58 protein-coding genes, 1 pseudogene and 1 other annotated feature (2 of these 60 running past the window's edge) are annotated in these 56,790 nt (G+C 53.2%); of the genes and pseudogenes, 34 read left to right on the top strand and 25 right to left on the bottom strand.

Going from position 1 to position 56,790, the window contains the following annotated elements; translation table 11 throughout:
* The 4 genes from sapC to V1572_RS15445 form a co-directional block, all read left to right on the top strand.
* Window positions 1-183, top strand: partial view of a putrescine export ABC transporter permease SapC gene (gene sapC, locus V1572_RS15430; protein WP_045908876.1) — the final stretch only. Its footprint begins 708 nt before the window's first position; the window shows 183 of its 891 coding nt (coding positions 709-891); its start codon lies beyond the left edge, outside the window; it ends in the stop codon at window positions 181-183.
* Entirely contained in the window at window positions 183-1,175 is a 993-nt protein-coding gene (gene sapD / locus V1572_RS15435; protein WP_025756605.1) for a putrescine export ABC transporter ATP-binding protein SapD, read from the top strand. The genes sapC and sapD overlap by 1 nt, the downstream gene beginning before the upstream one ends.
* A gap of 1 nt (window position 1,176) precedes the next feature.
* Window positions 1,177-1,983 carry a putrescine export ABC transporter ATP-binding protein SapF gene (gene sapF / locus V1572_RS15440; RefSeq protein WP_008501227.1) on the top strand — a complete coding sequence of 269 codons (807 nt, stop codon included), beginning with the start codon at window positions 1,177-1,179 and terminating at the stop codon, window positions 1,981-1,983.
* Between the two features lie 148 nt (window positions 1,984-2,131).
* Entirely contained in the window at window positions 2,132-3,073 is a 942-nt protein-coding gene (locus V1572_RS15445; protein WP_196364480.1) for an ATP-grasp fold amidoligase family protein, read from the top strand.
* Here the strand turns inward: V1572_RS15445 and V1572_RS15450 are convergent.
* On the bottom strand, window positions 3,054-4,118 hold the full coding sequence (locus V1572_RS15450) for an ATP-binding protein (RefSeq protein WP_395299349.1): 1,065 nt from the start codon (window positions 4,116-4,118) through the stop codon (window positions 3,054-3,056). The two genes, V1572_RS15445 and V1572_RS15450, sit on opposite strands and share 20 nt — an antisense overlap.
* Window positions 4,115-4,819, bottom strand: a complete 705-nt coding sequence (locus tag V1572_RS15455; RefSeq protein WP_223539067.1) for a response regulator — start codon at window positions 4,817-4,819, stop codon at window positions 4,115-4,117. Before V1572_RS15455 ends, V1572_RS15450 begins: the two co-directional genes overlap by 4 nt.
* A 247-nt stretch (window positions 4,820-5,066) precedes the next feature.
* On the opposite strand from V1572_RS15455, the gene V1572_RS15460 reads away from it, so the two are divergent.
* From V1572_RS15460 to pdeR, 6 genes are all read left to right on the top strand, one after another.
* A complete protein-coding gene (locus V1572_RS15460) occupies window positions 5,067-5,477 on the top strand; it encodes a transporter (protein ID WP_080276751.1) in 411 nt (136 codons plus the stop codon).
* A 95-nt stretch (window positions 5,478-5,572) separates the two neighbouring features.
* Complete coding sequence (locus V1572_RS15465) at window positions 5,573-8,668, top strand: multidrug efflux RND transporter permease subunit (RefSeq protein ID WP_395299350.1); 3,096 nt, start codon at window positions 5,573-5,575, stop codon at window positions 8,666-8,668.
* 270 nt (window positions 8,669-8,938) lie between these two features.
* Entirely contained in the window at window positions 8,939-9,727 is a 789-nt protein-coding gene (gene fabI, locus V1572_RS15470) for an enoyl-ACP reductase FabI (protein WP_003856831.1), read from the top strand.
* Between the two features lie 154 nt (window positions 9,728-9,881).
* Complete coding sequence (locus V1572_RS15475; RefSeq protein WP_008501221.1) at window positions 9,882-10,868, top strand: CMD domain-containing protein; 987 nt, start codon at window positions 9,882-9,884, stop codon at window positions 10,866-10,868.
* Window positions 10,869-10,956: 88 nt separating this feature from the next.
* A complete protein-coding gene (locus tag V1572_RS15480; RefSeq protein ID WP_395299351.1) occupies window positions 10,957-12,891 on the top strand; it encodes an exoribonuclease II in 1,935 nt (644 codons plus the stop codon).
* Between the two features lie 323 nt (window positions 12,892-13,214).
* Window positions 13,215-15,206, top strand: a complete 1,992-nt coding sequence (gene pdeR / locus V1572_RS15485) for a cyclic di-GMP phosphodiesterase (RefSeq protein WP_111966564.1) — start codon at window positions 13,215-13,217, stop codon at window positions 15,204-15,206.
* Here the strand turns inward: pdeR and V1572_RS15490 are convergent.
* A complete protein-coding gene (locus V1572_RS15490) occupies window positions 15,203-16,072 on the bottom strand; it encodes a crotonase/enoyl-CoA hydratase family protein (protein WP_032674921.1) in 870 nt (289 codons plus the stop codon). The genes pdeR and V1572_RS15490 overlap by 4 nt on opposite strands.
* A 193-nt stretch (window positions 16,073-16,265) precedes the next feature.
* On the opposite strand from V1572_RS15490, the gene V1572_RS15495 reads away from it, so the two are divergent.
* From V1572_RS15495 to osmB, 3 genes are all read left to right on the top strand, one after another.
* A complete protein-coding gene (locus V1572_RS15495) occupies window positions 16,266-16,448 on the top strand; it encodes a hypothetical protein (RefSeq protein ID WP_045908883.1) in 183 nt (60 codons plus the stop codon).
* Between the two features lie 44 nt (window positions 16,449-16,492).
* A complete protein-coding gene (locus tag V1572_RS15500) occupies window positions 16,493-17,245 on the top strand; it encodes a DNA-binding transcriptional regulator YciT (protein ID WP_045908884.1) in 753 nt (250 codons plus the stop codon).
* Between the two features lie 260 nt (window positions 17,246-17,505).
* The gene (osmB, locus tag V1572_RS15505) at window positions 17,506-17,724 is read left to right on the top strand and encodes an osmotically-inducible lipoprotein OsmB (protein ID WP_008501216.1); all 219 of its coding nucleotides are present in this window, start codon (window positions 17,506-17,508) and stop codon (window positions 17,722-17,724) included.
* A gap of 105 nt (window positions 17,725-17,829) precedes the next feature.
* Here osmB and yciH read toward each other — a convergent pair whose 3' ends face one another.
* The 5 genes from yciH to pgpB all read right to left on the bottom strand — a co-directional run bounded on the left by yciH (window position 17,830) and on the right by pgpB (window position 21,479).
* The gene (gene yciH / locus V1572_RS15510) at window positions 17,830-18,156 is read right to left on the bottom strand and encodes a stress response translation initiation inhibitor YciH (protein WP_063145056.1); all 327 of its coding nucleotides are present in this window, start codon (window positions 18,154-18,156) and stop codon (window positions 17,830-17,832) included.
* Window positions 18,156-18,893 (bottom strand): orotidine-5'-phosphate decarboxylase, encoded by a 738-nt coding sequence (pyrF, locus tag V1572_RS15515; RefSeq protein WP_063621865.1) that lies wholly within the window; start codon window positions 18,891-18,893, stop codon window positions 18,156-18,158. The genes yciH and pyrF overlap by 1 nt, the downstream gene beginning before the upstream one ends.
* Window positions 18,894-19,078: 185 nt before the next feature.
* Window positions 19,079-20,248: a lipopolysaccharide assembly protein LapB gene (gene lapB, locus V1572_RS15520; protein WP_063621868.1), complete on the bottom strand. Its 1,170-nt coding sequence runs from the start codon at window positions 20,246-20,248 to the stop codon at window positions 19,079-19,081.
* A gap of 6 nt (window positions 20,249-20,254) precedes the next feature.
* Window positions 20,255-20,563 carry a LapA family protein gene (locus V1572_RS15525; RefSeq protein ID WP_008501212.1) on the bottom strand — a complete coding sequence of 103 codons (309 nt, stop codon included), beginning with the start codon at window positions 20,561-20,563 and terminating at the stop codon, window positions 20,255-20,257.
* A gap of 148 nt (window positions 20,564-20,711) precedes the next feature.
* Complete coding sequence (pgpB, locus tag V1572_RS15530) at window positions 20,712-21,479, bottom strand: phosphatidylglycerophosphatase B (RefSeq protein WP_048223612.1); 768 nt, start codon at window positions 21,477-21,479, stop codon at window positions 20,712-20,714.
* A gap of 197 nt (window positions 21,480-21,676) precedes the next feature.
* On the opposite strand from pgpB, the gene ribA reads away from it, so the two are divergent.
* Complete coding sequence (gene ribA, locus V1572_RS15535; RefSeq protein WP_008501210.1) at window positions 21,677-22,267, top strand: GTP cyclohydrolase II; 591 nt, start codon at window positions 21,677-21,679, stop codon at window positions 22,265-22,267.
* A gap of 35 nt (window positions 22,268-22,302) precedes the next feature.
* Here ribA and acnA read toward each other — a convergent pair whose 3' ends face one another.
* The 5 genes from acnA to topA form a co-directional block, all read right to left on the bottom strand.
* Window positions 22,303-24,978, bottom strand: coding sequence for an aconitate hydratase AcnA (gene acnA / locus V1572_RS15540; RefSeq protein WP_032674926.1), 2,676 nt, complete (start codon window positions 24,976-24,978; stop codon window positions 22,303-22,305).
* 160 nt (window positions 24,979-25,138) lie between these two features.
* Window positions 25,139-25,237: a small membrane protein YmiC gene (gene ymiC, locus V1572_RS15545; protein ID WP_032623144.1), complete on the bottom strand. Its 99-nt coding sequence runs from the start codon at window positions 25,235-25,237 to the stop codon at window positions 25,139-25,141.
* A gap of 310 nt (window positions 25,238-25,547) precedes the next feature.
* A complete protein-coding gene (locus tag V1572_RS15550; protein WP_213327741.1) occupies window positions 25,548-25,688 on the bottom strand; it encodes a YmiA family putative membrane protein in 141 nt (46 codons plus the stop codon).
* 338 nt (window positions 25,689-26,026) lie between these two features.
* A complete protein-coding gene (gene cysB / locus V1572_RS15555; RefSeq protein WP_008502814.1) occupies window positions 26,027-27,001 on the bottom strand; it encodes an HTH-type transcriptional regulator CysB in 975 nt (324 codons plus the stop codon).
* A 187-nt stretch (window positions 27,002-27,188) separates the two neighbouring features.
* Entirely contained in the window at window positions 27,189-29,786 is a 2,598-nt protein-coding gene (topA, locus tag V1572_RS15560) for a type I DNA topoisomerase (protein ID WP_059365098.1), read from the bottom strand.
* A gap of 399 nt (window positions 29,787-30,185) precedes the next feature.
* On the opposite strand from topA, the gene V1572_RS15565 reads away from it, so the two are divergent.
* Window positions 30,186-30,437, top strand: coding sequence for a YciN family protein (locus V1572_RS15565; protein ID WP_003856804.1), 252 nt, complete (start codon window positions 30,186-30,188; stop codon window positions 30,435-30,437).
* A gap of 34 nt (window positions 30,438-30,471) precedes the next feature.
* Here V1572_RS15565 and sohB read toward each other — a convergent pair whose 3' ends face one another.
* Window positions 30,472-31,518, bottom strand: a complete 1,047-nt coding sequence (sohB, locus tag V1572_RS15570) for a protease SohB (protein ID WP_395299352.1) — start codon at window positions 31,516-31,518, stop codon at window positions 30,472-30,474.
* A 251-nt stretch (window positions 31,519-31,769) separates the two neighbouring features.
* On the opposite strand from sohB, the gene V1572_RS15575 reads away from it, so the two are divergent.
* Complete coding sequence (locus V1572_RS15575; protein ID WP_196364472.1) at window positions 31,770-32,531, top strand: YciK family oxidoreductase; 762 nt, start codon at window positions 31,770-31,772, stop codon at window positions 32,529-32,531.
* Window positions 32,528-33,118 carry a cob(I)yrinic acid a,c-diamide adenosyltransferase gene (gene cobO, locus V1572_RS15580; protein WP_045908891.1) on the top strand — a complete coding sequence of 197 codons (591 nt, stop codon included), beginning with the start codon at window positions 32,528-32,530 and terminating at the stop codon, window positions 33,116-33,118. Before V1572_RS15575 ends, cobO begins: the two co-directional genes overlap by 4 nt.
* Before the next feature lie 35 nt (window positions 33,119-33,153).
* Here the strand turns inward: cobO and rluB are convergent, their stop codons facing one another.
* The 3 genes from rluB to rnm all read right to left on the bottom strand — a co-directional run bounded on the left by rluB (window position 33,154) and on the right by rnm (window position 35,624).
* Entirely contained in the window at window positions 33,154-34,029 is an 876-nt protein-coding gene (gene rluB, locus V1572_RS15585; RefSeq protein ID WP_008502809.1) for a 23S rRNA pseudouridine(2605) synthase RluB, read from the bottom strand.
* 96 nt (window positions 34,030-34,125) lie between these two features.
* Window positions 34,126-34,746, bottom strand: a complete 621-nt coding sequence (locus V1572_RS15590) for an L-threonylcarbamoyladenylate synthase (RefSeq protein ID WP_003856793.1) — start codon at window positions 34,744-34,746, stop codon at window positions 34,126-34,128.
* Complete coding sequence (gene rnm / locus V1572_RS15595; RefSeq protein WP_395299353.1) at window positions 34,743-35,624, bottom strand: RNase RNM; 882 nt, start codon at window positions 35,622-35,624, stop codon at window positions 34,743-34,745. The genes V1572_RS15590 and rnm overlap by 4 nt, the downstream gene beginning before the upstream one ends.
* Window positions 35,625-35,763: 139 nt before the next feature.
* Between rnm and trpL the strand changes: the two genes are divergently transcribed.
* The 9 genes from trpL (at window position 35,764) to V1572_RS15640 (ending at window position 44,524) form a co-directional block, all read left to right on the top strand.
* Window positions 35,764-35,808 (top strand): trp operon leader peptide, encoded by a 45-nt coding sequence (trpL, locus tag V1572_RS15600; RefSeq protein WP_106993556.1) that lies wholly within the window; start codon window positions 35,764-35,766, stop codon window positions 35,806-35,808.
* Window positions 35,785-35,878, top strand: a sequence feature (Trp leader region). Its footprint overlaps the gene before it by 24 nt.
* A 25-nt stretch (window positions 35,879-35,903) precedes the next feature.
* Entirely contained in the window at window positions 35,904-37,466 is a 1,563-nt protein-coding gene (locus V1572_RS15605) for an anthranilate synthase component 1 (RefSeq protein ID WP_395299354.1), read from the top strand.
* Complete coding sequence (trpD, locus tag V1572_RS15610) at window positions 37,466-39,061, top strand: bifunctional anthranilate synthase glutamate amidotransferase component TrpG/anthranilate phosphoribosyltransferase TrpD (protein WP_008502806.1); 1,596 nt, start codon at window positions 37,466-37,468, stop codon at window positions 39,059-39,061. Before V1572_RS15605 ends, trpD begins: the two co-directional genes overlap by 1 nt.
* 3 nt (window positions 39,062-39,064) lie before the next feature.
* On the top strand, window positions 39,065-40,423 hold the full coding sequence (gene trpCF, locus V1572_RS15615; protein ID WP_008502805.1) for a bifunctional indole-3-glycerol-phosphate synthase TrpC/phosphoribosylanthranilate isomerase TrpF: 1,359 nt from the start codon (window positions 39,065-39,067) through the stop codon (window positions 40,421-40,423).
* Window positions 40,424-40,433: 10 nt separating this feature from the next.
* Window positions 40,434-41,627: a tryptophan synthase subunit beta gene (gene trpB / locus V1572_RS15620; RefSeq protein ID WP_045908896.1), complete on the top strand. Its 1,194-nt coding sequence runs from the start codon at window positions 40,434-40,436 to the stop codon at window positions 41,625-41,627.
* On the top strand, window positions 41,627-42,436 hold the full coding sequence (gene trpA, locus V1572_RS15625) for a tryptophan synthase subunit alpha (RefSeq protein WP_045908897.1): 810 nt from the start codon (window positions 41,627-41,629) through the stop codon (window positions 42,434-42,436). The genes trpB and trpA overlap by 1 nt, the downstream gene beginning before the upstream one ends.
* A gap of 181 nt (window positions 42,437-42,617) precedes the next feature.
* Window positions 42,618-43,829 carry a selenium metabolism membrane protein YedE/FdhT gene (gene yedE, locus V1572_RS15630; RefSeq protein WP_395299355.1) on the top strand — a complete coding sequence of 404 codons (1,212 nt, stop codon included), beginning with the start codon at window positions 42,618-42,620 and terminating at the stop codon, window positions 43,827-43,829.
* Window positions 43,826-44,059 (top strand): sulfurtransferase-like selenium metabolism protein YedF, encoded by a 234-nt coding sequence (gene yedF / locus V1572_RS15635; RefSeq protein WP_003856774.1) that lies wholly within the window; start codon window positions 43,826-43,828, stop codon window positions 44,057-44,059. The genes yedE and yedF overlap by 4 nt, the downstream gene beginning before the upstream one ends.
* Before the next feature lie 126 nt (window positions 44,060-44,185).
* On the top strand, window positions 44,186-44,524 hold the full coding sequence (locus V1572_RS15640) for a hypothetical protein (RefSeq protein WP_063621876.1): 339 nt from the start codon (window positions 44,186-44,188) through the stop codon (window positions 44,522-44,524).
* Window positions 44,525-44,570: 46 nt separating this feature from the next.
* On the opposite strand, the gene ompW is transcribed toward V1572_RS15640, so the two are convergent.
* On the bottom strand, window positions 44,571-45,203 hold the full coding sequence (ompW, locus tag V1572_RS15645) for an outer membrane protein OmpW (protein WP_032674934.1): 633 nt from the start codon (window positions 45,201-45,203) through the stop codon (window positions 44,571-44,573).
* 282 nt (window positions 45,204-45,485) lie between these two features.
* Here ompW and V1572_RS15650 point away from each other — a divergent pair, with 282 nt between their 5' ends.
* The 4 genes from V1572_RS15650 (at window position 45,486) to yciA (ending at window position 47,755) form a co-directional block, all read left to right on the top strand.
* A complete protein-coding gene (locus V1572_RS15650; protein WP_032674935.1) occupies window positions 45,486-45,890 on the top strand; it encodes a YkgJ family cysteine cluster protein in 405 nt (134 codons plus the stop codon).
* A 25-nt stretch (window positions 45,891-45,915) separates the two neighbouring features.
* Complete coding sequence (locus V1572_RS15655) at window positions 45,916-46,659, top strand: YciC family protein (RefSeq protein WP_032674936.1); 744 nt, start codon at window positions 45,916-45,918, stop codon at window positions 46,657-46,659.
* A 56-nt stretch (window positions 46,660-46,715) separates the two neighbouring features.
* Window positions 46,716-47,255 (top strand): septation protein A, encoded by a 540-nt coding sequence (locus tag V1572_RS15660; protein ID WP_028018783.1) that lies wholly within the window; start codon window positions 46,716-46,718, stop codon window positions 47,253-47,255.
* Window positions 47,256-47,359: 104 nt separating this feature from the next.
* The gene (yciA, locus tag V1572_RS15665) at window positions 47,360-47,755 is read left to right on the top strand and encodes an acyl-CoA thioester hydrolase YciA (protein ID WP_008502796.1); all 396 of its coding nucleotides are present in this window, start codon (window positions 47,360-47,362) and stop codon (window positions 47,753-47,755) included.
* A 38-nt stretch (window positions 47,756-47,793) separates the two neighbouring features.
* On the opposite strand, the gene tonB is transcribed toward yciA, so the two are convergent.
* A complete protein-coding gene (tonB, locus tag V1572_RS15670) occupies window positions 47,794-48,516 on the bottom strand; it encodes a TonB system transport protein TonB (RefSeq protein ID WP_023617069.1) in 723 nt (240 codons plus the stop codon).
* A 220-nt stretch (window positions 48,517-48,736) separates the two neighbouring features.
* Between tonB and V1572_RS15675 the strand changes: the two genes are divergently transcribed.
* Window positions 48,737-49,033 carry a YciI family protein gene (locus V1572_RS15675; protein ID WP_023327637.1) on the top strand — a complete coding sequence of 99 codons (297 nt, stop codon included), beginning with the start codon at window positions 48,737-48,739 and terminating at the stop codon, window positions 49,031-49,033.
* 41 nt (window positions 49,034-49,074) lie between these two features.
* Here V1572_RS15675 and V1572_RS15680 read toward each other — a convergent pair whose 3' ends face one another.
* Window positions 49,075-50,028: a helix-turn-helix domain-containing GNAT family N-acetyltransferase gene (locus V1572_RS15680; RefSeq protein WP_252077029.1), complete on the bottom strand. Its 954-nt coding sequence runs from the start codon at window positions 50,026-50,028 to the stop codon at window positions 49,075-49,077.
* A gap of 617 nt (window positions 50,029-50,645) precedes the next feature.
* On the opposite strand from V1572_RS15680, the gene V1572_RS15685 reads away from it, so the two are divergent.
* Window positions 50,646-51,086, top strand: coding sequence for a hypothetical protein (locus V1572_RS15685; protein WP_395299356.1), 441 nt, complete (start codon window positions 50,646-50,648; stop codon window positions 51,084-51,086).
* A 45-nt stretch (window positions 51,087-51,131) separates the two neighbouring features.
* On the opposite strand, the gene V1572_RS15690 is transcribed toward V1572_RS15685, so the two are convergent.
* The 3 genes from V1572_RS15690 to V1572_RS15700 form a co-directional block, all read right to left on the bottom strand.
* Window positions 51,132-51,353 (bottom strand): DNA-binding transcriptional regulator, encoded by a 222-nt coding sequence (locus tag V1572_RS15690; protein ID WP_395299357.1) that lies wholly within the window; start codon window positions 51,351-51,353, stop codon window positions 51,132-51,134.
* A gap of 77 nt (window positions 51,354-51,430) precedes the next feature.
* Complete coding sequence (locus tag V1572_RS15695; protein WP_395299358.1) at window positions 51,431-52,600, bottom strand: phage late control D family protein; 1,170 nt, start codon at window positions 52,598-52,600, stop codon at window positions 51,431-51,433.
* Window positions 52,597-53,061: a phage tail protein gene (locus tag V1572_RS15700; protein WP_395299359.1), complete on the bottom strand. Its 465-nt coding sequence runs from the start codon at window positions 53,059-53,061 to the stop codon at window positions 52,597-52,599. Before V1572_RS15700 ends, V1572_RS15695 begins: the two co-directional genes overlap by 4 nt.
* 422 nt (window positions 53,062-53,483) lie before the next feature.
* On the opposite strand from V1572_RS15700, the gene V1572_RS15705 reads away from it, so the two are divergent.
* On the top strand, window positions 53,484-54,857 hold the full coding sequence (locus tag V1572_RS15705; RefSeq protein WP_395299360.1) for an SIR2 family protein: 1,374 nt from the start codon (window positions 53,484-53,486) through the stop codon (window positions 54,855-54,857).
* Between the two features lie 46 nt (window positions 54,858-54,903).
* On the opposite strand, the gene V1572_RS15710 is transcribed toward V1572_RS15705, so the two are convergent.
* Window positions 54,904-55,635, bottom strand: coding sequence for a hypothetical protein (locus V1572_RS15710; RefSeq protein ID WP_395299361.1), 732 nt, complete (start codon window positions 55,633-55,635; stop codon window positions 54,904-54,906).
* Between the two features lie 50 nt (window positions 55,636-55,685).
* Here V1572_RS15710 and V1572_RS15715 point away from each other — a divergent pair.
* Window positions 55,686-55,907, top strand: a pseudogene (locus V1572_RS15715) (Presumed portal vertex protein); the annotation flags it as partial.
* Window positions 55,908-56,220: 313 nt separating this feature from the next.
* Here the strand turns inward: V1572_RS15715 and V1572_RS15720 are convergent.
* Window positions 56,221-56,790, bottom strand: the 3' portion of a protein-coding gene (locus tag V1572_RS15720) for a DUF2971 domain-containing protein (protein ID WP_104440010.1). 249 nt of this gene lie beyond the right edge of the window; the window shows 570 of its 819 coding nt (coding positions 250-819); its start codon lies off the right edge, out of view; its stop codon occupies window positions 56,221-56,223.

Here is a 56,790-nt window from a genome sequence, read left to right on the forward strand (position 1 = left end):
CTCGACCTCGGCGCGCAGCTGCCGTCGCCTGAATGGGGTGCGATGCTCGGTGACGCGCTGGAGTTAATTTACGTGGCGCCGTGGACGGTTATGCTGCCGGGTGCGGCCATTATGGTGAGCGTGCTGCTGATCAACCTGCTGGGCGACGGTATTCGCCGTGCAATTAACGCGGGGGTGCAATAATGCCGCTTCTTGATATTCGCAACCTCACCATTGAATTCAAAACCGGTGAAGGCTGGGTTAAAGCCGTCGATCGCATCAGTATTACCCTCGCGGAAGGTGAAATCCGCGGGCTGGTGGGGGAATCCGGCTCAGGCAAAAGCCTGATCGCCAAAGCCATCTGCGGCGTGGCGAAAGATAACTGGCGCGTGACCGCAGACCGTATGCGGTTTGATGACATCGACCTGCTGCGCCTCTCTCCCCGCGAGCGGCGTAAGCTGGTCGGGCATAACGTCTCGATGATTTTCCAGGAGCCGCAGTCCTGTCTCGACCCGTCCGAACGCGTGGGCAAACAGTTGATGCAGAACATCCCCGGCTGGACCTATAAAGGCCGCTGGTGGCAGCGCATTGGCTGGCGCAAGCGTCGTGCCATTGAGCTTTTACACCGCGTCGGGATCAAAGATCACAAAGATGCGATGCGCAGCTTCCCGTACGAGTTGACCGACGGTGAATGTCAGAAAGTGATGATTGCCATCGCGCTGGCTAATCAGCCGCGTTTGCTGATTGCTGATGAACCGACGAACGCGATGGAACCCACCACGCAGGCGCAAATCTTCCGCCTGCTGTCGCGTCTCAACCAGAACAACAACACCACCATTTTGCTGATCAGCCATGACCTGCAAATGCTCAGCAAATGGGCGGATAAAATTGACGTGATGTACTGCGGACAAACGGTCGAAACCGCGCCGAGTGAAGACCTGATCACCGCACCGCACCACCCGTATACGCAGGCGCTAATCCGCGCAATTCCCGATTTTGGCAGCGCCATGCCGCATAAGAGCCGCCTGAATACCCTGCCCGGGGCGATTCCGCTGCTGGAATCGTTGCCGATAGGCTGTCGTCTGGGGCCGCGTTGTCCGTATGCTCAGCGTAAATGTATCGAGACGCCACGCCTGACCGGGGCCAAAAATCATCTTTACGCCTGTCATTTCCCGCTGAACATGGAGAGAGAGTGAAATGGTCGAAACCTTGCTTGAAGTCCGCAACCTGAGTAAGACCTTTCGCTACCGCACGGGGCTGTTTCATCGTCAAACTGTCGACGCGGTAAAACCGCTCAGCTTTACCCTGCGTGAAAAACAGACCCTGGCGATCATCGGCGAGAACGGTTCCGGGAAATCGACCCTGGCGAAAATGCTTGCCGGCATGGTTGAACCCACGGCTGGCGAAGTATTGATTGACGATCACCCTCTGACGTTCGGGGATTACTCTTTCCGCAGCCAGCGCATCCGCATGATCTTCCAGGATCCATCGACCTCACTCAATCCGCGCCAGCGCATTTCGCAGATCCTCGATTTTCCGCTGCGTCTGAACACCGACCTGGAACCCGAGGCGCGCCGCAAGCGTATCTTCGAAACCCTGCGCATGGTTGGGCTGTTACCGGATCACGAAAGCTACTACCCACACATGCTGGCCCCCGGCCAGAAACAGCGTCTGGGTCTGGCGCGTGCGTTGATTTTGCGCCCGAAAGTGATCATTGCTGACGAAGCGCTTGCCTCGCTGGATATGTCGATGCGTTCGCAGCTGATTAACCTGATGCTGGAGCTGCAGGAAAAACAGGGCATCTCGTATATCTACGTCACCCAGCATCTGGGGATGATGAAACACATCAGCGATCAGGTGATGGTTATGCACCAGGGTGAAGTGGTCGAGCGCGGCAGCACGGCGGATGTGATGGCCTCCCCGCTTCACGAGCTGACAAAACGGCTGATAGCCGGTCATTTCGGTGAAGCACTCACAGCCGATGCGTGGCGCAAAGACCGGTAAACAAACGTTGCACCGCTTAATAAGGATTAAATAGCCTTAATACGCTGTTTAATCCTTAACTTTTTCATCTCCATTGCTGCTCCATACTCTCAGCAAAATACATCAACAGTTCTTCTCCAGAATATCCGGACATTACGGAGGAGAAGAAATGAACAACGCCACTTACATTCTCAAATATACCGAGTATCTCATCAGAAAATGTCGTTCATTTTTAATGACAGACCTGTACTTTCATACTGTGAGGCTCAAGAAAACATCGGGGAAGCATCCTGACATTAAATCCCCCACGACGTTGAGTGAAAAAATATGTCATCGTCTGGTTTATGACCACAATAACGTCTATACCCTGCTTGCCGATAAACTCGCCGTTCGGGAATACGTAATCTCCAGAACAACGCGAGTCAAAACGGTGCCATTACTCGGCGTCTACAGTAAGGTGTCCCAGATTGATTTTTCGACGCTCCCTGAAAAATTCGTCCTTAAGTGCAACCATGACAGTGGCAGCACAATAATATGTACAAACAAAGCGCAATTTAACGTCAGGGAAGCGTGTAAAAAACTCAGTCTCGCGTTAAAGAAAAATATGTACTACACCACGCGCGAATGGCAGTACAAAAACATTACGCCAAAAATACTTTGCGAACCGTATGTCGATCTCTTCGATGATGCAGACAGGAACACAGCGCCCGAAATGCTGAGGATCCATTGTTTTCATGGCGTTGCCCACTATGTTGAAGCGGATTTTACGGATGATAACGGCAAAGATTTCATCAACGTTTACGACAGGTACTGGAACTTACAACCCTTTCAGATGGAATATCCGAATACACCGTTGGCGCCAGGCGAACCGGCCTTGTTCCGACAAGCGTTGCTGGCATCCCAGGAACTGGCGGATGGCATTGACTACTGCCGCGTTGACCTCATGCTAAAAAATGATGAAATCTATTTCAGTGAAATAACCTTAAGCCCGAGACGCGGTAAACTGTCGATTACCCCGCAGGAATGGGATGCTAAGCTAGGAAAAATATGGCATTTACCGCCGGCAGGCACATTTGACCTGCCGCTGACGCTCACGAGTCGGGCCAGGTGAGTTTAAATATTGAGTGGTTTTGCGTTGATAAGGTATAGGTAACATCGCCACCATGCGCCAGCATGATGGCTTTTACCACCGACAAGCCCAAACCACAGCCTTCCGGGTTCAACTGTCTGGCGCCGTTATCGCGCTGAAAGGGCTGAAACAGGAAGTCATGAAACTCCCTGGGAATACCCGGTCCCCCATCCTGAATCAGGATAAAATTGCCTTTATCCGAAACACCATTTTTTACCGTGAGCTTGCGCGAAGTTGAATAGTGTAAGGCATTGTCAAATAAAACGGTCAGACACTGATTGATGCGTAAGGGATCGAATACGCACTGCTGCTCCCTCAGTTCAGTATGGACGGTAAATGCCTTACGGTTGAACTCGGGCATGAAGGTATCGAGCGCGTCCTGTATTGTCCCTTTCAGATCCGTTCTGGCCTGGTATAACGTGTATCCTGCCCCGCCATCCGAACTGATAACCCGGAGGTCTTCAATCAGACGGGTTAATCCTTCCGTCTGTTTGAGGAGGTTAGTAAACAGCACCGGATCCGGGGTAAACACCCCGTCAACCAGCCCCTGAAGCCTTCCGCGTAAAATGGTGACCGGGGTTCTGAGTTCATGTGCAATCGCAGCATTCCAGGATTTCCGCTGGATATCGAGCGTTTGCAGCTTTTCTGCTATTTCATTGAAATCCGTAACCAGGTGATTGATCTCTCCCAGCCGGGAACTGGCACAGAATGCCCTGGCGTCCAGATCGCCTTGGGAAATTTTTTTCAGGCTGGACGCGACCGCGTTCAGCGGGGTGAGTATTCGCGATGAAAGTTTGACCGTAAAGAATACGGCAATGATCAGGCTGATCGTTGTCGCGGTCCCAATCCATACCCAGTCCCACATCGTCATCTGCTCGTCATCGCCCGCAGCAGGGCCGCCGGGAAGATGATCCAGAATAAAGGAGTAAAAAAACCAGGAGCCCAGTATGGCGATGGCAATTATCGTAAACGTCAGCAACAGCATATACGTTAAGATCTGACGACTCAGGACAGATTCTTTATTCATTTCTTTTCCCCAAGCCGGTAACCCATGCCCCTGATGCTCTCGGGAACGCCATAAAGACCGGCCTGCTCCAGTTTTTTTCGCAGCTTGCTCATATGGCTGTCGACAGTTCTGTCGAGCGTATCGCCTTCCGGCAAACACGCGTTGAGCAACTCTTCACGGGAACAGACCTTGCGCGGATACCGCACCAGGTAAGAAAGCAATTTAAATTCGGTCGTCGTTAAGACCGGGGAGATAACCTCGGGCCCCGCAGTAACCTCCACGTAGAAATCATCCGGATAGACCGTAATGAATGGCGTTCTGAGCGGCAGGGCCCCCGCCTGCTGAAGCGCAGGCTTTGTTCTACGCAGCACCGCCTCAACCCGTGCGACAACTTCCGAAGGGTTGAAGGGTTTGATGACGTAATCATCCGCGCCGAGCCTCAGACCCATAAGTTTATCGACGTCCTGATCGAGAGCGGAAACCATAATGACGGGGACAGCACTTTCATGGCGAAGCGTGGTAAGCACGCTCCAGCCGTCACACACGGGCAGGTGAATGTCCAGCAAGATGAGATCCGGTTTATGGAGGCGATTGAGCGTTATCGCCTGCTCGCCCTGCCTGGCCCTGAGCGTTTTCATTCCCGAACGCTCTAAGTAGCTCATCAGTATATCGGCGATTTCGTCTTCGTCTTCAACAACAAGGATCAGCGTATTTTTGTTCATATTATCTCCGCGGGTGAAATCCCTTTAAGCACGCTATCAGATATCTTGAGCACAATAAGACACAGCCTCCGGGAAAAAGTGCCGTAGTCACGAAAATTTCCCGGTTGATTTAAATGCCCGGTTATTTCTCCACACAGCCTACACATTCAGTCAATAAAGACTCGACAATGTCCGTTCAAAATCGCTAATGAGGCATAACGCGTTGTGCATTGCGCGCTGCAAATTACCACTGTTTCTTAAAGATTTTATGAAGTTGGCTGAAATAATGAACATGGAATTTTCCAAATATTTTTCTCCTAAAAAACTGGGTATATATTCCCTGTTTCTGCTGCTGTCGTGGGGATTACTTTATACCTGGCTGGTGCTGGTACACAGAATGGATGAGAAAGTCGCCTCGACGCTGCTCTCTTCACCCCTTATCTATGGCTGCATCGCATTGTCAGTGATTTTTCTGGTCATACAAAATAAAGCCGGCGCGTTCATTGAGCTACTTATCATCGCCTTCTGGCTGATGGTGATTTTTGTTTATCTCATTATTACGTTCACCGTGCTGTTAAACGCGATACCCGATATTGAGGATCTGATCTTTTACTATGAATGTTATTTGATCATTTTTTTTGGTGGAGCACCGCTGTACCTCATTATGAGAATGATCTGAGCCATTGCTCCACACGGCCTCCATAAACCGCCCACTTCCGCTAAACAGGTGCGCGGTAGAGTCTCTGCCTCACTCTTTTGCACAAAAATAACCCAATGCCTCATTTTTTTATCGAACGTCCCATTTTCGCCTGGGTTGTGGCGCTGTTTATCGTCCTGACGGGTCTCCTGTCTATTCCTCGTTTGCCGGTTGCGCAGTATCCGGCGGTGGCTCCGCCAGGCATCATTATTTCCGTCAGTTACCCGGGGGCCAGCCCCGATATCATGAATACGTCGGTGATTTCGTTAATCGAGCGCGAAATCTCTGGCGTAGATAATTTGCTCTATTTCGAATCATCCAGCGACACAACCGGTTCGGCATCGATTACCGTCACGTTTAAACCCGGCACGGACATCAAGCTGGCACAGATGGATCTGCAGAACCAGATAAAGATCGTCGAGCCTCGTCTTCCTCAGGCGGTAAGACAAAACGGCATTAACGTCGAGGCCGCTAACTCTGGATTTTTAATGATGGTGGGGCTGAAGTCCACCAGCGGTCAATTCGAGGAAGCCGACTTAAGCGACTATTTTGCCCGAAACGTCAGTGACGAGCTTCGTCGCGTGCCCGGCGTAGGGAAAGTTCAGCTGTTTGGCGGCGAAAAAGCGCTGCGTATCTGGCTGGATCCGATGAAGCTCCACAGCTACGGCCTTTCGGTGAGCGATGTGCTTACTGCTGTTGGCCAGCAAAATGCCCTGGTTTCACCCGGCAAAACGGGAGATGAGCCAGCATCTGCGGGACAAGGCGTAACATATCCCATCACCGTGAAGGGGCAACTCACTTCGGTAGAGGCGTTCAGAAACATTACCCTGAAATCAGATGCATCGGGCGCGAGGCTGAAACTGTCCGACGTCGCGCGCGTTGAGTCCGGCCTGCAAAGTTACGCTTTCGGTATCCGCGAAAATGGCGTGCCCGCAACGGCTGCGGCAATCCAGCTCTCGCCGGGTGCCAACGCAATGAGTACGGCTTCAGGCGTACGCGCGCGCATCGACGAGCTTTCCCAGGTATTACCGGAAGGAATGACGTTTACGGTTCCCTTCGATACCGCGCCGTTTGTGAAACTGTCTATCATGAAGGTGGTTCAGACCTTTGTAGAAGCGATGGTCCTGGTCTTCCTGGTGATGCTTCTGTTTCTGCATAAGATACGCTGTACGCTTATCCCGGCGATTGTTGCTCCCGTCGCACTTCTTGGCACCTTCACGGTGATGTTATTGAGCGGATACTCCATCAATATTCTGACGATGTTCGGCATGGTGCTGGCGATAGGGATTATCGTTGATGATGCCATTGTGGTTGTGGAGAACGTCGAACGACTGATGGCGGAAAAAAGCCTCTCGCCACGGGACGCTACCCGGCAGGCCATGCAGGAGATCACCCCGGCGATTATCGGGATCACGCTGGTGCTCACTGCCGTCTTTATCCCCATGGGGTTTGCTGAGGGTTCGGTCGGGATTATCTATCGACAATTTTGTATTTCTATGGCGGTCTCCATACTGTTGTCCGCGTTTCTGGCCCTGACACTGACGCCTGCCCTGTGCGCAACGTTACTCAAGCCGCACAAGGCAGGAAAGAGCGGAAGTGGAAGGTTCGCGGCCAGGTTTAACGCGCGCTTCCGTTTGCTCACCGTCTGTTACGAAGCCGGGCTGGGTGCCGTTCTGAAGCGAACCGGGCGTATGCTGCTCCTGTACGTTGCGCTTTGTACGGCGCTATTTGTTGGATTGTCTTCGTTACCGTCGTCTTTTCTGCCGGACGAAGATCAGGGCTACTTTATGTCCTCTATCCAGCTGCCTTCTGACGCCACGATGCAGCGCACCCTCAACGTGGTTAAAAAATTTGAAGCGGAAATTGCGGCCCGGCCGGACATAGAAAGCAACATTATGATCCTGGGGTTTGGCTTTTCAGGTTCAGGACCGAATTCGGCCATGGCCTTCACCACGCTGAAGGACTGGAAAAATCGGCAGGGCTCGACGGCTCAGGATGAAGCCGACCACATACAGGCCAGCATGACGAACGTCACTGATGCCGTCACAATGAGCCTGCTCCCGCCGGCCATTTCGGATATGGGCACCTCCTCGGGCTTCACCTGGTACGTTCAGGACAGAGCGGGAGCGGGCTATGAGGCTCTGAAGAGGGCCGCCGACGCGCTGGTTCTGCAGGCTAATCAACGCCCTGAACTCAGTGATGTCTATATAGACGGTCTGCCAGAAGGAACCAGCCTTGCGCTCCTGGTTGACCGGGAAAAGGCGGAAGCGATGGGCGTCTCATTCGATGAAATCAACCAGACGCTTTCCGTCACCCTGGGCTCAAATTACGTCAACGACTATACGAATAACGGCCGCGTTCAACAGGTGATTATGCAGGCCGATGCCCCCTACCGAATGCAGCCTGAACAGATACTGAAACTATCAGTGAAAAACCGGATGGGTGAGATGGTGCCGGTATCAACGTTTGCGACGATCTCCTGGAACGTTGCGCCGCAGCAGTTGACGCGCTACCAGGGTTATTCTGCTATACGGATTACCGGAAGTGCGGCGTCAGGCGTATCCAGCGGCACCGCAATGAAGATCATGGAGGGTTTGTCCAGGAGCCTGCCTCAGGGCATGGCGGGTGAATGGGCCGGGAGTTCGTTGCAGGAGAAAAAATCGGAATCGCAGCTTCCGGGCCTGATCGCCCTGTCGATACTGGTCGTGTTTATGGTGCTCGCCGCCCTGTATGAGAGCTGGTCTATTCCTTTTGCGGTCATGCTGGTTGTTCCACTGGGCCTTATCGGGGCGGTGATAGCGGTGTTTGTTGCCGGCATGACCAATGACGTGTTCTTTAAGGTCGGTCTGATTACGCTTATCGGCCTGTCGGCCAAGAACGCCATTCTGATTGTGGAGTTTGCCAGGCAGCTGCATCGCGAAGGGCAACCCCTGCTGGCGGCGACCATTCATGCCGCCAGTCAGCGCCTGCGCCCCATTCTGATGACATCGTTAGCCTTTACCTTAGGGGTTGTTCCTCTGATGCTGGCCAGTGGTGCAAGCGACAGTACGCAGCATGCCATCGGTACCGGCGTGTTTGGCGGCATGATTAGCGGTACGCTTCTCGCGATCTTCTTCGTACCGGTTTTCTTTATCGTTATTGCGCGCTTCATCGGCAACATCAGGAAAGCGTGAACACCCTTGCGGGATCGCGCCTCCTCGCTGGTTGGATGAGGCGAAGCTGTTGCCGGGTGATATACTGGACGAATGCTGAAATTTCGCGCCCCCGCGTGTCCGCGACGCATTCTTCGGGACATGCGACTTCGGAGAAGTGCGAGAAATATCGTGACACAAGGGGCTGTGAGTGGGCTATAATTTCGAGCTAATTTCGAATGATTTTGAAATACTGCCTGTAACGCTATGAATTACAAGGCAAAATAAGCAATGAATATAAGGATTAAAGCTATGGGTTTTCTTTCCGGTAAGCGCATTCTGGTGACTGGCGTTGCCAGCAAACTGTCCATCGCATACGGCATCGCACAGGCAATGCATCGCGAAGGCGCTGAGCTGGCGTTCACCTACCAGAACGACAAGCTGAAAGGCCGTGTTGAAGAGTTTGCCGCGCAGCTGGGTTCCAGCATTGTTCTGGAATGTGACGTTGCACAAGACGAAAGCATCGACGGCATGTTTGCTGAACTGGCAAAAGCATGGCCGAAATTCGACGGTTTCGTTCACTCCATCGGCTTCGCTCCTGGCGACCAGCTGGACGGCGACTACGTGAACGCGGTAACCCGTGATGGCTTCAAAATCGCGCACGACATCAGCTCCTACAGCTTCGTTGCGATGGCGAAATCCTGCCGCGCGATGCTGAACCCGGGCGCAGCCCTGCTGACCCTGTCCTACCTGGGCGCTGAACGTGCTATCCCTAACTACAACGTTATGGGTCTGGCTAAAGCGTCTCTGGAAGCCAACGTACGCTACATGGCGAACGCAATGGGTCCTGAAGGCGTGCGTGTTAACGCCATCTCTGCGGGTCCTATCCGCACCCTGGCCGCTTCCGGTATTAAAGATTTCCGTAAAATGCTGGCACACTGCGAAGCGGTTACCCCGATTCGTCGTACCGTTACGATTGAAGATGTGGGTAACTCTGCAGCATTCCTGTGCTCTGACCTTTCCGCAGGTATCTCCGGCGAAGTGGTTCACGTTGACGGCGGCTTCAACATCGCTGCAATGAACGAGCTGGAAATTAAATAAGCTGTGACTCTCTTCCCGCCCGGGAAGAGAGTATTTTCCCCCGCGTCACCCCTTCGTTATTCCGTTCTGCTATTTGTTATCACCTAACAATATTTTTCCCTTTATCTGCCTTACGCCAGGATATTGATCGCCATTTTGAGATCAAGGAACGCACATGGAACAACGCCGTTTTTCCGGCAAAGGCCACTGGTATCATGAAACCCAGTCAAACCACGCGCAGACGGATGTTCTGCCCCTGGTGCCCGAAGCCGCTAACGTCGACGATCGTTTTTTGCTCGATTTAGCCCTGCCTGATGAGATTGTCGCCGCCTGTTCTGGCTGGCTTACTCCTGCCAGAGCCTTATGCCACCAGCTGTTTCCACTCTCAATTCCCGTGAACCGACTGCATACGCTCAGCGCTTACGATCGGCTCAGTACCGCGTTAACGGTCGCTCAGGCCTGCGGCGTTCAGCGGCTCTGTAACCACTACGCCGCCCTCCTCGCCCCGCTTCCCGGCCCGGACTCCTCGCGCGAAAGCAACCGCCGCCTGGCGCAAATCACCCAGTATGCCCGCCAGCTCGCCAGCTCTCCTGATGTCATTGATGATAAAGCCCGGAACCAGCTTGATGAGGTGGGCCTGTCCACGTACGACATCGTGGTGATTAACCAGATTATCGGCTTTATCGGTTTTCAGGCGCGCGTGGTCGCGATTTTCCAGGCCCTGTTGGGACATCCTGTTCGCTGGTTGCCGGGGCACCATATTCAGCCGCACACGCTTCCCGCGAGCCACGATGCGTGGATGCCGCTTTTACCCGTCGTCGAGCTGCGCTACGCGAATGCGCATCAGCTGGAGTCCCTGTCCCGCTGGCAGGCCGAACCCGCGCTCGAGGCGTTGACGCCGGTGCTTTGTCATGAGCCGACGCTGCTCGACCTGACCGGAGAAATCCTGTTAAACAGCCGCGCGGAGATCCCGCAGACCTCCCCCGCACTTTCGGCAGCGGTCGAACTGCTGACCCGCTCTCCGGACCGCTTCAGCGCCGCGCAGTTTACCCCGCTCACGGATCAAGGACTCCAGGGCGAATATGCCATCACGCTGCTTACCCAAAGTGCGTTTGATGGCTGGCTCAATCGCCTGAAAGTGGCGTTTGGTAAAGAGGAATAACCACACTCATTACCCAAAGACCGCTTGCTGAGACAGTGAGAATCGCGTAAAACTGTCAGCCGCTCAATGGCTACGAAAATAGAACATTATGTTTCAGGACAACCCGCTGCTAGCGCAGCTTAAACAGCAACTGCATTCCCAGACGCCGCGTGCAGAAGGGGTCGTAAAAGCCACGGAAAAGGGCTTTGGCTTCCTTGAAGTTGACGCGCAGAAAAGCTACTTCATTCCGCCACCGCAGATGAAGAAAGTGATGCATGGCGATCGCGTCATGGCCGTCATTCATACCGAGAAGGATCGCGAGTCCGCCGAACCGGAAGAACTGATCGAACCGTTCCTGACCCGTTTTGTGGGTAAGGTGCAGCGAAAAGACGATCGTCTTTCTATCGTGCCGGATCATCCTCTGCTGAAAGATGCCATTCCCTGCCGCGCCGCCCGTGGTGTTGAGCATGATTTTAAAGAAGGTGACTGGGCCGTAGCAGAAATGCGCCGTCATCCTCTGAAAGGCGATCGCGGTTTTTATGCGGAATTGACCCAGTTCATTACTTTTGGCGCCGATCATTTCGTGCCATGGTGGGTCACGCTGGCACGCCACAATCTTGAAAAAGAAGCGCCGAACGGCGTGGCAACCGAGATGCAGGACGAAGGTCTGACGCGTCGCGATCTTACCGCGCTGGAGTTTGTCACCATCGACAGCGCCAGCACCGAAGATATGGACGATGCGCTCTACGCTGAAGAGAGTTCCGACGGCAAACTGCACCTGACCGTTGCCATTGCCGATCCCACCGCCTGGATTGTTGAAGGCAGCAAGCTTGACGAAACGGCGAAAATCCGTGCGTTCACGAACTACCTGCCGGGCTTCAACATCCCAATGCTGCCGCGCGAATTGTCAGACGATCTCTGCTCGCTGCGTCCGAATGAAGTGCGTCCGGTCCTTGCCTGCCGCATGACCATTGCTGCGGATGGCGCGATTGAAGACGATATCGAGTTCTTTGCCGCCACCATCGAGTCGAAAGCCAAGCTGGCCTACGATAACGTCTCCGACTGGCTGGAAAATACCGGTAGCTGGAAACCTGAATCAGACGCCATTGCCGCGCAGATCCGTCTGCTGCATCGCATCTGTCTGAACCGCGGCGAGTGGCGTCAAACCCATGCGCTGGTGTTCAAAGATCGCCCGGATTATCGCTTTGTTCTGGGTGAGAAAGGCGAAGTGCTGGATATCGTGGCCGAACCGCGACGCATTGCGAACCGCATCGTTGAAGAGGCGATGATCTCCGCCAACATCTGTGCCGCACGCGTGCTGCGCGACAAGCTGGGCTTTGGCATTTACAACGTCCATACCGGCTTTGATCCGGCGAATACCGAAGCGCTGGCAGCCCTGCTGAAGAATCACGACGTGCACGTCGATCCGGAAGAAGTGCTCACGCTGCCGGGCTTCTGCAAGCTTCGCCGCGAACTGGACGCGCAGCCATCGGGCTTCCTGGACAGCCGCATTCGTCGCTTCCAGTCCTTCGCAGAAATTAGCACCGAGCCTGGCCCGCACTTTGGTCTCGGCCTCGAAGCCTACGCGACCTGGACGTCACCGATCCGTAAGTATGGCGATATGGTTAACCACCGTTTGCTGAAAGCGATTATCAAAGGCGAAACCGTTGCCCGTCCTCAGGAGGACACCACGCTGCAGATGGCCGATCGCCGTCGTCTGAACCGCATGGCGGAACGTGATGTTGGCGACTGGCTGTACGCACGCTTCCTGCAGGATAAAGCCGGTACGGATACCCGTTTCGCCGCAGAAATCATCGATATCAGCCGCGGAGGGATGCGCGTCCGTCTGGTCGATAACGGTGCTGTCGCGTTTATTCCTGCGCCATTCCTGCATGCTGTGCGCGATGAAATGGTCTGTAGTCAGGAAAACGGTACGGTGCAAATTAAAGGTGAAACAGTTTACAAAGTCACCGACGTGATTGACGTCACCATTGCTGAAGTCCGTATGGAAACCCGCAGTATTATCGCGCGTCCTGTCGCCTGATAACCTCTTCAATTGTCGGTCATTTCCTTTCCGGAAGGGCCGACAATTTTTCTTTTTACCCCCGCCACAAAAGCATTATTTTTTCTTACTATTTTCAGTCTCCCTTCGCCCAAATTCGCCATAATTATCTACAGTAAAAGAGTGTTGTTATATTCGGTTACGTGAATTTTTATACGCCCAGTATCCTTTTTAACCTGACTCGTTTTATTATCAGAAATCAGGGAAAAACAATAAGTTCACTTCGGTTTTACCGCTGTTTCTCAACGGAAAAGTCGACTGCAAATGAATAATTTGTGCGCTAATGAACAGCTGCGGGAGAAAACATGATGGACGATCTGGAGCAGAATTTGCTGTTTCGCTACATGGGGACTCACAGTCCATGGTGGCGTTTGTCAGCTGACAGCAATGCTCTGCACCTTGCCGCCAGTGAAAATGCCGATGTCACTCAGGTGATTGCGCTGGACGACGATCAGGCCGATCTTATCCGTCACTTAACCGTGATTACCTCCAGCATTTCCATGACGCTCTCGTTATTCGGGGAAGACCTTCCGGTTCACCTTGTTGGGCGGAAAATTACGCGTAACGAGTGGGCCGGTACCGCTTCCGCCTGGCATGATACCCCCTCCGTGGCGCGCGACCTGGCTCAGGGACTCTCTTTCGCGGAACAGGTCGTTTCAGAGGCTAACTCCGTCATTGTTATCCTCGATCAGAACGGCAATATTCAGCGCTTTAACCGACTAAGCGAAGAGTATACCGGCCTGAAAGAGCAGGAAGTGATTGGCCAGAACGTGTTTAAGCTGTTTATGAGCCGCAGCGAAGCGGCAGCCTCAAAGCGCAATATTTCCGGTTTCTTCCGCAACGGCAGTTCCTACGAAGTCGAGCGCTGGATCAAAACGCGTAAAGGGCAACGACTGTTTCTGTTCAGAAACAAATTCGTTCACAGCGGCAGCGGTAAAAATGAAATTTTCCTTATCTGTTCCGGTACCGATATTACCGAGGAACGCCGCGCTCAGGAACGGCTGCGCGTGCTGGCCAATACCGATACCATCACTGGCTTGCCAAACCGCAATGCAATCCACGACCTGATTTCTGACGCCATCAGTCACCGCGGCGACACGCAGGTTGGCGTGGTGTATCTCGATCTGGACAACTTTAAAAAGGTCAACGACGCTTACGGGCATATGTTTGGCGATCAGCTGTTACAGGCTGTCGCGCTCGCCATTTTGAGCTGTCTGGATGAGGAACAGGTGCTGGCACGACTTGGCGGTGATGAGTTTATCGTCATGGCCACCAATACCTCTCAGGGCTCTCTGGAAGCGATGGCGTCGCGCATTTTAACCCGCCTGCGCCAGCCGTTCCGAATCGGTCTGATTGAAATTTACACCGGCTGTTCCCTGGGCATCGCCCTCGCCCCACAGCATGGCAACGACCGGGAAAGCGTCATTCGCAACGCCGATACCGCCATGTACACCGCCAAAGAGAACGGTCGGGGCAAGTTCTGCGTCTTCTCGCCCGAGATGAACCAACGCGTGTTTGAGTATCTCTGGCTGGATACCAACCTGCGTAAAGCGCTGGATAACGATCAGCTCCTGATTCACTATCAGCCAAAAATCACCTGGCGCGGCGAGGTCAGAAGCCTGGAAGCGCTGGTCCGCTGGCAATCACCCGAACGCGGTTTGATCCCACCGCTGGAGTTTATCTCTTATGCCGAGGAGTCGGGGTTGATCGTGCCGCTGGGCCGCTGGGTGATGCTCGATGTGGTTCGCCAGGTGGCAAAATGGCGCGATAAGGGAATAAACCTGCGCGTGGCCGTGAACGTCTCTGCGCGTCAGCTGGCCGACCAGACTATCTTTAGTGACTTAAAGCAGGCGCTGAAGGATCTGAACTTTGAATACTGCCCGGTGGACGTCGAATTAACCGAAAGCTGTCTTATCGAGAACGAAGAGCTGGCGCTCTCCGTGATTCAGCAGTTCAGCAGGCTGGGGGCGCAAATTCATCTCGACGATTTTGGTACCGGCTACTCCTCCCTTTCGCAGCTGGCCCGCTTCCCTATTGACGCCATAAAACTCGATCAATCGTTTGTCAGGGATATTCATAAGCAGTCCATCTCCCAGTCACTGGTGCGCGCCATCGTCGCGGTGGCGCAGGCGTTAAACCTGCAGGTGATTGCCGAAGGGGTCGAAAATGCAAAAGAAGACGCCTTTCTGACCAAGAACGGCGTCAACGAACGGCAGGGTTTTCTGTTTGCTAAGCCGATGCCCGCTGCCGCATTCGAGCGATGGCTAAAACGCTATCAGGTGCGAAAACAGCATTAACTGGCTTTACGCAAGCCCGCCGCGTGATGGCGGTTTTGCAGCATCACCAGACGCTCCATGTAGGCGATATCTTTCGGTTCAAGGCAGAAAGCCGCGTCTACCCAGTCCTCCGTGATGTCCATCAGTTCACTGCGCGGCAATTGCAGAACGCGCGTCCGGGCGCGCAGCATCGCCCTCACGCCATTCAGTTTTGGCCGTAGCGTGTCGATGAAGGTTCGGGTGGAGACATAGCTTTGTCCGGGTTCAAACAGGAGATCCACCAGGCCGTGCTGTTCGTACCATTCCGCTGTATGGGATTCCCCTTTGTAGATGAGCTCCTCTGCCAGCTTCATGCCTGAACGGCGTGCAACCAGGGAATATCCCCCCATGCCCGGAAACAGGTTAAAGGCAATTTCGGGGAAACCTAAGCGGGCGTCGCGCTGAGCCAGAACGAAATGGTGCGCAAGAGCGGCCTCAAACCCGCCCCCTAACGCGCTGCCTTCAACCATGGCCAGAGAGATGGCCCCCGTATCAAATCCCCGCGAGGCCGCATGCACGCAATCAACGCAGGCGCGCGCATAGGCCCGTAACGCTTCACGTCGACCGTGCTGAATGCACTCAACGAAGAACTGCAGGTCACCGCCCGCGTTATACATCTCGGGAACCAGCGATCCGGTCACCCAAAAATCAACCGCAAAACCAGACTGGCGGACGAGCCATGAAAAATTCATGATCTCCTCTATCAATGCATGGTTGAAGCAAGGCCGTGGCTGAGCCCGTAACATCATCCAGACGGTATGTCGCTCCGCCTCGTAATACCCTGACAGCTGGGTGAACCGTTCAGTATCGGTAAACAGTGTACAGGTAGGCTGATTGATAACTGTCATAGTCTACTTCCTCCTATAAAAAAGCGCGTTGCGCGCAGTTTTAGACTAATCCACTCAATAAGCCCGCTGTATGAGGGGGAATAATTTTATCACTTCCGTTTATGTAATTTAGTTATTGCATTTTTTCCCTTCTCTTTTGAACCCAATTTCTGCATCATTGAAAATATTAACTTTTCGCGCCTGGGGTGAGATTATGTCTACGATTGACGCACAAGCTGTAGCACAACGAATTGATACCGTGCTGGATATCCTGGTGGCGGGCGATTATCACTCTGCTATCCGTAATCTTGAGATCCTGAAGTCTGAACTTCTTGCTCAGCATGGCGCTGACGCTGCGCCCGAAAACAGACAGCCAAAAGCGCCGTGGGAAGTTTAACGCCCACCGTTTCCGACCTCGTTTCGCTTTATTAAATGGATGCTATGAATTCCCGACAACAACTCATTTTGCAGATGGTCATCGATCAGGGACGCGTAAGCGTAGTCGATCTCGCGAAAACCACTGGCGTTTCTGAAGTCACCATCCGTCAGGATCTTAATCTGCTGGAAAAACAGAGCTACCTGCGTCGCGCGCACGGCTATGCGGTCCCGCTGGACAGTGATGACGTTGAGACGCGCATGATGAACAACTACGCGCTCAAACGTGAACTGGCGGAATTTGCTGCCTCCCTGGTGAACAACGGTGAGACCGTCTTTATTGAAAACGGCAGCAGTAATGCCCTTCTGGCGCGAACACTTGCCGATCAAAAAGACGTTACCATCATTACCGTCAGCAGCTATATCGCGCATCTGCTTAAAGAGACGCGCTGCGAGGTGATTCTGCTGGGCGGTATTTATCAGAAAAAAAGCGAAAGCATGGTTGGCCCGCTGACCCGTCAGTACGTCCAGCAGGTTCATTTCAGTAAGGCCTTTATCGGGATTGACGGCTGGCAGCCGGAGACAGGTTTTACCGGCCGGGATATGATGCGCTCTGACGTGGTCAATGCCGTACTGGAAAAAGAGTGCGAAGCCATTGTGCTCACCGACAGCTCTAAATTTGGTGCCGTTCATCCTTACACGATGGGTCCCGCTTCACGCTTTAGCCGCGTGATTACCGATGACCGTTTGAGCGAAGCGCATCGCAATAAACTCGAAGAGAGCGGTCTGATCGTCAATATTATTGAAACCAGCGCATGATTTCCCTCCGCGCCCGAATTTCGGGCGCGCATGTTCTTTCTCTGAGATGATTCTTAACCCTGCTTTAAGAGTTTTTACCTGTATAACCTGCCCTAAAGTCGTAAAATTACTGTTAGCGATATAACAGGAAGTGACTATCACCTGCGTGATGAAGTAACGCCTGCGCGACCAGCTTTCACGGGGAAAAGAATTAAGTATTCGATTCGTCTATACTTAACGTGTACATCTTTCCGTGAATCGATAATTCAGGAGAAAGTATTATGACCTTAACCAGCAAAAAATTAGCCGCCGCTGTTCTGGCAATCACTGTAGCAATGTCCCTGAGCGCATGCTCTAACTGGTCTAAACGTGACCGTAACACCGCGATTGGTGCCGGTGCCGGTGCTCTCGGTGGTGCAGTATTAACGGATGGTAGTACGCTGGGTACATTAGGTGGCGCTGCTGTCGGTGGTATTATCGGTCACCAGGTTGGCAAATAATTATTATCTAAGCCTTCCTCGATATTGCGATATTTAAACGCATTTCAGGTCTGACATACGCACGTATACAACACGAGCCACGGCATTTGCCGTGGCTCATTTATTTTAGCCGCCTGCCAGTTTAACTTTCATGCCTTTGGCTTCCAGCAGTGATTTTATTAAATCACGTTTATCACCCTGGATTTCAATAATCCCGTCCTTTACGGCACCGCCGCAGCCACATTTCTTTTTCAGCTCGGCAGCCAGCTTAGTCAGTTCTGCATCATCCAGATCAATGCCGGAGATAAGGCAGACCCCTTTCCCCTTACGTCCGCTGGTTTGACGCTGAATCCGAACGATACCGTCTCCCTTTGGACGCTCCACTTTGGCTTTCGGTTCGTCTATCCGCCCGGAATCGGTTGAGTAGACCAGACGGCTGTTGGAATCGGTCATTACGCCCCCTTGTTCAGCGATGCATTGATAGCCTTAAGCGTCTCAGCCGGGTTTGCAGACTGCGTCACCGGACGCCCGATAACCATATAGTCTACGCCCGCCGCCAGCGCCTGCTCAGGCGTCATAATGCGGCGCTGATCGCCCACGTCGCTGCCCGCAGGGCGAATCCCTGGCGTGACGAGTTTAAAATCCTGGCCCAGTGCTGATTTGAAACGTACCGCTTCCTGCGCGGAGCAGACAACACCATCCAGGCCGCACTGCTGCGTCAAACGGGCGAGACGTTCAGCATGCTCCGCAGGTGACAACGTCACGCCAAGGTCGCGTAAATCACTTTCGTCCATACTGGTCAGCACGGTGACGGCGATCAGCAACGGCGCGTCCTTACCGAACGGCAGGAGCGCCTCACGGGCGGCGGTCATCATTCTTGCCCCACCCGACGCATGGACGTTGACCATCCATACACCCAGCTCTGCGGCTGCAGCAACGGCGTGGGCCGTGGTATTCGGAATATCATGGAATTTGAGGTCGAGGAAAACGTCAAAGCCGCGCTGTTGCAGATCGCGAACGATTTGCGGTCCAAACAGCGTGAACATCTCTTTGCCAACTTTCAGACGGCAGTCGCGAGGGTCGATACCGTCGACAAACGCCAATGCAGCGTCACGCTTATTGTAATCAAGCGCAACAACAACAGGAGAATCCGTAATTACGCGGGAAGTGGAGGATGTAACAGACGTCATGACCAGCCCTTTTCGTCTATGGGCGCGCAGCGGCGCGGAACAGATAAACGGCCAGCATTCTACCTGCCGCCGCCGCAAATTGACAGAAGCCATTTATGTCCCTGCCAGGCTGGCAAACCGCACGGTATTGAGAAAGTGCTAAAAGCCATCAGTATGTTGTAACTAAAATGAAGGCTTTTAAAAAATCACTGCCCGTCCAGGCCGCGGATTGGCTTGATGGTTGACCAGGCCCGGCATGAAGGACAATGCCAATAGAGGGTATAGGCGGTAAAACCACACTTCTGGCAACGGTAACGCGGCTTGCTGCGCACCTGTTCGCCAACCATGTCGCGCAGCACCATCAGGCTCTCTTTGGCGCGCCCTTCTTCCGCGTCGTTCAGGTGGTAATCCATCAGCTTATGGAAGACCCGCATCGTCGGATGACGCTGAAGCTGTCGGGTGATATAGACTTGCGCGGTGTCGCCACCCTCATACTGCTCAACAACGTCAGCGAGCATCAGTTCCGCGGTTGCGCCGGTATTCTCTTCCACGCAGCGACGCAGGAACGCCACCCATTCTTCCTGCTTGTCCAGCTGTTGATAGCAGGTTTGCAGCATCTCCAGCGTTTCACTGACCAGCTCTTTGTCCTGATCGATAACCCGCAGCAGGCTTTCAACGGCTTTGGCGTAGTCGCCATTCGCCATAAAGACGCGCCCCATCATGATAGAGATACGGGCGCTGTTGCGGTCCGCGGCGGCACCTTTCTTCAGCAACGTCATGGCTTTATCCATGTCGTCGTTGCCCATCTGCTGAAGGGCAAGTTCACAGTAGAAATGGGCTATCTCAACGCGCTGCTTATCTTTACCCAGCTTCACCAGACGTTCGGCCGTATCAATGGCTTTTTGCCAGTCGCTGGTGGCCTGATAGATCTGCAGGAGCTGCTGCAACGCGCCGATGCGGAAATCTGTTTCATCCACCAGTTGAGCGAACATATCTTCAGCGCGATCGTACAACCCCGCGGCCATGTAATCTCGTCCCAGCTGTTGTACGGCCAGGAGTCGTTGATCGTAGGTCAGCGAGGCGCTTTCCATCAGGGTCTGGTGAATACGAATGGCGCGGTCAACCTCGCCGCGCGAGCGGAACAGGTTACCCAGGGTAAGATGCGCTTCAACGGTCCCCGTATCCTCTTTCAGCATGTCGAGGAACAGGTCCACCGCTTTGTCCTGCTGATTGCTCAGGAGGAAGTTGACCCCCGCAACGTAGTCGCGGGAGAGTCGGTTGGCCTCATCCTGTTTTGTTTGTTGCGCACTTCTGCGGCCCATATACCAGCCATAGGCTGCGGCGACAGGCAAAAGCAGAAACAACAACTCCAGCATCGTCGATTATTCCTTCACGACCGGCACGCCAGAGCTTTCCGGCATGTCGGACGCAGGCGCAATGTGATGTTCGAGTCGTTTGATTTTACGTTCTGCGCGCGCAAGCGAAACACGGACTTTTAACCAGAACAAACCGCAAACCAGCCAGCCAATGGCAAAGCCTGCAGCAAATAAGACCGCGAGCAGGCTCGACACACGGTATTCACCCTGAGCCAGCAGATAGTTAAACGTCACCTGCTGATCGTTTTGTGCACCCAATGTGACTGAAATGACAAAAATCGCCAATACCAGTAAGAAAATGAGTAAATATTTCACATTACTTCCCGTTATGTGGTTCAAGCGAATAAAGTGTGTTCAACTTAACGCAATCAGCCTTATAAACTACCATTTTAGTGACGGGCGCGAAACGGAAAAAGTGACGCGCACGTCATGGATCTATGGGCAAAATGCGGAATATCAACCGTCAGGCGTCCGTTTGGTCCCTTTCGGCTATTTCTTCTTTCTCTTCCGGCGGTGGCGTTAGCGGGCCGCAGAATCGTTCAGCCAGCCAGGTCGCCAGCATCACCAGCAGCCACGAGATGAGCGTGGCAACGACCAGATCCCGTGGCCAGTGCATCCCCAGCAGTAAGCGGCTGCCCATGACCGCCGTCGCCCAGACCAGTAGAATCACGATAGTGACCGTACGCCGTCTTGGCCAAAGCAGCCCAACCCCCAGCAGCGCCCAGCTGGCGGCAAACATGGTATGGCCAGAAGGAAACGCGAACCCGGTCTCTTTCTGCCAGTGTTTTCGCAAGAATTTCGGGATATCCTGCTGTTCCGCAAGCTGTTCTTTGACCAGCGCGCCGCGATCTTTACGCTTTAAAGTGTAGAACTCATCCACCGGAACATGGTGCGTTTTTTCCAGCCAGACGACAAAAGGACGCGGCTCCTGAACGCGATCTTTCACCCAGGATTTTACGCCCTGACCGATAAGGATAGCGCCACCGAGGATAGCAAAGAGCATCAGCGCCGCGCGCAGACGAAAGCGCAGGCACCACAGAAACCAGGCGCAGAGGAGAACGTGGGTAATAATTCCCCAGGGCTGGGTGACCGTTTCCGTAATCCAGTATAACGTTTTCAACCACGTGGCGTTCTGCCCGGGCTGCCACATCCACCCGGAAAGCCATACGGCCAAAGGCATAATCAGTAAAATGGCCGCACCTGCTGCCGTACGTCTGGCTATTGAATGCATGTCTTCTCCTTTTTCGCTAAGCGTCACAATCATAACTGAAATTTATTCACCTGGTGGAGATGTCGGATCGTGCGTTTAACGTTCATATAGCATGGTGCCCATTAGGCGAACATGCTGAGCTTGTGGCAAAATAAACTGATACAGAAAGCAAAACAGGGCACAGGCACGAAACGTGTCAGCCTACTCTGGAGAATCACATGCAGCTTAAACGTGTGGCAGAAGCCAAACTGCCAACCCCATGGGGCGATTTCCTGATGGTGGGTTTTGAAGAACTGGCAACCGGACAGGATCATGTCGCACTGGTGTATGGCGACATTTCAGGGCAGACACCGGTGCTGTCCCGCGTCCATTCAGAGTGTCTCACCGGCGATGCGTTGTTCAGCCTGCGCTGTGATTGCGGTTTCCAGCTGGAAGCAGCCCTTTCTCATATTGCTGAAGAAGGCCGCGGCGTGCTGCTTTATCACCGTCAGGAAGGACGTAATATTGGTTTGCTGAATAAAATTCGCGCCTACGCGCTTCAGGACCAGGGCTACGATACGGTTGAAGCGAACCATCAGCTCGGTTTTGCCGCCGACGAACGTGATTTCACCCTGTGCGCCGATATGTTCAAGCTGCTGGGCGTGGACGAAGTACGTCTGCTGACCAATAACCCGAAAAAAGTGGAGATCCTGACCGAAGCCGGGATCAACATCGTTGAACGCGTACCGCTGATTGTCGGCCGTAACCCGAAAAACGCCCACTACCTTGATACCAAAGCCGCCAAAATGGGCCATCTGCTGAAAGAGTGATATAAAAAGCCCGGCACGCGTGCCGGGCTCGTTCATCAATCCAGCATCTTACGAATCACGTAATGTAAAATGCCGTCGTTCTGGTAGTAGGTCAGCTCGGTTGCCGTATCAATACGGCACCGGCAATCCAGCACCTCGGTTTTCCCGTCTGCCCGCGTTAACGTTACCGGCACCGTTTTACCCGGCTGCAGGTTTTGCAGGCCGCTAATGTCAATCTGCTCTTCCCCGGTCAGGCCCAGCGTTTTACGCGTCACGCCCTGCGGGAACTCAAGCGGCAGGATCCCCATGCCAATCAGATTCGAACGGTGAATACGTTCGAACGATTCGGCGATGACCACCCGAACGCCAAGCAGGCGCGGCCCTTTCGCCGCCCAGTCGCGGCTGGAGCCGGAACCGTACTCTTTCCCGGCAATCACCGCCAGCGGCGTCCCTTCCTGTTGGTATTTAACGGCCGCATCATAGATCGACACAACTTCCGTTCCAGGCAGATGACGCGTCATGCCCCCTTCCACACCCGGCACCATTTCGTTACGAATGCGGATGTTGGCAAAGGTCCCGCGCATCATGACTTCATGGTTACCGCGGCGCGAGCCGTAAGAGTTAAAATCGCGGCGTTCGACACCCCGGCTTTGCAGGTAACGGCCTGCCGGGCTATCGGCTTTGATGCTCCCGGCCGGAGAGATATGGTCCGTCGTGACGGAATCCCCCAGCATGGCCAGGATGCGCGCGCCGTGGATATCCTTAAGCGGCGCGGGCTCGGCCTGCATCTCATCAAAGAACGGCGACAGACGAATATAGGTCGAGTCATCCTGCCAGCCATAGGTATCCGAACCTGCAACATTGATGGCTTTCCATTCCGGCGTGCCTTCAAAGACTTCCGCGTACTCTTTGCGGAACATCTCGGTAGAGACCTTCTCAACGGCCAGCGCGATTTCTCGCGAGGATGGCCAGATATCTTTCAGATAGACAGGGTCATTCTTGCGATCGTGACCAATCGGATCGGTCACCAGGTTGATATTCATGTTCCCTGCGAGAGCGTATGCCACGACCAGCGGCGGCGAAGCAAGCCAGTTGGTTTTTACCAGCGGGTGAATGCGCCCTTCAAAGTTTCGGTTACCGGAAAGAACGGCGCCTACCGTCAGGTCACCCTGCTTGATCGCCGTTTCGATGGGTTCAGGCAGTGGCCCGGAGTTACCAATACAGGTCGTACAGCCGTAGCCCACGAGGTTAAAGCCCAGCTCGTCCAGGTACGGCGTCAGTTTGGCCTGAGCCAGGTAGTCCGACACCACTTTGGATCCCGGGGCCAGCGAGGCCTTAACCCACGGCTGAGGTTTTAACCCAAGCTCGACCGCCTTTTTAGCCAGCAGACCGGCTGCCATCAATACGCTGGGGTTGGACGTGTTGGTGCAGGAGGTAATGGCGGCAATAACAACCGCGCCATCCGGAAGCTGATATTGATGCCCGTTCAGAACATAGTCGACGGGACGATGGTCTTTCTGCGCCACGTTTACTTCCAGGGCATTGCTGGCGGCAAACGCTTTCGGCACGTCAGACAACGCAACCCGATCCTGCGGACGTTTCGGCCCCGCGAGGCTCGCTTCGACGCTTCCCATATCAAGTTCAAGCGTGCTGGTGAAAACAGGCTCATCGCCCGGATTGCGCCACATGCCCTGCGCTTTGGTATACGCTTCCACCAGCGCGACCTGCTCTTCGCTGCGGCCGCTAAGGCGCATGTACTCCAGCGTGACGTCGTCAATGGGGAAAAAGCCGCAGGTGGCACCGTATTCCGGCGCCATATTGGCAATGGTGGCGCGGTCGGCCAGCGGCAGCGAATCCAGACCGTCACCGTAGAATTCAACAAACTTGCCCACCACGCCATGCTTACGCAGCATCTGGGTGACGGTCAGCACCAGATCGGTGGCGGTAATGCCTTCAGAAAGCTTTCCGGTCAGCTTGAAGCCCACCACATCCGGGATAAGCATGGATACCGGCTGGCCGAGCATGGCGGCTTCCGCTTCAATACCGCCGACGCCCCAGCCCAGCACGCCCAGACCGTTGATCATGGTGGTATGCGAATCCGTGCCCACCAGGGTGTCTGGATAAGCGACCCACTCTTTATCCTGCAATTCGCTCCAGACGGCTTTACCCAGATATTCAAGGTTCACCTGGTGACAAATGCCGGTGCCTGGCGGGACCACGCTAAACCGGCTGAACGCCTGCTGTCCCCACTTCAGAAATACGTAGCGCTCGTGGTTGCGCTCCATCTCCAGACGCACGTTTTCGCCAAAGGCGTCATCATCACCGAAGTGGTCAACGGTGACGGAGTGGTCAATGACGAGGTCAACCGGGGAAAGCGGGTTAACTTTTGCCGTATCCCCGCCGAGACGCTTAACGGCTTCGCGCATCGCGGCCAAATCAACCACGGCCGGAACACCGGTAAAGTCCTGCATCAGCACCCTTGCCGGGCGGTAGGCGATTTCTCTGTCGGCATGGGCCTTCTCAAGCCACCCTGCCAGCGCCTGGATATCATCGAGCGTGACAGAATCACCGTCCTGCCAGCGCAAGAGGTTTTCCAGTAAAACTTTCAATGACTTGGGTAAACGCGAAATGTCCCCAAGCGTTCTGGCAGCCAGCGGCAGGCTGTAGTAGTGCCAGGTTTTATTTTCTGCCTGTAATGTGTCCTTACTGGCTTCGCGTAGGGTTAACGACATAAGCTCCTCCTTAATCACAGAGATGCCCTGACAATCATCAGGGCCGTAATTAAAGATAACACAAAGATGTCGTAACGTTTTGATAACAACCCAAATTGATAAATTTAGGATTGGTCCAGCGCGGGGAAACAAAAACCCCGCCGTAGCGAGGTTTTACAATTTAGTGGAGCGCCAGCCAGATGAGCTGACTCCAGAACAGAATCGACACGGTAAAAACGCCGATCCACGACCAGTATTTGTGAGACGTCATGTTATTCATCATAGGGACACCAGGCATTATTTATAAAAATTCCGAGGTCGTTCCTCAGTGCTATATTGCTGATGTGTATTTATTAAAGAGTACAAAAGCGCAGAGTCGATATTCAGACTATTTGCATCATTACGCAATAAACTAAATTATTGTTTTTTGGGTTCGTCTTCTGCGAACACATCAATAAAAGCCTGCTGCTGCGGCGTCAGTTTCCAGGACGCGGGTACAACAGTCGCAGGTGCTTTACGCCCTCTGTGGCCGCTGTCACGATGCTGACACATCTGTTTTACCGAAGCTGTACGTACCGTCACTGACATATTTAACCCCAATATTTCCAGGCCAGGAGAGCAACCACCACCCAAAACAGGGTAGAGACGAGAAAGACCGCCAGCCAGGCTTTACGCTTGAGCGCAGGATCCCTTTGCGGTTCTTCACTTCCTGAAGGCATTGCTAACCTCATACAATCGACATCGCTTATCATTTAGGACCAAACAATTGGTACAATTAATCATCTGTTGAGATAAATCCTAAAGAAACTTTAGCCGAAAAGCCAGTGAATTTACGCACCGGGAGGTATGAAATATTCAATCTTTTGACCAGAAATAAATAATTGAAAAGAAAAATTTGCGAAGGCGTAAATTAGTTTCTACTTTTGTCGCCAATTCACGACATTATAACCTTACGTATTAAATGGATAATGACATTATATGGCAGGGGAATCGCAGATGATGATAATTCTAATTTAGCTTTGAGAGGTTATTTCGGTATCTTTCCCTGGGGGAAAGATACCGGGTGTGATTATTTTTCGGGAAGTTTGATGTCTTTAAACATCTCTTCAATATCTTCATTTGAGCGTAATGCCACGGCGGTATCAACCACATCACGCGTTAAATGAGGGGCAAAGCGCTGAATAAAATCATACATATAGCTGCGCAGGAAGGTGCTGCGGCGGAAACCAATTTTTGTGGTGCTATGGCTGAAAACATCATGCGCATCAAGACGCACCAGGTCAGGGTCTGACACCGGATCCACCGCCATGCTGGCAATGACGCCCACCCCCAATCCAAGCCGGACATAGGTCTTAATCACGTCGGCGTCCGTCGCGGTAAAGACAATGCGCGGCGTTAATCCTGCCCGGTTAAAGGCCGTATCAAGCTCAGAACGCCCGGTAAAGCCAAAGGTATACGTCACCAGAGGATACTGGGCCAGCTCTTCGATAGTGACCGACCCTTTACCCGCCAGGGGGTGATCGGGGGTCACCACAATAGAACGGTTCCAGTGGTAGCACGGGAGCATGACCAGATCGTCATAGAGGTGAAGCGCTTCGGTGGCGATGGCAAAGTCTGCATTCCCCTTGGAGACGGCTTCAGCGATTTGCGTTGGCGAGCCCTGGTGCATATGCAACGAGACGCGAGGATAACGCTCGATAAAGCCTTTGATCACGCCTGGCAGCGCATAGCGCGCCTGCGTATGCGTGGTGGCAATGTACAGCGAGCCTTTATCCGGCCAGGTATGCTCCCCTGCCACAGACTTAATCGCATCGACTTTGGAGAGGACTTCCCGCGCAATGCGGATGATTTCCTGCCCCGCCGGCGTCACCTGGGTAAGATGCTTACCGCTGCGGGCGAAAATCTGAATGCCTAACTCATCCTCCAGCATACGAACTTGTTTGCTGATGCCCGGTTGCGAGGTATATAACCCCTCGGCGGTAGAAGAGACGTTAAGGTTATGATTCACCACCTCAACGATATAACGAAGCTGCTGTAATTTCATGCCAGACCATCCGATTTAGCGCATGCGGTCAATCGCTTAAGACGATTTAATAATAAGAAACAGGTTAACTATAACCACTATATCATTTATAGCCTGACTGTATAGTACGGAACAAAAAATAATAACAAGGTAATAAAAAAGGGCCGGAAATCCGGCCCTTTCACAGGTAAGTTACGGTTAGGGAAGATTATTTCTTGCCTTCAACCCATTTGCCATCGACAAAGAAGGCTGACCATCCGGTCGCTTTACCCTCTTTCTCTGCCGCAACATACTGCTGCTTAGTTTTACGGCTAAACCGCACCACGGTTTTGTTGCCTTCCGGATCCTGCTGTGGCGCATCGGCCAGATAACGCAGTTTCTCCGGCAGACGATCGCGGAAGCGATGCAGCTCTTCCACCAGCGGCGCGCGGGTTTCACGCGATTTTGGGAAGGTGTTGGCGGCCAGGAAGACACCTGCCGCGCCGTCACGCAGCACGAAGTATGCGTCGGATTTCTCGCACGGCAACTCTGGCAGCGGAACCGGATCTTCCTTCGGCGGAGCCACTTCACCGTTACGCAGAATTTTGCGCGTGTTTTTGCATTCATCGTTGGTGCAGGCCATGTACTTACCGAAACGCCCCATTTTCAGGTGCATTTCAGAACCACACTTCTCGCACTCCACAATCGGGCCGTCATAGCCTTTAATGCGGAACTCGCCCTCTTCGATCTCATACCCGTCACACGTTGGGTTATTACCACACACGTGCAGCTTGCGTTTTGGATCGATCAGGTAGCTGTCCATTGCCGTGCCGCATTTTTTGCAGCGGCGCTTGGCACGCAGAGCGTTAGTTTCCGCATCGTCACCTTCCAGCACGTTGAGAACTTCATTCTCCGGCACCAGGTTGATGGTGGTTTTGCAGCGCTCTTTTGGCGACAGCGCATAGCCGGAGCAGCCCAGGAACACGCCCGTGGTGGCAGTACGGATCCCCATCTTGCGGCCACAGGTTGGGCAGTCGATGCTGGTCAGTACCATCTGGTTAGGCAGCATGCCGCCCTCTTCAGGGTCTTTCTCCGCTTTTTCAAGCTGGTCGGTGAAATCGCTGAAGAAGCTGTCGAGGACCTTTTTCCATTCTGCCTGGTGGCTGGCAACCTGGTCGAGACTGTCTTCCATTTGCGCGGTGAAATCGTAGTTCATCAGCTCGCGGAAGTTGGCTTCCAGACGATCGGTGACGATCTCACCCATTTTTTCCGCATAGAAACGACGGTTTTCAACACGGACGTAACCGCGATCCTGAATCGTCGAGATAATTGACGCGTAGGTCGACGGACGGCCAATACCGCGTTTTTCCAGCTCTTTTACCAGAGATGCTTCACTGAAGCGTGCAGGTGGCTTGGTGAAGTGCTGAGCCGGGATCAGCTCAACCAGAGACAGTTCATCACCTTTGTTCACCGCTGGCAGCGTTCGATCTTCATCACCTTTACGCAGCGCAGGCATCACTTTCGTCCAGCCGTCGAAACGCAGAATACGACCGCGCGCCTTGAGACGGAAATCACCCGCCCCGACGGTCAGCGTGGTGGAGTCGTACTGGGCCGGGGTCATCTGGCACGCAACAAACTGACGCCAGATCAGCTGATACAGCTTCTGCGCGTCGGCTTCCATATCTTTCAGCGATTCAGCGAGCACAGAGACATCAGAAGGACGAATCGCTTCGTGCGCTTCCTGAGAATTCTCTTTGCTGGCAAACTGGTTAGCGCTTTCCGGCAGGTATTTCTTACCGAAGTTGTCGCTAATGTAGCCACGCACCATGTTGACCGCGTCCTGACTCAGGTTGGTTGAGTCGGTACGCATGTAGGTGATGTAACCCGCTTCATACAAGCGCTGGGCCATCATCATGGTTTTCTTCACGCCGTAACCCAGACGGGTGCTTGCCGCCTGTTGCAGGGTGGAGGTGATAAACGGCGCACCAGGCTTGCTGCTGGTCGGTTTGTCTTCACGTTCCAGTACCTGATAGCGTGCCTTTTCCAGCAGCGCCACGGCGGCCATGGTCTGGTCGCGGTTTTCCGGACGGAAAGGCTTATCGTTCTGATGGCTTACCTGCAGCGGCAGAGCGTCACCGCCCGGCGTTGTCACATTGGCATCAACTTCCCAGAACTCTTCCGGCACGAAGGCTTTAATTTCGCGCTCACGCTCAACGACCAGACGCACGGCGACGGATTGCACGCGACCTGCGGACAGGCCACGGGCAATCTTCTTCCACAGCAGTGGAGAAACCATGTAACCCACGACGCGGTCCATAAAGCGACGCGCCTGCTGGGCGTTGACGCGGTCGATATTCAGCTCGCCCGGCTTCTCAAACGCCTGACGAATCGCATTCTTCGTAATTTCGTTAAACACTACGCGGCTGTAGCGTTTGTCATCACCCCCGATCACTTCCCGCAGGTGCCACGCAATGGCTTCCCCTTCGCGGTCAAGGTCGGTTGCGAGATAGATGTGGTCTGCTTTTTCAGCCAGCTGCTTCAGCTCGTTAACGACTTTTTCTTTCCCTGGAAGCACTTCATATTGTGCATCCCAGTTATGCCATGGGTTAACACCCATGCGGTTGACAAGCGCGCTACGTTCATCCTTTTTAGGCTTTTTAGCCCCTTTGGTGGAGGTAGAGTCTGCGCTCTTTTTGCTGGCTGAGCCACTGGTCGGCAAATCGCGGATATGACCCACGCTGGACTTAACCACGTAGTCATTACCCAGATACTTATTGATCGTTTTGGCTTTTGCCGGGGACTCAACGATGACGAGAGCTTTACCCATATTCACCTTTACCTAATTTAATTCTTCCAGGAATACGCCGCACGTTGATTTCCCTTCCGCTGACGACGAGCCAATGATATTGCGACTGCGTCAGGAGATATCAACCCCTTTGTCTTACCGGGCGTTAAAGAAAAGCCGCCCAGGTGATTGAGTTCTCGGGTATTTTTCTCACATCTCGTGTAATTCGTGACGAATTCCCGGTTGAATGTCAAGCAATTCTGTTGCCAGAATGACGAAAGCGCACACTCTACCTGATAAAATTCGTTACGCAACTTTATTAGCATGCAAAAGCAAATCCTGCCAGCCAGGCCCCTGCAGCTTATCCCCTCACATTACAGGGAAAATTTGCCCCCAAAGCGCCCTCGGCGTAGACTATTGTCACTGTTTAAGGAGTGGATTATGCAGAATACGACCCAACCTATTGACCGAGCCTCTCTGCTTATCGAAGCAAACAAGCTTATTCGTGACCATGAAGATACGCTGGCAGGCATTGAAGCCACCGGCGTAGAGCAGCGAAATGGCGTGCTGGTTTTCAGCGGCGAATACTTCCTTGATGAACAGGGCTTACCGACCCCGAAAAGCACCGCCGTGTTTAACATGTTTAAATACCTGGCGCACACGCTTTCCGAGAAATATCACCTGGTCGATTAACGCAAAACGCGAGGCATAAGCCTCGCGTTTTTGTTTACAGCAGCGGTTTTTGTCCGCGCTGTAGCCAGCGGAGCAGCAGGCGGTCCGCGCTTTCTGAGGCACTGTTGGTAAAGCGGTCAAGGAGTCGCTTGCGCTGGGCAAAGCGGACGCCTACCAGTTCCCGACCTTCCATCAGGTTGAGCAGCAGATCGTCACTGGTTCCGACTTCATCCACCAGCCCTTTCTCCTGCGCCTGAACGCCGTACCAGTGCTCACCCGTCGCGACCTGCTCAATGTCCAGCGTCGGGCGCATACGGTGCACAAAGTCTTTAAAGAGATGATGCGTTTCGTTGAGATCCTCACGGAATTTTTGGCGCCCTTCTTCCGTGTTTTCACCCAGCAGCGTCAGGGTGCGTTTGTACTGACCCGCCGTGTGAAGTTCGATATCAATCTCTTTATTTTTCAGGAAGCGGTTAAAGTTCGGGATCTGCGCGACCACGCCGATCGAGCCAATAATAGAAAACGGTGCGGCCACAATTTTGTCTGCCACGCAGGCCATCATGTAGCCACCGCTCGCCGCCACTTTATCTACGGCTACGGTCAGCGGGATCTGTTTTTCACGCAGGCGCTGTAGCTGAGACGCGGCCAGGCCGTAGCCATGCACGACACCTCCCGGGCTTTCAAGACGAACAACGACCTGATCCTGAGGCGTCGCCACGGCCAGAACGGCCGTCACTTCCTCCCGCAAAGAGGACACTTCATGCGCATCCATGCTGCCCTTGAAATCGAGCACGTAGACGCGGGGCGTGGCCTTATCCTGTGGCGTATTGAGCTTCGCCTTTGCCTTTGCCGCTTTGGCTTCCTGTTTATGCTTTTTCTTCTGCGCTTTGAGCCACAGTTTCTGTTGATGACTGTCAAGCAGCGCCAGAGACATCTCTTCCTGCATCTCTTTATACTGCTCGCTCAGGCGGGTGATGCGTAACTCCCCACGCTGACGCTTGCGCTGCGTCAGGTTGACAATCAGAACGGCAACCACCGCAATGGCAATCACCACCGTCGCGATTTTCGCCAAAAACAACCCATATTGAGAAAGTAATTCCACGCGTTCCACCTTGATTTAACCACGAATCTTTCACGGCAGTGTACATCAGCCCTGCCCATGCGTCTCGCTCGTGACATTACCTCTGCGAGGCGCCTTCAGGAATCCCCGGTCTGGCGTTTAAATATTTGCAAATTGTTAATTTTACAGCAATGCGTCCTGTAGACTGATTGAATTATCAGGCGAATTCGGGCATAAAGCCGAAAAGTCACAAAAGAAGGCGTCTTTGAGTCACCGTGCGCCGAGGAGTCACCTTGCATTATCAACCGCAAAAAAATCTGCTGCAGAACCGCATCATTCTTGTCACTGGGGGCAGCGACGGGATTGGCCGTGAAGCGGCGCTGACCTACGCTGAGTATGGCGCGAGCGTCATCCTGACCGGCCGCAACGAAGAAAAACTTAAAGGGGTGGCGCAGGAGATTGAAGCCGCAGGTGGGATTCCTGCTCGCTGGTACACGCTCGATCTGCTCACCTGCACGCCCGCGTCATGTCATGAGCTTGCTCACCGCATCAGCACCCATTACCCGCGCCTGGACGGCGTACTGCACAATGCCGGCTTGCTTGGCGAAGTTCGCCCGATGGATGAACAGGATCCCGAGATCTGGCAGGAGGTCATGCAGGTCAACGTCAACGGGACGTTTTTCCTGACCCAGGCACTGCTTCCTTTATTACTCAAATCGGATTCGGGTTCACTGGTGTTCACCTCCTCCAGCGTAGGCCGTGAGGGGCGTGCAAACTGGGGTGCCTATGCCGTATCAAAGTTCGCGACCGAAGGCATGATGCAGGTGCTGGCAGAGGAGTACCAAAGCCGCCATCTGCGCGTAAACTGCATTAACCCGGGCGGTACGCGCACCAAAATGCGCGCCAGCGCCTTCCCAACGGAAGATCCGCAGAAGCTGAAAACGCCGGCAGACATTATGCCGCTCTATCTCTGGCTAATGGGCGACGACAGCCGCCGCAAAACCGGGATGACCTTTGACGCCCAGCCAGGCCGTAAACCAGGAATATCGCAATGAGTGAAGAACGTCACCAGCAGCGCCAGCAGCGTCTGAAGGAACAGGTTGATGCGCGCGTCGCGGCCGCTCAGGATGAGCGCGGGATCGTCATCGTATTTACCGGCAACGGCAAAGGGAAAACCACGGCCGCATTCGGCACGGCGACACGCGCCGTCGGCCACGGACAGAAGGTCGGCGTAATCCAGTTTATTAAAGGTGAGTGGCCTAACGGCGAGCGTAATCTGCTTGAGCCCCACGGCGTTGAGTTCCAGGTGATGGCGACCGGATTTACGTGGGACACCCAGAACCGCGAAACCGATACCGCAGCCTGTCTGGCCGTCTGGGAGCACGCTAAAAGAATGCTGGCCGATCCTTCACTCAATATGGTTCTGCTGGATGAGATCACGTATATGGTCGCCTACGACTATTTGCCGCTGGAAGACGTGCTTAATGCACTGAAAGACCGTCCCGCCCATCAGACGGTTATCATCACGGGCCGCGGGTGCCATCGGGATATTCTGGAACTGGCAGATACCGTCAGCGAGCTGCGTCCGGTTAAACATGCGTTTGATGCGGGCATCAAAGCGCAAATAGGGATTGATTACTAAAGAAAAAAGCCCGGTGTCTTCACCGGGCTTTTACATTAACCGTTGTTATTACGGCTGCCAGAGCGGCGGTTGCTGCTCACCTGGCTGTGACGCTTCACCGCACGGCGAATCTGGTTCGCCTTCATGCGGCGACGATCTTTTTCCACCGCCACTTTAGAGGTGGTTTCCGGCGTCAGACCGACCAGCTCGCGCAGGTAGTTGGTCTGGGTCAGATCCAGTTCAGTATATCCCCCACGCGGCAGGCCTTTTGGCAGCAGGATGTCGCCGTAACGGACACGGATCAGGCGGCTAACCTGCACGCCTACCGCTTCCCAGAGACGACGCACCTCGCGGTTGCGGCCTTCGGTCAGGGTCACGTTGTACCACTGGTTGATGCCTTCCCCACCGGTAAATTTGATGGTTTTGAACGCCGCAGGACCGTCTTCCAGCTGAACGCCACGCGACAGGTCGCGCAGTTTATTCTCGTCAACCTGGCCGAACACACGCACGGCGTATTCACGTTCCACTTCACGGCTTGGGTGCATCAGACGGTTTGCCAGTTCACCATCGGTGGTAAACAGCAGCAGACCGCAGGTATTCACGTCCAGACGACCAACGGCAATCCAGCGAGCGCCACGCAGTTTAGGCAGACGGTCAAACACCGTCGGGCGACCTTCCGGGTCATTGCGGGTACACAGCTCGCCTTCCGGCTTGTAGTAAGCCAGCACGCGGCAGATTTGTTCAGCAGACTCTTTTACAGAGATAAGATGACCGTCGATACGGATCTTCAGCCCCGGTACGATTTCTACGCGGTCACCCAGCGTGGCGATTTTACCGTCCACACTCACGCGGCCCGCTTCAATAATGGCTTCGATTTCACGGCGTGAACCGTGGCCGGCACGCGCCAGCACTTTCTGTAACTTCTCGCTCATTGAGCTTCCTCAGGTGTCGCCTTCACAGGCGTCGAATCAGGTCAAAAGAGGGCTGAGCCCTGCTTTGATGGCCGCGTAGTATATCTGCTTATACCATTACAAGAAAGGCTTTACGTCACCCACGCCTTCTCGAATCACTTCCGGTGCATCTTCGGTTAAGTCGACCACGGTGGTCGGCTGCTGGCCGAGATAACCGCCGTGAATAATCAGCTCGACCACCTTCTCCAGACGATCTTTGATCTCTTCCGGATCGGACTCGGTAAACTCGCTGCCCGGCAGCATCAGCGAGGTAGAGAGCATCGGCTCGCCGAGGGTTTCCAGCAGCGCCTGCGCAATCGGGTTCGACGGCACGCGCATGCCGATAGTCTTACGCTTTTCCTGCAGTAGGCGGCGCGGCACCTCTTTCGTCCCTTTCAGGATGAAGGTGTAGTTGCCCGGCGTGTTGTTCTTGATCAGGCGAAACGCCACGTTATCCACATAAGCATAGGTGGAAAGCTCAGAGAGATCGCGGCACATCAGGGTAAAGTTATGGCCGTCCGGCAGCTGGCGAATACGGCAAATGCGTTCCATCGCCCCTTTATCTTCAATTTTGCAGCCCAGCGCGTAGCCTGAATCGGTCGGATAGACAATCACGCCGCCTTTGCGGACGATCTCCACGGCCTGGTTAATCAGACGTGGCTGCGGGTTGTCCGGATGGATATAGAAAAACTGACTCATACTTCCCTCTCTTCAATTTGCTGCGGCTGTTCCCAGAGCTGCCAGACCGGCTCAACGCCAGCAGGCAGCCAGAGCTTGCGCCCCAGTTCGATCCAGGCGCAGGGCTGATGGAAATCAGAACCCTGTGAGCCAAGCAGACCGTACTGTCGGGCATAGGTCGCGAGCTGCGCGCGCTCATTGGGCGCCTGCTGACACTGGGCGACTTCCATCGCCTCACCACCGTTTTCGGCAAAGTGCGCCAGCAGCCTTTTCAGCCATTTAGCAGAAAGATTATACCGCCCCGGATGGGCCAGCACGGCCTTACCGCCAGAATGATGAATCACATCAATAGCTTGTTTTATTGTACACCACTGTGTCGGAACGTATCCGGTTTTCCCGCGCGCCAGATACTTTTTAAAGACATCCGCCATCGTCGTGGCCTTACCCGCCTCTACCAGAAAACGGGCGAAATGACCGCGCGTGACCGCCCCGCCGTTCGCCAGCTTTTGGGCACCTTCCAGTGCGCCCGGAATATGCGCCTTTTCCAGACGTTCGCCGATCATCTCCGCGCGCTGGTTGCGGCGCGTTTTTTGTTCTTGCAAAAAAGCAATAAGTGCCGGATGGTCTATATCGATGTTCAGGCCAACGATATGAATCTCATGGTTTTCCCAGACGGTCGAAATTTCGACACCGGAGACCAGATTAAGCGCCAGCCCGCTGCGGGCGATCTCGGCGCGCGCCGCCGGAATGGCATCCGTCGTATCGTGATCGGTTATCGCCAGCGTACCGACGCGCATTTCAACGGCACGATGAACCAGGGCTTCGGGTGTCAGCAGGCCATCAGAGGCCTGAGTATGGCTGTGTAAATCATAAATAATAGCGTAGGTGGTATCGCTCAAAGCACTTCCCATAACAGGTTGGAGACATCCGAAACCATCATGATACCGACTTATATCGAAATTCTGAAATCAAGGGTTGACAACACGCCATCGAACTAGTTAACTAGTACGCAAGTTCACACGAGAAAGGTATCTGAAAATGACAGCACATTTCACTCTGCACGGTTGGTGGCGTACTTCCTGATCATCGGGCAGTGTCACGCGTCTGCAAAATGCAAACAGATACCCGCCCGCTACCCAGCGGGCTTTTTTTTGAACAGAATAAATGAGAACACCAACATGCAAACAGCCAAACCCCATCTCGAATTGCTGACCTGCGAGGCGGCCTATCGCCACAACCCGACCGCGCTGTTTCATCAGGTGTGCGGGGCTCGCCCGGCAACGCTGCTGCTGGAATCTGCGGACATTGACAGCAAGGACGATCTCAAGAGCCTGCTGCTGGTCGACAGCGCGCTGCGCATTACCGCTCTAGGTGACACTGTCACAATTAAGGCCTTATCAGACAACGGCGCATCGCTGCTGCCACTGCTGGATGCCGCCCTGCCTTCAGGCATCGAAAACGAACGTCATCCAGAAATGCGCATTCTGCATTTCCCGCCGGTTAGCCAGCTGCTGGATGAAGACGCGCGCCTGTGCTCCCTTTCCGTCTTTGATGCCTTCCGCCTGCTGCAGAACCTGGTCACCGTTCCGCACGATGAGCGTGAAGCGATGTTCTTTGGCGGGCTGTTTGCCTACGACCTGGTCGCCGGATTTGAAGATTTACCGGAAACCGAGCAGGGCAATCGCTGCCCGGACTATTGCTTCTATCTGGCCGAAACCCTGCTGGTGATCGACCATCAGAAACAGTACACCCGTATCCAGGCCAGCCTGTTCACGCCTTCGACCGCTGAGAAAAACCGTCTTGAGCACCGTATCGCGCAGCTTCAGCAGCAGATGACGGAAGCGCCACCTGCACTGCCGGTACAGCGCGTGGAAAAAATGACCTGCGATGTGAACCAGACCGACGATCAGTACGGTGCCGTGGTTCGCCAGATGCAAAAAGCGATTCGCGCCGGGGAAATTTTCCAGGTTGTACCGTCCCGTCGCTTCTCTCTGCCCTGCCCGTCTCCGCTGGCCGCTTACGACGTGCTGAAAAAGAGCAACCCAAGCCCGTACATGTTCTTTATGCAAGACAACGACTTCACGCTGTTCGGCGCCTCGCCGGAAAGCTCGCTGAAATATGACGCCGCCAGCCGCCAGATTGAGATCTACCCGATCGCCGGAACCCGTCCACGTGGACGTCGCGCAGACGGCTCGCTGGATCGCGATCTCGACAGCCGTATCGAGCTGGAAATGCGCACCGACCATAAAGAGCTCTCCGAGCATCTGATGCTGGTTGACCTGGCACGTAACGACCTGGCTCGTATTTGCACCCCAGGCAGCCGCTACGTGGCGGACCTGACTAAAGTCGACCGCTATTCGTTCGTGATGCACCTGGTCTCCCGCGTGGTCGGTGAGCTGCGCCAGGACCTCGACGTGCTGCACGCCTACCGCGCCTGCATGAACATGGGCACCCTGAGCGGTGCGCCGAAAGTGCGCGCTATGCAGCTGATTGCCGCCGCCGAAGGGCGTCGTCGCGGCAGCTACGGCGGCGCGGTGGGTTACTTCACCGCCCATGGTGACCTCGATACCTGCATCGTGATCCGCTCCGCCTATGTTGAAGACGGTATTGCCACCGTCCAGGCGGGTGCCGGGATTGTTCTTGATTCTGTTCCGCAGTCTGAAGCTGACGAAACGCGCAGCAAAGCCCGTGCGGTCCTTCGCGCCATTGCTACCGCACACCACGCACAGGAGATTTTCTGATGGCTGACATTCTGCTGCTCGATAATATCGACTCCTTTACCTACAACCTGGCAGATCAGCTGCGTGCGAATGGCCATAACGTCGTTATCTATCGTAACCATGTACCGGCGCAAACCCTGATTGACCGTCTGGCCACCATGCAAAACCCGGTGCTGATGCTCTCTCCGGGGCCAGGCGCGCCGAGCGAAGCGGGCTGTATGCCAGAGCTGCTGACCCGTATGCGCGGCAAGCTGCCGATTATCGGCATCTGCCTGGGCCATCAGGCGATTGTTGAAGCCTATGGCGGCTACGTTGGCCAGGCAGGTGAAATCCTCCACGGTAAAGCGTCCAGCATTGAACATGACGGCCAGGCGATGTTTGCCGGGCTGCCGAATCCGCTCCCGGTCGCGCGCTACCACTCGCTGGTCGGCAGCAACATTCCCGCCGGGCTGACGATCAACGCCTCGTTTGAAGGGATGGTGATGGCGGTACGTCACGACGCGGATCGCGTCTGCGGGATGCAGTTCCATCCGGAATCCATCCTGACCTCCCACGGTGCCCGCCTGCTGGAGCAGACACTCGACTGGGCGTTACAGAAGCTGGAGCAGACCAACACCCTGCAGCCGATTCTGGAAAAACTGTATCAGGCGCAAACCCTGAGCCAGCAGGAGAGCCACCAGCTCTTCTCCGCCGTGGTTCGCGGTGAGCTGAAGCCGGAACAGCTCGCAGCCGCACTGGTGAGCATGAAGGTCCGCGGTGAAAGCCCGCAGGAGATCGCCGGTGCCGCCACGGCCCTGCTGGAAAATGCCGCCCCGTTCCCGCGTCCGGACTATCCGTTTGCCGATATCGTCGGCACCGGCGGTGACGGCAGCAACAGTATCAATATTTCAACCGCCAGCGCCTTTGTGGCCGCAGCGTGTGGCCTGAAAGTGGCGAAGCACGGTAACCGCAGCGTGTCCAGCCGGTCAGGCTCGTCTGATTTACTCGCGGCATTCGGCATTAATCTCGATATGAACGCCGAACGTTCCCGTGAAGCGCTGGATGACCTGGGCGTCTGCTTCCTGTTTGCGCCGAAGTATCACACCGGTTTCCGCCACGCAATGCCGGTTCGTCAGCAGCTTAAAACCCGCACGCTGTTTAACGTGCTCGGCCCCCTGATCAACCCGGCCCATCCGCCGCTGGCGCTGATCGGTGTCTACAGTCCGGAACTGGTCCTGCCGATTGCCGAGACCTTGCGCGTGCTGGGTTACCAGCGTGCCGCCGTGGTGCACAGCGGCGGAATGGACGAAGTGTCACTGCATGCGCCGACGCTGGTAGCCGAACTGCGCGACGGTGAAATCCTGAGCTACCAGCTCGAAGCCGCTGACTTTGGTTTAACTCCGTATCACCAGGAAGCGCTGGCCGGCGGTACCCCGGAAGAAAACCGTGACATTCTGACGCGCTTATTACAAGGTAAGGGAGAGGTCGCCCATGAGGCCGCCGTTGCCGCCAACGTCGCCATGCTGATGCGTTTGCACGGCGAGGAAGACCTGAAGGCCAACGTTCAAAAAGTTCTGGATGTACTGCGCTCCGGTGCAGCTTACGATCGCGTTACCGCACTTGCGGCAAGAGGGTAAAGAATGCAGACCGTTTTAGCGAAAATCGTTGCCGATAAGGCCATCTGGGTGGAAGCCCGCAAGCAACAGCAGCCGCTTGCCAGTTTTCAGAATGACGTCGTCCCGAGCAGCCGTCGTTTCTATGACGCCCTGCAGGGTGCGCGCACCGCGTTTATTCTTGAGTGCAAAAAAGCGTCTCCGTCTAAAGGCGTTATCCGTGACGATTTCGACCCGGCGCGTATTGCCGGCATTTATAAGCATCATGCGTCAGCCATCTCCGTGCTGACGGATGAGAAATATTTTCAGGGCAGCTTCGATTTTCTGCCGATCGTCAGCGGCATCGCGCCGCAGCCGATCCTGTGCAAAGACTTTATCATTGACCCGTATCAGATCTGGCTGGCGCGCTTTTACCAGGCTGACGCCTGCCTGCTGATGCTCTCGGTGCTTGACGACGAGCAGTATCGCCAGCTCTCTGCCGTCGCGCACAGCCTGAAAATGGGCGTGCTGACCGAAGTGAGTAATGAAGAGGAGCTGGAGCGTGCGATTGCGCTGGAAGCCAAAGTGGTAGGCATTAATAACCGCGATCTGCGTGATCTGTCCATTGACCTGAACCGTACGCGCCAGCTGGCGCCGCGTCTGGGATCTGGCGTCACGGTGATCAGCGAATCCGGCATTAACAGCTACGCCCAGGTGCGCGAGCTGAGCCACTTCGCCAACGGTTTCCTGATTGGCTCCGCCATGATGGAACATGACGATCTCAATGCGGCAGTACGTCGCGTGCTGCTGGGTGAAAACAAAGTCTGCGGCTTAACCCGCGAACAGGACGCCCAGGCCGCGTATGAAGCCGGAGCGATTTACGGCGGGCTGATTTTTGTGGATTCCTCCCCTCGCGCGGTCAGCGAAGAGCAGGCGCGTAAGGTCATCGCCGCGGCTCCGCTCAGCTATGTTGGCGTGTTCCGCAATGCAGATATCGCAGAGGTGGTTGAAAAAGCCGACGCGTTATCCCTGAGCGCGGTGCAGCTTCACGGCGATGAAGATCAGGCCTATATCGATGCCCTGCGCGCCACGCTGGCACCGCAGGTACAGATCTGGAAAGCGCAACGCGTTGACGATACGTTGCCCCCGCGTAACCTGAACCACGTGGATAAATACGTCCTCGATAACGGCCAGGGCGGAACCGGCCAGCGTTTTGACTGGTCTCTGCTGAACGGTGAAAAGCTGGACAACGTCCTGCTGGCGGGCGGTTTAAGCCCGGACAACTGTGTAGAAGCCGCGAAAACCGGCTGCGCAGGCCTCGATTTCAATTCAGGCGTAGAGTCCCAGCCGGGTAGTAAAGATGCCAGCAAACTGGCCTCGGTTTTTAAAACTCTGCGTGCATATTAAGGAAGAGAAGATGACGACATTACTTAACCCGTATTTTGGTGAGTTCGGCGGGATGTACGTCCCGCAAATCCTGATGCCCGCGCTGCGCCAGCTGGAAGAAGCGTTTGTCAGCGCGCAGAAGGATCCGGCGTTTCAGGCCGAATTTACCGACCTGCTGAAAAACTATGCAGGCCGCCCAACGGCCCTGACCAAATGCCGCAATCTGACGGAAGGCACGAAAACCACGCTGTATCTTAAGCGTGAAGACCTGCTGCACGGCGGCGCACACAAGACTAACCAGGTGCTGGGCCAGGCGCTGCTTGCGAAGCGTATGGGCAAAACCGAAATCATCGCCGAAACCGGCGCAGGACAGCACGGCGTGGCCTCGGCGCTCGCCAGCGCCCTGCTCGGCCTGAAATGCCGCATCTATATGGGGGCGAAAGACGTTGAGCGTCAGTCTCCAAACGTTTTCCGTATGCGTCTGATGGGTGCGGAAGTGATCCCGGTGCACAGCGGCTCCGCGACGCTGAAGGATGCCTGTAACGAAGCGCTGCGCGACTGGTCTGGCAGCTACGAAACCGCGCACTATATGCTCGGTACCGCGGCGGGCCCGCACCCGTTCCCGACCATCGTGCGTGAATTCCAGCGCATGATCGGGGAAGAGACCAAAGCGCAGATCCTCGAAAAAGAGGGTCGTCTGCCGGATGCGGTCATCGCCTGCGTCGGCGGCGGATCTAACGCCATCGGTATGTTCGCAGACTTTATCGACGACACCAGCGTGGGTCTGATTGGCGTCGAGCCTGCGGGTCACGGCATTGAATCGGGTGAACACGGCGCGCCGCTGAAGCATGGCCGCGTGGGGATCTACTTCGGCATGAAATCCCCGATGATGCAGACCGATGAAGGCCAGATTGAAGAGTCTTACTCTATCTCTGCCGGCCTCGACTTCCCATCCGTCGGGCCGCAGCACGCCTATCTGAACAGCACCGGTCGTGCGGACTATGTCTCCATTACCGATGACGAAGCGCTGGAAGCGTTCAAAACGCTGTGCCGCAGCGAAGGGATCATCCCGGCGCTGGAGTCTTCGCACGCTCTGGCACATGCGCTGAAATTGATGAAAGACAATCCGGAAAAAGAACAACTGCTGGTGGTCAACCTTTCCGGACGCGGTGACAAAGATATCTTCACCGTTCACGATATTCTGAAAGCACGAGGGGAAATCTGATGGAACGCTACGATAACGTATTTGCAGAACTGAAATCCCGCCAGGAAGGCGCGTTCGTTCCCTTCGTCACCCTGGGCGATCCGGGCCCTGAACAGTCGTTGAAGATCATCGACACCCTGATTGAAGCCGGTGCCGATGCGCTGGAGCTGGGGATCCCGTTCTCTGACCCGCTGGCGGATGGCCCGACCATCCAGAATGCGACGCTGCGCGCGTTTGCCTCAGGCGTCACGCCGACCCAGTGCTTCGAAATGCTGGCGGCGATCCGTCAGAAGCACCCCACTATCCCGATTGGCCTGCTGATGTACGCCAATTTGGTGTTCAACCGCGGTATCGATGAGTTTTACGCCGAGTGCGCACGCGTGGGCGTCGACTCCGTTCTGGTCGCCGACGTGCCGGTTGAGGAGTCCGCGCCGTTCCGCCAGGCTGCGATGCGTCACAATGTCGCCCCTATTTTCATCTGCCCGCCAAACGCGGACGATGAGCTGCTGCGCCAGATTGCCTCTTACGGGCGCGGTTATACCTACCTGCTCTCCCGCGCAGGCGTGACCGGTGCCGAGAATAAGGCCGCATTGCCGCTGCATCATCTGGTGGAGAAGCTGGCCGAGTACCATGCCGCACCGCCGCTGCAGGGCTTCGGGATCTCCTCTCCGGATCAAGTCACCGCGGCGATTGACGCGAAGGCTGCGGGTGCCATTTCCGGCTCTGCGATTGTGAAGATCATCGAGAAGAACGTGGACAAGCCCGAGCAGATGCTGGCCGAGCTGAAGGCGTTTGTGACCGCCATGAAAGCGGCGACGCGTAAAGTCTGACCCCTCCACCGTCTGGCATCCGTGCCAGACGGTTAGCCTTTATTCCCCGCCATCAACAAAGGATGACGTTAAAATTGATCCTTTCGATATTTTCGGTGTGAATGGCTTTTCAAACCGTCGTGTAAGCGTATGATCTGGACTCTTTTTTATCTTTAATCCTTCTGAGTTCAGAGGCTTATTCATGTCATGGCAATCCTTCAAACAGGCTTACCTGGTTAAGTTCTGGTCACCCGTTCCGGCCGTTATCGCGGCAGGCATTCTCTCTACTTATTATTTTGGCATTACCGGTACCTTCTGGGCCGTGACCGGCGAGTTTACCCGCTGGGGTGGACAGCTGCTGCAGCTCGCAGGGGTGCACGCCGAAGAGTGGGGATACTTTAAGCTCATCCACCTCGACGGTACGCCGCTCACCCGTATTGACGGGATGATGATCATCGGCATGTTCGGCGGCTGCTTCGCTGCCGCGCTGTGGGCAAACAACGTTAAGTTGCGTATGCCCAAAAGCCGGATCCGCATTTTGCAGGCGGTTGTCGGCGGCATGATTGCCGGATTCGGCGCGCGTCTGGCGATGGGGTGTAACCTTGCCGCCTTCTTTACCGGGATCCCGCAGTTTTCGCTTCACGCCTGGTTCTTTGCCGTCGCCACGGCCATCGGCTCTTACTTTGGCGCAAAATTCACCCTGCTGCCGCTGTTTCGTATTCCAGTGAAAATGACAAAAGTCAGCGCAGCATCTCCGTTAACCCAGAAGCCCTCTCAGGCCCGCCGCCGTTTCCGCCTCGGAATGCTGGTCTTTTTCGCCATGGTGGCATGGGCACTCTGCACCGCCCTGAACCAGCCTAAGCTCGGTCTGGCGATGCTGTTCGGCGTGGGTTTTGGTCTACTCATTGAACGCGCGCAGATCTGCTTCACCTCCGCGTTTCGCGATATGTGGATCACCGGGCGCACGATGATGGCGAAGGCGATTATCGCCGGGATGGCGGTCAGCGCCATCGGCATCTTCAGCTATGTTCAACTGGGCGTCGAACCAAAAATCATGTGGGCCGGTCCTAACGCGGTCATTGGCGGCCTTCTGTTCGGCTTCGGGATCGTGCTGGCTGGCGGGTGTGAAACCGGCTGGATGTATCGCGCCGTCGAAGGTCAGGTTCACTACTGGTGGGTGGGTCTGGGAAATGTGATTGGCTCGACGATCCTGGCGTACTACTGGGATGACGTGTCTCCCGTCCTGGCCACCAACTGGGACAAGGTCAACCTGCTGAATACCTTCGGGCCTCTCGGCGGCCTGCTCGCCACCTACGCCCTGCTGTTGGTCGCTTTTTTACTGGTCGTCGCACAGGAGAGACGTTTCTTCCGCCGTGCGAGCGTTAAAACAGAAACGCAGGAGAATGCAGCATGAAAGAGATTGTGCCTGATTATCGTCTGGATATGGTTGGCGAGCCCTGTCCATATCCGGCGGTGGCTACGCTTGAAGCGCTGCCGCAGCTTAAGAAAGGTGAAATTCTGGAGGTAGTCAGCGACTGCCCGCAGTCCATCAACAACATACCGCTGGACGCGAAAAACCACGGTTATACGGTGCTGGATATCCAGCAGGATGGCCCAACCATTCGCTATCTGATTCAAAAATGATCGTTAAGGGCCTCGTCAGGGGCCTTTATCGTATTGAATTATAAGACATCTTGATCCACGGCAAAAACGTGATTTTTGACTTAAGTAAAATCTCATTTCCCTTTTGAAGGAGGTTTTCGCGGTTTGATGTATTTACGAGCTTTACTGGTTTTCGCCTTATTGATTCCCTTCCATGCGCTGTCCCTGAATTTCTCTTCTACCTTCCTGCGCCTGAATTGTCCGCAACGAGGACTTGTCGAGGTCATTCTTCACGTTTATGACCATACCCAGGAACGGTGGCACGGTCATTTTGAAACCGGCGCGGGACATAAACGTGCGGGTGATACCGAAATTATCCCGTTTGCCAACGGCGATATTCTCTTCCATTCCCTGTCCAGCGACGCTTTCAGCTATTTATATGATGGGGAAACGATCCTGAGGCACTGCGTAAAGCTTGATGAGCGGCCGGTTTATCCGTCGTTTTGAAGTGAGCAAAGCAAACTGGCCACCCTGTGGCCAGTTTGACGGGGGATCAGAAACGATAACCCGCAGAGAACATAAACACCCACGGATCCAGGCGAGTATTGATACTTTGCTGCTGACCACCCGCCTTGAAGCGTACGTCCGTATCAATATCCATATACCAGACCGAGGCGTTGATCAGCCAGTCGCGGTTAATCAGGTAATCCAGACCGACCTGTCCCGCCATGCCCCACGAATCTTTCAGGCTGAGGTCCGTCAGGCCCGCCTCTTTACCGGTATCGTTAAATTTCTCATCAAAGAAGGTGGTGTAGTTCACACCGGCGCCAATATAAGGACGCACCTTACTGCTTGAGTCGCCAAAGTACCATTGCGCCATCAGCGTTGGCGGTAAATGGTGGACCGTGGCGATATCACCGGTTGGTCCTAAACCGACGCGATGACGGAACGGCGTTGCGGCCAGAAGCTCAACGCCCACGTTATCCGTCGCCATCCAGGTAAAGGTTAAACCTAACTGGGTGTTATTACTGACGTTAAAACCGCCCATTCCCAGCACGTTATCCGATCCTTCAGTTGGGCGAACCGTTGCCGAACCGGCACGAATAAAGAATTCGCCTGCTTCATGCGCATACGCGCCGCCAGAGAGACTGCTTAATACAAGGGCTGCCACCGCTAATTTTTTCATATCCGCTCCATCGTTGTGGTTTTAATCGCGGATGAGAATATACTCACAAAAGGGTAATAAGTGATCTGCCACAGATCACATTAAAACCAGTAACTTAACATTCATTGATCTGGATTAATTTTTTGTTACGCATCCAAAACCAATAAGTTGTTTCCATGTCAATTTTTGGCATTTCACGGTTACAAAATTTTCCCTTTTCCCCCTCTTGCTCTTCCTCTGGCGGCTGGATAATTTATCGCTCTCACAAGTTGATTTGATGCGTTCTTCTTTTGCAGGTGTGCCATGAGTGATATTAACCCGTGCATGACGTGCGGAGCCTGTTGTGCGTATTTTCGAGTCTCTTTCTACTGGGCCGAAGCCAGCGATGGCGGCGGTACCGTTCCGGTTCATCTTACCGAGCCGTTAACCCCCTTTCTGCGCTGCATGAGCGGCACTAACCAAAAGCAGGCCCGCTGTGTGGCGCTACAGGGTGAGCCTGGGGTCGCGACCCGCTGTTCCATCTATGAGGATCGCCCCAGCCCGTGCCGGGAATTTGCCATGTCGGGGGAAGATGGGCAGGTCAACGAAGCCTGTAACCGCGCCCGCGCCCGCGTTGGATTACCGCCGCTTTACAAAGATATGCTTTTCCATACAAGCCTTGATGCTGCCACAGCAGGTGCATCCGGTGTACAATTGCCGGCTAATTAACACCTGCAATACTCAAGGAGAGTGCATGTCTATCACGGCGAAGTCTGTCTACCGTGACACGGGAAACTTTTTCCGCAATCAGTTCATTACCTTTTTACTGATCGCGTTGCTTTGCGCCTTTATCACGGTGGTGCTGGGTCATGCGTTCTCACCGAGTGAAGAACAGATTGCCAGCCTGAGCCAGGGCGACCATCTTGCGGGTAGCGTGGGGTTGTTTGAGCTGGTGCAAAACATGACGCCGGAGCAGCAGCAAATTCTGCTGCGTGCTTCTGCCGCGTCCACGTTCTCAGGCCTGATTGGTAATGCGGTTCTGGCGGGCGGCGTTTTGCTGATGATTCAGCTGGTATCGGCGGGTCACCGGGTCAGCGCCTTACGGGCGATTGGTGCCAGCGCGCCTGTCTTACCGAAGCTGTTTATCCTGATCTTTTTGACCACCCTGCTGGTGCAGATGGGGATTATGCTGGTCGTGGTGCCGGGGGTATTACTGGCTATCGTGCTCTCATTTGCCCCGGTGATGGTCGTGCAGGATAAGATGGGTATTTTTACCGCGATGCGCAGCAGCATCAGACTGACATGGGCTAATATGCGTCTGGTGGCGCCCGCCGTGATCGGCTGGCTGCTGGCCAAAACGCTGCTGTTATTGTTTGCGCCGAATTTTGCGGTTTTAACGCCTAATGTTGGCGCCGTGGTGGCGAATACGCTGAGCAATCTCATTTCAGCGGTACTGCTCGTCTATCTGTTCCGCCTGTATATGTTAATTCGTCAGTAATCCCGAGGCGGGGGGCATCGCTGTCTCCCGCCCCGCCTAGAAGATGGAATCACAGAATGAAGCAGTTTCTTGATTTTTTACCGCTCGCGGTGTTTTTCGCTGTCTATAAGTTGTACGACATTTTTGCTGCAACAAAAGCATTAATCGTTGTGACCGCCGTTGTGCTGATCTATAGCTGGATTCGCTATCGCAAAGTCGAAAAAATGGCGCTTATTACGTTCATCCTAGTGGCGGTGTTCGGTGGATTGACCATTGCCTTGCATGATGTTGAATTTATTAAGTGGAAGGTGACTGTTATTTATGCATTGTTTGCAGCAGCATTACTGTTCAGCCAATGGTTCATGAAAAAGCCCCTTATCCAGAGCATGTTAGGTAAAGAACTCACGCTGCCGCAGGTAGTCTGGTCGCGTCTGAATACTGCCTGGGCAATCTTCTTTATTCTCTGCGGTCTCGCTAATATCTATATCGCCTTCTGGCTGCCGCAGGATATCTGGGTCAACTTTAAGGTCTTTGGCCTGACTGCGCTGACGCTTATCTTCACGCTGTTAAGCGGTGTATACATCTATCGTCATATGCCGCAGGACGACAACCACTGATTACTGACTGACCAGAACGTCAACGACGGGCGTTCTGGTCTATTCTCTCCGCACGCGAATCATAGTAGCATCCCGCCTGAAGTCTTCCGTTACGAGTTAAAACAATGACAACAACTAACGCCCCTCAGGGCGAACTGGTTTTACGCACACTGGCAATGCCCGCTGACACCAATGCCAATGGCGATATTTTTGGCGGCTGGCTGATGTCGCAGATGGATATGGGCGGCGCAATTCTGGCAAAAGAGATTGCCCACGGGCGCGTGGTCACCGTGAGAGTGGACGGCATGACCTTCCTGCGCCCGGTTGCGGTGGGTGATGTGGTTTGCTGCTACGCTCGCTGCGTGAAACGCGGTAATACCTCCATTTCCATCAACATCGAAGTCTGGGTGAAGAAAGTCTCTTCTGAGCCGATTGGGCAACGTTATAAGGCCACTGAAGCGCTGTTTATTTATGTCGCCGTGGACAGCGAGGGTAAACCTCGTCAACTTCCACAGGCCTGATCGACAGGCAAAAAAAAGCCTCCTTTCGGAGGCTTTTTTTATTCCATCTGCGCCCCGCCGTTCAGGCGGAAAACAATATTGACGATCAATCCGCTACCCGGCTTGCCTGGCTCATAGCGCCATCTGCGCATAGCAGATTTCACTTCGCGCTCAAACATATTAGAAGGTTGCGCAGATAAGATTTCCACGTTATCCACGCGGCCATCCGCAGTGACATCAAATTTCACCCGTACGCGGCCTTCAATACGCAAGGCCTGAGCTCGCGCCGGATACTGAGGCTGATTGCGGCTTACGGCTCGCGGGCCCGCTGGCGCGGTAACCGTTGGCTTTGACGTCGTTGCCGTATTGTTCATCACCGGACGTGAAGGCGCTGCATTTTCGACCGGCTGGGTCGCGCGCGGTTCAACCGGACGTTCCTCGCGTTTCGGACGCTCCTCAACCTTCTTCACCGGCTTTGGCTTCGGCTTAGGTTTTGGCTTCGGTTCAGGTTTGTGGATCACCACCGGGGCTTCCTTCGGTGGCTCCGGAACGGGTTCGGGTTCTGGCTCCGGTTCAGCCACCGGCTGTGGCGGCGGAGGGGCAACCTGCGGCGGTTCAAGATCCGCTGGCGATACCATCGTCACGGAAATCGGCTGCGCGGGCGCGGGCATTTCAATAACCTGATGAACCGAGGTATACAGCAGACCCGCCACAACGGCACCGTGAATCACGACAGAAAGCAGCGTCGGCCAGGGAAAGCGGCGAGGTAAATCAAGGGTCATCGAAGTCATAGTCATCAACGTTAAAAAACCGAACCCTGATTTTAAATGCAAATAGCAATCATATTCAATAAGACACTTTGCTCTGGCGCAACTTTAGCGCCTGAGAGGCCAAAAAAGGCGCATTCAGATCAGGGTATTAACATTGTTTTTATTTTACATTGCAGTCGATTGCCCTTTCACATAACGTAACTGACACTTTTACCGGTTAAGGAGCTTCGCCGTGTTTTACGTGATTTACTCTGAAGATGTTGCTGATTCGCTCGAAAAACGCCAGTCTGTGCGCCCTGCGCATCTGGCACGTTTGCAGTTGCTTCAGGATGAAGGCCGATTACTGACCGCTGGCCCCATGCCCGCAGTAGACAGCAACGATCCGGGTGCTGCCGGTTTTGCCGGCTCCACGGTTATTGCTGAATTTGAATCCCAGGAAGCCGCTCAGGCCTGGGCTGACGCAGACCCGTACGTTGCAGCGGGTGTGTATGCAAAAGTGACGGTCAGACCGTACAAGAAAGTGTTCTGATACCAAAGCGGCTCCGAAAGGAGCCTTTTTTATGGCGGCGATTAAACGCCTCTGTACCGGGTAAACTGCTGCTCTGTAATCAGGCTCCCCCACTGGTCGCCTTCCCACTCTTTTACCAGCGTAAACCCAAACGACTCGTACAGACGCCGGGCGGCGGTCAGCTTATTGAACGTCCAGAGGTGCACGGCAGAAAAACCGGCACTGTCGCAGAACCGCATCGCTTCATTCAGCAGTTTTTTCCCCACGCCGTGTCCCCGGCAGCCATCATCAAGAATAAACCAGCGAAGATGGGCTTCACCCGGCGCCAGATCCTCGCCATCGATTGCCACCGAGCCGACAATTTTGTTGTTGAGTACTGCCAACCAAATCTGGTTACAGGGCTTCTCCAGTCTTTCACTGAACTCGGCCAGCCCAGAAGCCACTTTGGCCTCGAAGAAGCGACCAAAGTTATGCTCCCGCGAATAATAGCTGCCATGCATCTCCGCGATACGGCCAATCATGCCGGGGATGTACCCCTGCACTATCTTCAGCTCGTCGGGCTGCATATCGCTGCCCGCTTCACGGCATGCCAGCAGCGCGTTGGCATAAAGGGAGAGCCCCTCAGAAATGGTCTGCTGCTGAGCAGGAGCAAGACGCTTTATTGCTGTGACCACCCGCTCATTGCTGAAGGCATTAATTTTGCTGACCGTCTCGTGACCTTTCGCGGTCAGCCTGAGGCTCTTTGCTCTCGCATCCTCAACAGAAATGACTTCCTCGAGTTCGCCTGCTGCAATCAGGCGAGCCAGCATCCGGCTGACGCTGGACTTTTCCAGGCCCAGCAGTTGCACCAGCTGGCTCGCCGTCATCTCTTTGCGTAGAGCAATTTCGACCAGAGTATGGACGGCCGAAGGCGAGTAATTCGTTGAGGCCAGGGTAGACCCCATAAAACCTAACTCTCGCACCATCAGGCGCGAGGAACGTCGAATAACACTGACTACCGGGGTTTCACTGTGCATGTTATGTCCTCACCATTTAGTTGTACTATACAACTAAATGGTGAGGGATTGTCAAACATAATAAAAAAGGCTCCCGCAGGAGCTTTTTTGAACGTTTTAACACAATGAAATAAAAGGATTTATTTCAGATCACGTCCGCATATTGACCACATCGATACGATAAGCCCCGCATATGCGGGGCTTTGACTTAAAAGAAACGGTAAACACTTGTATGCGAAGATCGCCATATAGTGGAAATCTGTGGTTACTCCTACCGAAAAAAAGTAGTTGATTAATTTATGTTAACAAATGTAAATTGACTCACCTTTTTATAAAAAGCGATACTAGTGAATCATGAAGAAATCTTATAGAAATCGTGGGAAGTTATTTTCCTCCAATCCCAAACTTTGCACAATCCACCTCACGCTGTCAAAAAAAAATAACACAGAAATAACAAAAGTTGGGTCTGCACATTCAAAGTTCATTACTATTGAACATGGTCGCTCATCATTAAACTTAAGGCAAATAACAAATGGAAAGTGGGCCATAGTTTCGGGTAAAAACATTAACATACTCGACAACGCCCCTAAGATGACTACCAGCACAGGTCCTAAACGTAATATTAAGAAGGTGCTGTAATGCTATTACAAAAAATACGACAATCTTACTACGACTCTAGTGGTACTTTATCAAGTATTACCAGACAATCATGTCTCGGTGGAATTGCTTTGATATGGTTATTCAAAGGGAGCATCAGTGAGAGTCCATTAAAAAACTCAACTGAGTTAATTTTAATTTTTCCAAATGGTTTATATTGGTCACTTTTTTTTCTTATTCTATCGTTGATTTCAGATTTTATGCAATATTTTTGCGCAACAATAATATGGGGTATATATGGACACATCACAGAAAAACGACTCAACAAGTGTAATTTAGATAAAGATGCTCATATTAACAAAGAACCTTCCGATTGGATCAATGCTCCTGCGTTATTATTTTTTTACGGGAAAATAATTTTTGCGTTTATTGGATTTTGGAAGTTAACACAATTTATGCTCACCATAACGATTGGTTATTAACAGTACAATGCCCTCACCCATATTTGTGGGTGAGGGCATTGTTACTTACATCCAGTTAATTTGTTGCTGTCCTGACGCTGTCGGATGTGGTGATGCTGGTACCACTACCCCCGGCGATACGATAAAACGTTCGACCGTCTCAGTGGTCACAAACGTCGCGCTGCAGTTGATGTTTGTGCACTGGTGATAACGCTCTTTGGTCGTATCAGTAAAATAGCGACTAGTGCGGGCGTGCGCGGCAAAATGGCATTTTGGACAGTGAAACATGGCGAGCACCTCATTTAATTTTCGATGCGGTAATCTTACTCAATTTATCCTTACATAACAAATAGTTAAAATACAAATCATTGCGTTAACTCTTCGCTTTCGTACTCCACATCCGACACCTTAACCTCAAGCTCTAAGCCCGTCGTGTAGCCGTTCCCGTTGAGGTTATGCACCACCCGGCTGATTATCCATGCCTGCTCGTCTATAACGCGCTTAAAGCCTTTCACCGCGATTGGCGTTTCAGGAAATAAATCTGCCCGGCCGATCGCCAGCGAGATTGAAAACTCCGCAACGCCGCGCTGCAGCTTGTCCCACTTCGCCTGAGCGGCGCGCATGGCCTGCGCCTTTGTCGCGTAGATGGTTGTAAGCTCCAGCATGTTGTCAGACTCACCGGCCATATACTCACCTTCACGCGCGTCCTGCTCTTCTTTGGCTTTGGCCTTTGCCGGGGCTTTGGTCGCTTTCGGGTGCTGCAGGGCGCGGAGGTGCTTCTCTTTTGGCTTACGCTTGAGCTTCACCTTTTGCTTTTGCGGCTTCGGGTCTTTGGTGTGCAGCCATTTTGCCGACACGCCGGTGTAGGCTTCCCGGTCAGCAATGGCAAACTGATGACGATCGCCGTCCCCGCGCTCAAGCGTCATCTGCGGAATGGGCTTCCCGCTGGCCGTCTTACCGCTCCCCGCTTTCAGGAATAATAGTTTCCCCGCTTTTACCGAAACCGACGCCCCGTTCCGTTCAGCCAGACGGGACAGAAACACAGCGTCGGATTCCTGCGACTGGTCAATGAGAGGTACGGCCACTACTTTCAGCGTGTCGGCCACGCTGGCCGTCAGTTTATTGCGTGCCGCAATCGTCTCCACAATTTGCCCGAGCGTGATGTCATGCCATGACTGTTCCCGGCGCGAGATCAGCGACCCGCGAAAATCGGCGCTGCGCCCCCTGATGGTCAGCGTATCAGGCGCGCCCCTGTGCTCGATTTCGTCTACAGTGAACGTCCCTTTTTTTATCAGCGCGGAATCCTGCCAGCCTAACCACAGCGTCAACGTTGCGCCGCGCGGTGGCAAAGCTATCTGACCGTCAGTGTCATCGAGCTCGATATCGAGCTGGTCGGCCTCGAATCCGCGATTGTCGGTCATGGTCAGACTAATAAGGCGGTCACTCAAATCCTGCGTGATATCGTCGTTATCCAGCTTGAGCATAAACGCCGGGGCTATCTTCGCCCCGGCCTGAATATTCATACCCGTCATCATCCCGTCAGCCCTCCCAGCCAGTCACCGGCAGACGTGACCAGATTGTCGGCCTGCGTTTTCAGGTCGCCATAAATGGCCGCCAGCGATTTATCGACCCGCTTAAGCGAAAGGCTAAACTCGATTTTTCTCGCCGCTTCGTCGCTGAATAGCTCGGTGTGCGTATGCGTCACTTTGTCGATCACATACATGCCGTGGATCATGCCCGTTCCGTCAATCAGCGGCCACGCGCGCCCCTCGTCTGCCATTAGCTCGATGGCGGTCAGTGACAGACGTCCGCCGGTAATTTCGGGATAGAGCACGCCCGACAGCGTGCGCGTGGTTTCCCCTTCCTCGAGATAATGATAAGCCGGTGGTTTGCCGATACGGTCGTTTGACGCCCAGCGGTAATCCTTCGAATACTGCATAGACTGATACGGCAGCGTGCGGCGCTCAAACACAAACAAACCTAAAACCATTAACATGCTTTAAGGTTGCGGATCGCGCGAGCGATTTCCTGCAGAGAATTTAGATTATTCATACGTAAAGAATGCCGTCTGGCAAGGCCAGCGACAATGGAACGGTGTTTTGTGGGCGTTGTCACAACCGTCATCAATCCCGAGTATTGAATTGAATAGTTCAAAGAAAACTTGCAACACCTTAACTTTTTAGGGTTAAAATCACTCTTCACTATGAGACACACCAATCAATACCTATCAATTTTTGAATAGATTATTGGTAATTCTGACTGATATTTGATTACATTGGGTTATAAGTAATTCATATTGAGGGTTAACATGGAAATTAAGGATTTCGTAAGTCAATATAAAACCACCCCGTCCTGTTTATCGGAACAGGCTTTAGTCTCCGCTACCTAGAAAACTCTTATAGTTGGGATGATTTATTAATGAAGGCCGCGGTAGACTTAACTGGAAACCCCGAATTTTACTACGATCTTAAAGCTGACAGCCTAGAAGGCGATGAATATCGATATGACATTTTAGCCACTAAACTTGAGGATATTTTCAATCAAACACTGGCTTCAGATCGCAATGGTAAATTTGAGACCATTAATGATATTTTCTATGAAAATATGAAGCAGGGTAAAAAGCTTAGCCGATTTAAAATCTATCTAACATCAATATTAAAAGAGCTTAAAATCAAAGACCATATGAAAGAGGAAGTTAATGCTCTTATTAAAACAAGAAAAAACATTGGCTCCGTAATCACAACAAATTATGACCAACTCATTGAGAACATTTTCGACTTCATCCCTTTAATTGGCAATAACATCCTACTAAGCAATCCTTATGGTTCAGTCTACAAAATTCATGGATGCGTTAGCGACCCCAACAATATAATCATCACCCTTGACGACTACAAAAACTTTGACAATAAATACGAGTTAATAAGAGCTCAATTACTTTCAATTTTCATACACAACCCAATAATATTCATCGGATATAGCATAAGTGATAAAAACATTAAATACCTTTTGCAAACTATTTTCTCTTATGTTGATCTCAATACTGATCTTGCCAAACGCATAAAAGATAATTTTCTCCTGGTTGAGTATGACGAAAATAATTTCTCCACGACAATATCCGAGCACGATATTAATATTGAAGGATTATCTATTATTAGAATCAACAAAATAAAAACAGATAACTACAAAGCTGTGTATGAGGCAATATCAAATTTAGTTCTACCTGTATCTGCAATGGACATCAGAAAAGTACAAAAAGTTTGGAATACGATAAAAAGTGGCGGAGAGATTAAAGTAAAAATCACCGAAAACCTTGACGAGTTAAGAAACGAGGAAATGGTTATCGCTGTTGGCTCTGAAAGGACAGTCCAATACGTATATCAAACGAAATCTGAAATGCTGCAAAATTATTTCAAGATAGTAGAAGAAGCCAATTCTCAACTTATCTCCCTACTTAATAAGCAAACAATAGGTAACCACGAGCACTTCCCATTTTATGCATTTAGCTCCATTTGCCCTGAGTTAGAAAACATTCCAGCAGCCAAAGATAGACAACTTGATAAAATTGTCAGCCAGATTGAAAGATCTCGTGCTGTTTGCCGCTCTGACTTTAAATCAATCGACGAAATCATAAGCCAAATACCCGCATGGAAAGTCGCAGGAACTATCACATGCTGTATTTTTGACGATAATATAGACATTGAACAACTAAAGAATTACTTACTTGCAAATTCACATAATGTTAACACTGGTTATCGTCAATTACTCTGCCTATACGACTTCCTAGCCAATTAAAAAAATGCGTTTAAGGCTAAGAACAAGCCTTAAACGCATAAGTATACTAGTCATATATATCAGTATTTTTTTTCAATAACTTGATTGCAGAATCAAGCAAATGGTCATGGAAAGAAACCTTTTGCAAAAAGGCTAAGAATGAATCCGTTTCAAAACGATTAAATGCGTTATCAAGACCATCAATCAACTCCGTCAATTGTTGTTGTGTTAATTGAGCTAGAAAAGCTCTAATTCTTATTTCAGGCACAGGTCTTTTCTCATGACAGGATCTACATAGCGCTCTAAATGCACTCAACGGATATTCCCACGGTTCAAAGCCTTCACGCATATTTGTATAATAGCAATGGTGTGTTTCCAAAACGCCTTTCACACCGCAGTCTTGGCAACGTTCCTGAGCTCTGCGCCTCACTAGAGTTGACTTATTCTTCCATCGAGTATCTTTTAACTTCTGAGTATAGCTACCTGACAACCTCGAATAATCATACCCTTCCAAAGGATAAAAACCCAGACTCCAAGCATAGCCCATTTCATAATAAAAACCGAACGATTCAACAAGATCCTCAAACTCCTCAGTATCACATCCATAATTAAGCAAGTGATATAACCCGCTAGAATCAATAGTTAAAACTAATAGAGCATCGTCATGCATATCCTCTCCACGTGAAAGCCATTCCGCTTGGGAGTAAAATGTTGCATCATGCAATAGATTATCTTTTATCGCCCATTCGGCTATCGCCTTTTTCATGCGTTCTAAATTAGCCAACATTAATTTATTCAACCCAACCCCCTCATGCGAACTTTAAAACTTCACATTGACTGAAATTAAGAAAAAAAGTGAGCGCTGCTGACCTGCTCGATGCGCACCGCGTGCCGTTCCAGCTCATGAGCGGCAAGCCTGAAAATATCGGCTCGATGGGCGATATCGAGAAGGTGGCGCGGGTATTTGTGCGTAACGAGTTGACGCCGCTGCAGGAGCGTTTCAAAGAGATAAACGACTGGCTCGGGATGGAGGTGATCCGCTTTAAGGATTATAACATCGATGCCGAGTAACCCCCGTTAAAATGCCGCCTCCGGGCGGCACTTCCTCAGAGCTCACCAGACGTTGCACACGCCACATAATCCTGCCACCACCTCACAATCCAGCCTCACCGCTCAGCGCGCCACCATGGCGCTCACAGACGCGCAAAATAAATCCTGCCACCACGTCTGGCGCGCAGTGCTATCCCCGCCTCGCCTGCCCGCTTAATGGGTCGCTTTCAATGCAGGTGCATCACAATCCCCAAGCCGCGCCAGCGCCAGCGCTGGCAGGCAAATCCTGAAATAAAAAACGAATGCAAACTCATGCACCTGATGCATGCATGGGCTAATTAGCCTCAAGCTGTATTTTATAATTTGTATAATCTGCTTTTGCTATCATTATTTCAATACCATTTTTTTTGGCGAAATTTTCAATGAAAACCCGCATATCTCCGACTAAACGTTCGCCAATAATTATCACATCAATGCAACAGCCTTGCAGGGGAACCTCAATACCACTCTGATGTTCGTAAACAGCATCACTGTCGAGGAAATACAAGCTTCTTACCTCTTCCTCCCGCTCCCAATCAGAATGTTTAGCAAGTGCAAAATCAAAATTTATAGATGCCATCTCACCACGAGTCATCTCAAGAAGATGTTTATAAAGATCCACTTTAGGAGCTTTAACGTCATATGTCACATCCGAAAGTTCAATACCAGAATTCTTCAATCTTTCTTTATTATACGCGAAGCATATTCCTTTCATTCCGTTGCCATAATACCCCCACATCAATCTGCTATTATAGTTCTTAGTAAAACTGGCAACGGCAACATTCTTTTGAAACTCCTTTAGAAAACCTTTAGCAAAACTATCTCCCCACACATCATCAATGCGTTGATAAATTTCGTTAAGTTC

The organism is Enterobacter quasiroggenkampii (assembly GCF_043972695.1).
GTDB classification, from domain to species: Bacteria; Pseudomonadota; Gammaproteobacteria; order Enterobacterales; family Enterobacteriaceae; genus Enterobacter; species Enterobacter quasiroggenkampii.

Excerpts from the sequence above, each read along its gene's own strand:
- ompW (WP_032674934.1), bottom strand. The coding sequence starts at position 45,203 with ATGAAAAAATTAGCGGTGGCAGCCCTTGTATTAAGCAGTCTCTCTGGC.
- V1572_RS15500 (WP_045908884.1), top strand. The coding sequence starts at position 16,493 with ATGAATTCCCGACAACAACTCATTTTGCAGATGGTCATCGATCAGGGA.
- pyrF (WP_063621865.1), bottom strand. The coding sequence starts at position 18,893 with ATGACGTCTGTTACATCCTCCACTTCCCGCGTAATTACGGATTCTCCT.
- cobO (WP_045908891.1), top strand. The coding sequence starts at position 32,528 with ATGAGTGAAGAACGTCACCAGCAGCGCCAGCAGCGTCTGAAGGAACAG.
- trpD (WP_008502806.1), top strand. The coding sequence starts at position 37,466 with ATGGCTGACATTCTGCTGCTCGATAATATCGACTCCTTTACCTACAAC.
- V1572_RS15660 (WP_028018783.1), top strand. The coding sequence starts at position 46,716 with ATGAAGCAGTTTCTTGATTTTTTACCGCTCGCGGTGTTTTTCGCTGTC.
- yedF (WP_003856774.1), top strand. The coding sequence starts at position 43,826 with ATGAAAGAGATTGTGCCTGATTATCGTCTGGATATGGTTGGCGAGCCC.
- V1572_RS15495 (WP_045908883.1), top strand. The coding sequence starts at position 16,266 with ATGTCTACGATTGACGCACAAGCTGTAGCACAACGAATTGATACCGTG.
- V1572_RS15690 (WP_395299357.1), bottom strand. The coding sequence starts at position 51,353 with ATGTTTCACTGTCCAAAATGCCATTTTGCCGCGCACGCCCGCACTAGT.
- V1572_RS15460 (WP_080276751.1), top strand. The coding sequence starts at position 5,067 with ATGAAGTTGGCTGAAATAATGAACATGGAATTTTCCAAATATTTTTCT.
- V1572_RS15605 (WP_395299354.1), top strand. The coding sequence starts at position 35,904 with ATGCAAACAGCCAAACCCCATCTCGAATTGCTGACCTGCGAGGCGGCC.
- V1572_RS15695 (WP_395299358.1), bottom strand. The coding sequence starts at position 52,600 with ATGATGACGGGTATGAATATTCAGGCCGGGGCGAAGATAGCCCCGGCG.
- tonB (WP_023617069.1), bottom strand. The coding sequence starts at position 48,516 with ATGACCCTTGATTTACCTCGCCGCTTTCCCTGGCCGACGCTGCTTTCT.
- ymiC (WP_032623144.1), bottom strand. The coding sequence starts at position 25,237 with ATGAATAACATGACGTCTCACAAATACTGGTCGTGGATCGGCGTTTTT.
- fabI (WP_003856831.1), top strand. The coding sequence starts at position 8,939 with ATGGGTTTTCTTTCCGGTAAGCGCATTCTGGTGACTGGCGTTGCCAGC.
- rluB (WP_008502809.1), bottom strand. The coding sequence starts at position 34,029 with ATGAGCGAGAAGTTACAGAAAGTGCTGGCGCGTGCCGGCCACGGTTCA.
- cysB (WP_008502814.1), bottom strand. The coding sequence starts at position 27,001 with ATGAAATTACAGCAGCTTCGTTATATCGTTGAGGTGGTGAATCATAAC.
- V1572_RS15475 (WP_008501221.1), top strand. The coding sequence starts at position 9,882 with ATGGAACAACGCCGTTTTTCCGGCAAAGGCCACTGGTATCATGAAACC.
- V1572_RS15455 (WP_223539067.1), bottom strand. The coding sequence starts at position 4,819 with ATGAACAAAAATACGCTGATCCTTGTTGTTGAAGACGAAGACGAAATC.
- V1572_RS15490 (WP_032674921.1), bottom strand. The coding sequence starts at position 16,072 with ATGACAGTTATCAATCAGCCTACCTGTACACTGTTTACCGATACTGAA.
- pdeR (WP_111966564.1), top strand. The coding sequence starts at position 13,215 with ATGATGGACGATCTGGAGCAGAATTTGCTGTTTCGCTACATGGGGACT.
- V1572_RS15590 (WP_003856793.1), bottom strand. The coding sequence starts at position 34,746 with ATGAGTCAGTTTTTCTATATCCATCCGGACAACCCGCAGCCACGTCTG.
- trpB (WP_045908896.1), top strand. The coding sequence starts at position 40,434 with ATGACGACATTACTTAACCCGTATTTTGGTGAGTTCGGCGGGATGTAC.
- V1572_RS15565 (WP_003856804.1), top strand. The coding sequence starts at position 30,186 with ATGCAGAATACGACCCAACCTATTGACCGAGCCTCTCTGCTTATCGAA.
- osmB (WP_008501216.1), top strand. The coding sequence starts at position 17,506 with ATGACCTTAACCAGCAAAAAATTAGCCGCCGCTGTTCTGGCAATCACT.
- acnA (WP_032674926.1), bottom strand. The coding sequence starts at position 24,978 with ATGTCGTTAACCCTACGCGAAGCCAGTAAGGACACATTACAGGCAGAA.
- yciA (WP_008502796.1), top strand. The coding sequence starts at position 47,360 with ATGACAACAACTAACGCCCCTCAGGGCGAACTGGTTTTACGCACACTG.
- V1572_RS15480 (WP_395299351.1), top strand. The coding sequence starts at position 10,957 with ATGTTTCAGGACAACCCGCTGCTAGCGCAGCTTAAACAGCAACTGCAT.
- pgpB (WP_048223612.1), bottom strand. The coding sequence starts at position 21,479 with ATGCATTCAATAGCCAGACGTACGGCAGCAGGTGCGGCCATTTTACTG.
- sapD (WP_025756605.1), top strand. The coding sequence starts at position 183 with ATGCCGCTTCTTGATATTCGCAACCTCACCATTGAATTCAAAACCGGT.
- V1572_RS15650 (WP_032674935.1), top strand. The coding sequence starts at position 45,486 with ATGAGTGATATTAACCCGTGCATGACGTGCGGAGCCTGTTGTGCGTAT.
- ribA (WP_008501210.1), top strand. The coding sequence starts at position 21,677 with ATGCAGCTTAAACGTGTGGCAGAAGCCAAACTGCCAACCCCATGGGGC.
- lapB (WP_063621868.1), bottom strand. The coding sequence starts at position 20,248 with ATGCTGGAGTTGTTGTTTCTGCTTTTGCCTGTCGCCGCAGCCTATGGC.
- topA (WP_059365098.1), bottom strand. The coding sequence starts at position 29,786 with ATGGGTAAAGCTCTCGTCATCGTTGAGTCCCCGGCAAAAGCCAAAACG.
- V1572_RS15445 (WP_196364480.1), top strand. The coding sequence starts at position 2,132 with ATGAACAACGCCACTTACATTCTCAAATATACCGAGTATCTCATCAGA.
- trpCF (WP_008502805.1), top strand. The coding sequence starts at position 39,065 with ATGCAGACCGTTTTAGCGAAAATCGTTGCCGATAAGGCCATCTGGGTG.
- V1572_RS15705 (WP_395299360.1), top strand. The coding sequence starts at position 53,484 with ATGAAGGCCGCGGTAGACTTAACTGGAAACCCCGAATTTTACTACGAT.
- V1572_RS15685 (WP_395299356.1), top strand. The coding sequence starts at position 50,646 with ATGCTATTACAAAAAATACGACAATCTTACTACGACTCTAGTGGTACT.
- yciH (WP_063145056.1), bottom strand. The coding sequence starts at position 18,156 with ATGACCGATTCCAACAGCCGTCTGGTCTACTCAACCGATTCCGGGCGG.
- sapF (WP_008501227.1), top strand. The coding sequence starts at position 1,177 with ATGGTCGAAACCTTGCTTGAAGTCCGCAACCTGAGTAAGACCTTTCGC.
- V1572_RS15680 (WP_252077029.1), bottom strand. The coding sequence starts at position 50,028 with ATGCACAGTGAAACCCCGGTAGTCAGTGTTATTCGACGTTCCTCGCGC.
- V1572_RS15550 (WP_213327741.1), bottom strand. The coding sequence starts at position 25,688 with ATGAGGTTAGCAATGCCTTCAGGAAGTGAAGAACCGCAAAGGGATCCT.
- V1572_RS15465 (WP_395299350.1), top strand. The coding sequence starts at position 5,573 with ATGCCTCATTTTTTTATCGAACGTCCCATTTTCGCCTGGGTTGTGGCG.
- V1572_RS15655 (WP_032674936.1), top strand. The coding sequence starts at position 45,916 with ATGTCTATCACGGCGAAGTCTGTCTACCGTGACACGGGAAACTTTTTC.
- trpA (WP_045908897.1), top strand. The coding sequence starts at position 41,627 with ATGGAACGCTACGATAACGTATTTGCAGAACTGAAATCCCGCCAGGAA.
- V1572_RS15700 (WP_395299359.1), bottom strand. The coding sequence starts at position 53,061 with ATGTTAATGGTTTTAGGTTTGTTTGTGTTTGAGCGCCGCACGCTGCCG.
- V1572_RS15640 (WP_063621876.1), top strand. The coding sequence starts at position 44,186 with ATGTATTTACGAGCTTTACTGGTTTTCGCCTTATTGATTCCCTTCCAT.
- V1572_RS15450 (WP_395299349.1), bottom strand. The coding sequence starts at position 4,118 with ATGAATAAAGAATCTGTCCTGAGTCGTCAGATCTTAACGTATATGCTG.
- yedE (WP_395299355.1), top strand. The coding sequence starts at position 42,618 with ATGTCATGGCAATCCTTCAAACAGGCTTACCTGGTTAAGTTCTGGTCA.